General features: G+C 64.7%; 48 protein-coding genes and 3 tRNA genes (1 of these 51 running past the window's edge). 37 read left to right on the top strand and 14 right to left on the bottom strand.

Going from position 1 to position 57185, the window contains the following annotated elements; all coding sequences use genetic code 11:
• Window positions 1-706, bottom strand: the 5' portion of a protein-coding gene (locus tag H9X80_RS05255; protein WP_204793288.1) for an aminopeptidase C. It extends 653 nt beyond the left edge of the window; the window shows 706 of its 1359 coding nt (coding positions 1-706); its start codon is at window positions 704-706; its stop codon lies beyond the left edge, outside the window.
• 179 nt (window positions 707-885) lie between these two features.
• Between H9X80_RS05255 and H9X80_RS05250 the strand changes: the two genes are divergently transcribed.
• From H9X80_RS05250 to H9X80_RS05210, 9 genes are all read left to right on the top strand, one after another.
• On the top strand, window positions 886-2286 hold the full coding sequence (locus tag H9X80_RS05250) for a CCA tRNA nucleotidyltransferase (protein ID WP_204793287.1): 1401 nt from the start codon (window positions 886-888) through the stop codon (window positions 2284-2286).
• Window positions 2287-2520: 234 nt separating this feature from the next.
• Window positions 2521-2594: transfer RNA gene (locus H9X80_RS05245), tRNA-Gln, on the top strand.
• A gap of 23 nt (window positions 2595-2617) precedes the next feature.
• A tRNA-Glu gene (locus tag H9X80_RS05240) sits at window positions 2618-2694 on the top strand.
• A gap of 3 nt (window positions 2695-2697) precedes the next feature.
• Window positions 2698-2774, top strand: a tRNA-Glu gene (locus H9X80_RS05235).
• Window positions 2775-3100: 326 nt separating this feature from the next.
• The gene (locus H9X80_RS05230; protein ID WP_275100698.1) at window positions 3101-3832 is read left to right on the top strand and encodes an amino acid ABC transporter ATP-binding protein; all 732 of its coding nucleotides are present in this window, start codon (window positions 3101-3103) and stop codon (window positions 3830-3832) included.
• A 98-nt stretch (window positions 3833-3930) separates the two neighbouring features.
• Window positions 3931-4794, top strand: coding sequence for a transporter substrate-binding domain-containing protein (locus H9X80_RS05225; RefSeq protein WP_204793286.1), 864 nt, complete (start codon window positions 3931-3933; stop codon window positions 4792-4794).
• A gap of 148 nt (window positions 4795-4942) precedes the next feature.
• On the top strand, window positions 4943-5689 hold the full coding sequence (locus H9X80_RS05220) for an amino acid ABC transporter permease (RefSeq protein ID WP_204793285.1): 747 nt from the start codon (window positions 4943-4945) through the stop codon (window positions 5687-5689).
• Window positions 5690-5693: 4 nt separating this feature from the next.
• Window positions 5694-6341, top strand: a complete 648-nt coding sequence (locus H9X80_RS05215; protein WP_204793284.1) for an amino acid ABC transporter permease — start codon at window positions 5694-5696, stop codon at window positions 6339-6341.
• A 129-nt stretch (window positions 6342-6470) separates the two neighbouring features.
• Window positions 6471-7163 carry an AAA family ATPase gene (locus H9X80_RS05210; protein ID WP_239471669.1) on the top strand — a complete coding sequence of 231 codons (693 nt, stop codon included), beginning with the start codon at window positions 6471-6473 and terminating at the stop codon, window positions 7161-7163.
• A 472-nt stretch (window positions 7164-7635) separates the two neighbouring features.
• Here H9X80_RS05210 and sdaAA read toward each other — a convergent pair whose 3' ends face one another.
• Window positions 7636-9237, bottom strand: a complete 1602-nt coding sequence (sdaAA, locus tag H9X80_RS05205) for an L-serine ammonia-lyase, iron-sulfur-dependent, subunit alpha (protein WP_204793283.1) — start codon at window positions 9235-9237, stop codon at window positions 7636-7638.
• 371 nt (window positions 9238-9608) lie between these two features.
• Between sdaAA and H9X80_RS05200 the strand changes: the two genes are divergently transcribed.
• The 3 genes from H9X80_RS05200 to pcp all read left to right on the top strand — a co-directional run bounded on the left by H9X80_RS05200 (window position 9609) and on the right by pcp (window position 12179).
• Window positions 9609-10388 carry a DUF969 domain-containing protein gene (locus tag H9X80_RS05200; protein ID WP_204793282.1) on the top strand — a complete coding sequence of 260 codons (780 nt, stop codon included), beginning with the start codon at window positions 9609-9611 and terminating at the stop codon, window positions 10386-10388.
• Window positions 10389-10390: 2 nt separating this feature from the next.
• The gene (locus H9X80_RS05195) at window positions 10391-11350 is read left to right on the top strand and encodes a DUF979 domain-containing protein (RefSeq protein WP_204793281.1); all 960 of its coding nucleotides are present in this window, start codon (window positions 10391-10393) and stop codon (window positions 11348-11350) included.
• Between the two features lie 184 nt (window positions 11351-11534).
• A complete protein-coding gene (pcp, locus tag H9X80_RS05190) occupies window positions 11535-12179 on the top strand; it encodes a pyroglutamyl-peptidase I (protein ID WP_204793280.1) in 645 nt (214 codons plus the stop codon).
• 452 nt (window positions 12180-12631) lie between these two features.
• On the opposite strand, the gene gltX is transcribed toward pcp, so the two are convergent.
• The 3 genes from gltX to H9X80_RS05175 all read right to left on the bottom strand — a co-directional run bounded on the left by gltX (window position 12632) and on the right by H9X80_RS05175 (window position 19322).
• Window positions 12632-14110: a glutamate--tRNA ligase gene (gene gltX, locus H9X80_RS05185; protein ID WP_204793279.1), complete on the bottom strand. Its 1479-nt coding sequence runs from the start codon at window positions 14108-14110 to the stop codon at window positions 12632-12634.
• A gap of 380 nt (window positions 14111-14490) precedes the next feature.
• Window positions 14491-16719 carry a YhgE/Pip domain-containing protein gene (locus H9X80_RS05180; protein WP_204793278.1) on the bottom strand — a complete coding sequence of 743 codons (2229 nt, stop codon included), beginning with the start codon at window positions 16717-16719 and terminating at the stop codon, window positions 14491-14493.
• Complete coding sequence (locus tag H9X80_RS05175) at window positions 16716-19322, bottom strand: YhgE/Pip domain-containing protein (RefSeq protein WP_204793277.1); 2607 nt, start codon at window positions 19320-19322, stop codon at window positions 16716-16718. The genes H9X80_RS05180 and H9X80_RS05175 overlap by 4 nt, the downstream gene beginning before the upstream one ends.
• Window positions 19323-19502: 180 nt before the next feature.
• Here H9X80_RS05175 and H9X80_RS05170 point away from each other — a divergent pair, with 180 nt between their 5' ends.
• The 22 genes from H9X80_RS05170 (at window position 19503) to H9X80_RS09125 (ending at window position 43598) form a co-directional block, all read left to right on the top strand.
• On the top strand, window positions 19503-20132 hold the full coding sequence (locus tag H9X80_RS05170) for a TetR/AcrR family transcriptional regulator (protein WP_204793276.1): 630 nt from the start codon (window positions 19503-19505) through the stop codon (window positions 20130-20132).
• Window positions 20133-20307: 175 nt separating this feature from the next.
• On the top strand, window positions 20308-21594 hold the full coding sequence (gene metK, locus H9X80_RS05165) for a methionine adenosyltransferase (protein ID WP_204793275.1): 1287 nt from the start codon (window positions 20308-20310) through the stop codon (window positions 21592-21594).
• A gap of 301 nt (window positions 21595-21895) precedes the next feature.
• The gene (locus tag H9X80_RS05160; protein WP_204793274.1) at window positions 21896-22561 is read left to right on the top strand and encodes a YveK family protein; all 666 of its coding nucleotides are present in this window, start codon (window positions 21896-21898) and stop codon (window positions 22559-22561) included.
• A gap of 1 nt (window position 22562) precedes the next feature.
• Window positions 22563-23411, top strand: coding sequence for a tyrosine-protein kinase family protein (locus tag H9X80_RS05155; protein ID WP_204793273.1), 849 nt, complete (start codon window positions 22563-22565; stop codon window positions 23409-23411).
• 61 nt (window positions 23412-23472) lie between these two features.
• Complete coding sequence (locus H9X80_RS05150; protein ID WP_204793272.1) at window positions 23473-24132, top strand: CpsB/CapC family capsule biosynthesis tyrosine phosphatase; 660 nt, start codon at window positions 23473-23475, stop codon at window positions 24130-24132.
• Window positions 24133-24376: 244 nt separating this feature from the next.
• Window positions 24377-24892: an antiterminator LoaP gene (loaP, locus tag H9X80_RS05145; RefSeq protein ID WP_204793271.1), complete on the top strand. Its 516-nt coding sequence runs from the start codon at window positions 24377-24379 to the stop codon at window positions 24890-24892.
• Window positions 24873-25649 (top strand): sugar transferase, encoded by a 777-nt coding sequence (locus tag H9X80_RS05140; RefSeq protein ID WP_204793270.1) that lies wholly within the window; start codon window positions 24873-24875, stop codon window positions 25647-25649. The genes loaP and H9X80_RS05140 overlap by 20 nt, the downstream gene beginning before the upstream one ends.
• Window positions 25649-26869 carry a glycosyltransferase family 4 protein gene (locus H9X80_RS05135; RefSeq protein ID WP_204793269.1) on the top strand — a complete coding sequence of 407 codons (1221 nt, stop codon included), beginning with the start codon at window positions 25649-25651 and terminating at the stop codon, window positions 26867-26869. The genes H9X80_RS05140 and H9X80_RS05135 overlap by 1 nt, the downstream gene beginning before the upstream one ends.
• Complete coding sequence (locus H9X80_RS05130) at window positions 26870-27928, top strand: polysaccharide biosynthesis protein (RefSeq protein WP_204793268.1); 1059 nt, start codon at window positions 26870-26872, stop codon at window positions 27926-27928. It abuts the gene before it with no gap.
• The gene (locus tag H9X80_RS05125) at window positions 27928-29151 is read left to right on the top strand and encodes an NAD-dependent epimerase/dehydratase family protein (RefSeq protein WP_204793267.1); all 1224 of its coding nucleotides are present in this window, start codon (window positions 27928-27930) and stop codon (window positions 29149-29151) included. The genes H9X80_RS05130 and H9X80_RS05125 overlap by 1 nt, the downstream gene beginning before the upstream one ends.
• A 1-nt stretch (window position 29152) precedes the next feature.
• Window positions 29153-30337: a non-hydrolyzing UDP-N-acetylglucosamine 2-epimerase gene (wecB, locus tag H9X80_RS05120; RefSeq protein ID WP_204793266.1), complete on the top strand. Its 1185-nt coding sequence runs from the start codon at window positions 29153-29155 to the stop codon at window positions 30335-30337.
• A 23-nt stretch (window positions 30338-30360) separates the two neighbouring features.
• Window positions 30361-31203: a glycosyltransferase family 2 protein gene (locus H9X80_RS05115; RefSeq protein WP_204793265.1), complete on the top strand. Its 843-nt coding sequence runs from the start codon at window positions 30361-30363 to the stop codon at window positions 31201-31203.
• Window positions 31178-32167, top strand: a complete 990-nt coding sequence (locus H9X80_RS05110) for a glycosyltransferase (RefSeq protein WP_204793264.1) — start codon at window positions 31178-31180, stop codon at window positions 32165-32167. The genes H9X80_RS05115 and H9X80_RS05110 overlap by 26 nt, the downstream gene beginning before the upstream one ends.
• Window positions 32168-32179: 12 nt before the next feature.
• Window positions 32180-32797, top strand: a complete 618-nt coding sequence (locus H9X80_RS09265) for a CatB-related O-acetyltransferase (RefSeq protein ID WP_342590874.1) — start codon at window positions 32180-32182, stop codon at window positions 32795-32797.
• Between the two features lie 5 nt (window positions 32798-32802).
• Window positions 32803-33954 carry a glycosyltransferase gene (locus H9X80_RS05100; protein WP_342590876.1) on the top strand — a complete coding sequence of 384 codons (1152 nt, stop codon included), beginning with the start codon at window positions 32803-32805 and terminating at the stop codon, window positions 33952-33954.
• A 2-nt stretch (window positions 33955-33956) separates the two neighbouring features.
• Complete coding sequence (locus H9X80_RS05095; RefSeq protein ID WP_204793262.1) at window positions 33957-35174, top strand: O-antigen ligase family protein; 1218 nt, start codon at window positions 33957-33959, stop codon at window positions 35172-35174.
• A complete protein-coding gene (locus H9X80_RS05090) occupies window positions 35167-36660 on the top strand; it encodes a hypothetical protein (RefSeq protein WP_204793261.1) in 1494 nt (497 codons plus the stop codon). Before H9X80_RS05095 ends, H9X80_RS05090 begins: the two co-directional genes overlap by 8 nt.
• A gap of 100 nt (window positions 36661-36760) precedes the next feature.
• Window positions 36761-38014 carry a nucleotide sugar dehydrogenase gene (locus H9X80_RS05085; protein ID WP_204793260.1) on the top strand — a complete coding sequence of 418 codons (1254 nt, stop codon included), beginning with the start codon at window positions 36761-36763 and terminating at the stop codon, window positions 38012-38014.
• A 472-nt stretch (window positions 38015-38486) separates the two neighbouring features.
• Window positions 38487-39455 (top strand): hypothetical protein, encoded by a 969-nt coding sequence (locus H9X80_RS05080; RefSeq protein ID WP_204793259.1) that lies wholly within the window; start codon window positions 38487-38489, stop codon window positions 39453-39455.
• The gene (locus H9X80_RS05075) at window positions 39403-40443 is read left to right on the top strand and encodes a hypothetical protein (RefSeq protein ID WP_204793258.1); all 1041 of its coding nucleotides are present in this window, start codon (window positions 39403-39405) and stop codon (window positions 40441-40443) included. Before H9X80_RS05080 ends, H9X80_RS05075 begins: the two co-directional genes overlap by 53 nt.
• A 969-nt stretch (window positions 40444-41412) precedes the next feature.
• The gene (locus tag H9X80_RS09260) at window positions 41413-41541 is read left to right on the top strand and encodes a hypothetical protein (protein WP_275100697.1); all 129 of its coding nucleotides are present in this window, start codon (window positions 41413-41415) and stop codon (window positions 41539-41541) included.
• Window positions 41542-42077: 536 nt separating this feature from the next.
• Entirely contained in the window at window positions 42078-43598 is a 1521-nt protein-coding gene (locus H9X80_RS09125; RefSeq protein WP_239471666.1) for an LCP family protein, read from the top strand.
• Between the two features lie 66 nt (window positions 43599-43664).
• On the opposite strand, the gene H9X80_RS05065 is transcribed toward H9X80_RS09125, so the two are convergent.
• Window positions 43665-43889: a helix-turn-helix domain-containing protein gene (locus H9X80_RS05065; RefSeq protein WP_204793257.1), complete on the bottom strand. Its 225-nt coding sequence runs from the start codon at window positions 43887-43889 to the stop codon at window positions 43665-43667.
• A gap of 207 nt (window positions 43890-44096) precedes the next feature.
• Between H9X80_RS05065 and H9X80_RS05060 the strand changes: the two genes are divergently transcribed.
• The gene (locus H9X80_RS05060; RefSeq protein WP_204793256.1) at window positions 44097-45257 is read left to right on the top strand and encodes an IS256 family transposase; all 1161 of its coding nucleotides are present in this window, start codon (window positions 44097-44099) and stop codon (window positions 45255-45257) included.
• Here the strand turns inward: H9X80_RS05060 and H9X80_RS05055 are convergent.
• From H9X80_RS05055 to H9X80_RS05040, 4 genes are all read right to left on the bottom strand, one after another.
• The gene (locus tag H9X80_RS05055) at window positions 45227-45631 is read right to left on the bottom strand and encodes a nucleotidyltransferase domain-containing protein (protein ID WP_204793255.1); all 405 of its coding nucleotides are present in this window, start codon (window positions 45629-45631) and stop codon (window positions 45227-45229) included. The two genes, H9X80_RS05060 and H9X80_RS05055, sit on opposite strands and share 31 nt — an antisense overlap.
• A 21-nt stretch (window positions 45632-45652) precedes the next feature.
• The gene (locus H9X80_RS05050) at window positions 45653-46183 is read right to left on the bottom strand and encodes a helix-turn-helix domain-containing protein (protein ID WP_204793254.1); all 531 of its coding nucleotides are present in this window, start codon (window positions 46181-46183) and stop codon (window positions 45653-45655) included.
• Window positions 46184-46681: 498 nt separating this feature from the next.
• Complete coding sequence (gene groL, locus H9X80_RS05045; RefSeq protein WP_204793253.1) at window positions 46682-48316, bottom strand: chaperonin GroEL; 1635 nt, start codon at window positions 48314-48316, stop codon at window positions 46682-46684.
• Between the two features lie 58 nt (window positions 48317-48374).
• The gene (locus H9X80_RS05040) at window positions 48375-48665 is read right to left on the bottom strand and encodes a co-chaperone GroES (RefSeq protein ID WP_204793252.1); all 291 of its coding nucleotides are present in this window, start codon (window positions 48663-48665) and stop codon (window positions 48375-48377) included.
• Window positions 48666-48909: 244 nt separating this feature from the next.
• Between H9X80_RS05040 and H9X80_RS05035 the strand changes: the two genes are divergently transcribed.
• Window positions 48910-50091 carry a hypothetical protein gene (locus H9X80_RS05035; protein WP_204793251.1) on the top strand — a complete coding sequence of 394 codons (1182 nt, stop codon included), beginning with the start codon at window positions 48910-48912 and terminating at the stop codon, window positions 50089-50091.
• 225 nt (window positions 50092-50316) lie between these two features.
• Here H9X80_RS05035 and H9X80_RS05030 read toward each other — a convergent pair whose 3' ends face one another.
• The 4 genes from H9X80_RS05030 to H9X80_RS05015 all read right to left on the bottom strand — a co-directional run bounded on the left by H9X80_RS05030 (window position 50317) and on the right by H9X80_RS05015 (window position 55508).
• Window positions 50317-52257, bottom strand: coding sequence for an NAD(+) synthase (locus H9X80_RS05030; RefSeq protein ID WP_204793250.1), 1941 nt, complete (start codon window positions 52255-52257; stop codon window positions 50317-50319).
• Between the two features lie 232 nt (window positions 52258-52489).
• Window positions 52490-53254 carry an amino acid ABC transporter ATP-binding protein gene (locus H9X80_RS05025; protein WP_275100696.1) on the bottom strand — a complete coding sequence of 255 codons (765 nt, stop codon included), beginning with the start codon at window positions 53252-53254 and terminating at the stop codon, window positions 52490-52492.
• A gap of 2 nt (window positions 53255-53256) precedes the next feature.
• Window positions 53257-54468 carry an amino acid ABC transporter permease gene (locus tag H9X80_RS05020; protein WP_204793249.1) on the bottom strand — a complete coding sequence of 404 codons (1212 nt, stop codon included), beginning with the start codon at window positions 54466-54468 and terminating at the stop codon, window positions 53257-53259.
• A 101-nt stretch (window positions 54469-54569) separates the two neighbouring features.
• Window positions 54570-55508 (bottom strand): transporter substrate-binding domain-containing protein, encoded by a 939-nt coding sequence (locus tag H9X80_RS05015; RefSeq protein ID WP_204793248.1) that lies wholly within the window; start codon window positions 55506-55508, stop codon window positions 54570-54572.
• 281 nt (window positions 55509-55789) lie between these two features.
• Here H9X80_RS05015 and H9X80_RS05010 point away from each other — a divergent pair, with 281 nt between their 5' ends.
• On the top strand, window positions 55790-57073 hold the full coding sequence (locus H9X80_RS05010) for a serine dehydratase subunit alpha family protein (RefSeq protein ID WP_204793247.1): 1284 nt from the start codon (window positions 55790-55792) through the stop codon (window positions 57071-57073).
• Window positions 57074-57185 lie beyond the last annotated feature (112 nt).

The following is a 57185-nucleotide window of genomic DNA, read 5'->3' as shown; positions in this document are numbered from 1 at the left end:
CCTTGTCGCGCAGGCGCACCTCGAAGGACGCCGGCGGCTCGCCGAGGCAGGTTACGAGGAGGTGATAGACGTCGCCCATCATCTCCTTCTTCATGGCGCCGAGGTCCTCCGCGCCCACGCCGGCCTGGGCGCTCTCGCGCAGGCGACGCGCGGCGCCGCGCAGGTAGCGGGTGAGGTAGGAGTCCATCTCGCCGGTGCTCCGGGAGCAGGCGGTCTCGGGCATGGCCTCCTTGGGCGCCACGCCGTACTTCTTGACGAGGCTCTTGAACATGTCCCACTGCCCGCCGTCGCCGATGGGGTCGCGCAGCAGGTAGCTCACGAGGCGCCCGTCGAGCGGCTCCTCGAGCGTGTCCAGGATGTTCTCGAGGAACCAGTTGCTCTTCTCGAGCTTGTCCCAGAACAGCGGGTAGCACTGGCTGAGCTCGAAGGTCTTGAGGTTGTACTTCTTGATCGTGCGGTAGCGCATGGTGTTCAGGCTCGCGAACATCCAACAGCGGCCGGAGCGCTCCTGGTTGCAGCGCTTGCCCTGGCTGACCTCAATGTCGAAGGTCAGGGCGTTTTTGGCCACGCCCTCCGGCACGCGCGCGGCGGCGCGGACGCCGTTTGAGCTGACGGCGTTTTTGGCCACGACGTTGGCGCGCTCGGCGAAGAAGTCGGCGCGGGCGGCGGCGAGGTCGTCGGCGGTAACGGACCTCATCTCGTCCATGGGGATACCTCCTGTCTGGTGGCTTTCTCGAACGCGTCTGAGGATAGCACTCGGCCCGGACAGAAGTTCGGTGGAGAGGACGCGCGTGATGGGCCGGGCTCCGCCCGCCTGGTTTGGGGCTCGAGCGCGCGTGTTAGAATCGGACGACTGGCGAGAAGAACGGCCGGAGGGAGGCTCGCATGGACGCAGACGCCACGGTCACGGAGCGCCTCGCGCGCGAGCTTCCCGGCTACGCGCGCCGGGTGCTCGAGGCGCTGGAGGCGGCTGGCTTCGAGGCGTGGGTCGTCGGCGGCTGGGTGCGCGACGCCCTGCTCGGCCGACCGGGCCACGACGTTGACGTGACCACCTCGGCCCCCTGGCAGCAGACGGCCCGCGTGCTGCGCTCGGCCGGCATCGAGGTGCACGAGACGGGCACGGCGCACGGCACGGTCACGGCCGTGGTGGCAGGCCAGCCCGTGGAGACCACCACCTACCGCGTGGAGGGCGGCTACAGCGACCTGCGCCACCCTGACGAGGTGCGCTTTGTGACCGACGTGCGCGAGGACCTGGCCCGGCGCGACTTTACCGTCAACGCGATGGCCTTCCACCCCATACGCGGCCTGCTCGACCCGTTTGGCGGCGAGAAGGACCTGGCGGCGCGCGTCATCCGCGCGGTGGGAGACCCCGACCGGCGCTTCGGCGAGGACGCCCTGCGCGTGCTCAGGGCGGTGCGCTTTGCCTGCCGGTTGGACGCGCGGATCGAGCCGGCCACGCAGGCGGCGCTCCGGCGGTGCGCGGGCGGGCTCTCGGCCATCGCGAGTGAGCGGGTCGGCCAGGAGCTTGACGGGATCCTTGCCACGGGACGCACGGCGTGGGCGCTGCGCCACGAGTTCGCCGTGATGGCGGCCGCGGTGCCGGAGCTCGCGCCGATGGAGGGCTTCGACCAGAAGAGCCCCTACCACGCCTACGACGTGCTCGAGCACACGGCGCGCGTCTGCGCGGCGGTCGAGGAGTTCTCCGGCGGCGCGCCCCTGCCCACGCTGAGGTGGGCGGCGCTGCTGCACGACGTGGCCAAGCCGGCCTGCTGGAGCGAGGACGTCTCCGGGCGCGGCCACTTCTTCGGCCACCCCGAGGCCGGCGCGCGCGTGGCGCGCTCCGTGATGGGCCGCCTGGCGCTGCCCGGCGAGGTGACGCGCGCCACCACGGCGCTCGTGCGCCTGCATGACTTCGAGATCTCGCCGACGCGCCGCTCCATGCGGCGGATGCTCGCCGAGCTGGAGCGCCTTGCCCCGGGACAGGCGCGCCCGCTGGCGTTTGCGCTGCTGGACCTCAAGCGCTCGGACGCCGTGGCCAAGGCGCCACGGTGCATGGGCTACGCCGCCGACCTGGATGCGATGACCTCCGCCCTGCGCGCCGAGCTCGGGTCCGGCGGGGCGTGGCGCGTGAGGGACCTGGCCGTGACCGGCGCCGACGTGATGCGCGAGCGCGGGATCGAGCCAGGGCCGGGCGTGGGGATGGTGCTCGCGCAGCTGCTCGAGGCCGTCATGGACGACGAGCTGCCCAACGAGCGCGAGGCGCTTCTCGCCTGGCTGCGCTGGTAGGGGAAAGGGACGCGTCACCTGGCGGGGTGTGACCTGACAGGGGGCGTCCCGTGCGGTACCGGCCGGCGTGGCTCAGCCGGCCTGTGCGGCGTCGGCCTGGCCGCTGCGGGTCCTTCTCGCCGTGGGGCGGGCCTGAGGGGGCTTCGCAAAACTTCTCCACAATTCTCGGTTGCACGGGAGAGGGGAATCCCGTATAGTACTTCTTCGCGCTGAGAGGCGCTCGAAGTGGCAAATTGGGACTTCGTCTAGTGGTAGGACAGCGGATTCTGGTTCCGTCAACGGGAGTTCGACTCTCTCAGTCCCAGCCATTTGCCCACTCAATCGCATATGTGGCCCGTTCGTCTAGCGGTTCAGGACGCCGCCCTCTCAAGGCGGAGATCACCAGTTCGAATCTGGTACGGGCTACCATTTGGCCCGTTCGTCTAGCGGTTCAGGACGCCGCCCTCTCAAGGCGGAGATCACCAGTTCGAATCTGGTACGGGCTACCAAACGTCGCTCCCGGGTTCCGTACGGACCCGGGTTTTTTTTGCGCCCGCCGCGCGCGGTACCGGCCCGGCGTCGTGCCCCGATGCAGCCCCGCGCCGCCCGTCCGCGGGTCCGCAGTCCCGTCTCCCGAAGATGGCGGGACGGTAAAAGGGCGGTTTCGCCCCGGTTTCGTCGCAGGTTGCGTGTTTCCGGTCGGGACCCGTTTGTATCCCCTCGGTATCAAGAATGACTGTGAATGGGTGCCATGAGCTAGAGTCAAAAGCCGTTACTCGCGCCGCGGCCGCCGCTGGCGCACAAGCCTGCACGGCCGAAGGGGAGGTAGCGCCACATGGCCGACATGATCGAAATCAAGGGCCTCAACAAGTACTTCGGGGACCTTCACGTACTCAAGGACATCAACCTCACGGTTGCCGCCGGCGAGAAGGTCGTCATCATCGGGCCCTCGGGGTCGGGCAAGTCCACGCTCATCCGATGCGTCAACTACCTCGAGGAGCCCACCTCGGGCACCGTCTCCATCGACGGCACGCAGCTCACGCGCAAGAACCACCTGGAGATGGCCCGCAAGTACTCCTCGATGGTGTTCCAGCAGTTCAACCTCTATCCCAACATGACGGTGCTCGGCAACCTCACGCTCGCCCCGATCAAGCTCCAGAAGAAGTCCAAGGAGGAGGCCAACGCGACCGCCATGGCGGCGCTCAAGCGCGTCGGCCTGGCCGAGAAGGCCGGTGAGTACCCGCAGAACCTCTCCGGCGGCCAGCAGCAGCGCGTCGCCATCGCGCGCGCCATGTGCACCAAGCAGCCGATCATCCTCTTTGACGAGCCCACCTCCGCCCTCGACCCGGAGATGATTCAGGAGGTGCTCGACGTCATGATCGAGCTCGCGCAGGAGAACATCACGATGATCTGCGTGACCCACGAGATGGGATTTGCCCGTCAGGTGGCCGACCGCGTGGTCTTCATGGAGGACGGGCGCATCCTCGAGGTGGGCACGCCCGAGCACTTCTTCGAGAACCCGGAGAACCCGCGCTGCCGGGAGTTCCTCAACAAGATTCTGCACTAGCCAAAAGCCTGCGCATTTCCGGGCCGCCGCGCGCGGGCCGGTGAGCGAGCCCGTCCCCTGGCGGGCGATAAGCAGATACCGACGAAAGGGGTATCACCATGAAGGACATGACTCGTCGCCAGTTCCTCGGCGCCTTTGGCGCCCTGGCCTCCGTTGCCGGCCTCGGCCTCGTTGGCTGCAGCGACTCCGGCTCCGGCGAGGGCGGCTCCGACGACTCCGGCTCCAAGCTCGCTGCCATCAAGGACCGCGGCAAGCTCGCCTGCGGCGTCAAGCAGGACGTCCTGGGCTACGGCTTCCTCAACACCGAGACCAACCAGTACGAGGGCCTGGAGATCGACCTCTGCTACCAGCTCGCGGCCGCCGTCCTCGACGTCACCTACGACGAGGCCAAGGAGCAGGGCCTCTGCGAGTTCACGGCCGTCACGCCCAAGACGCGCGGCCCGCTCATCGACAACGACACCCTCGACGTCATCGTCGCCACCTACACCATCACCCCGGAGCGCCAGGAGGACTACGACTTCTCGACCCCGTACCGCACCGACTCGGTGGGCATCATGGTCATGAAGAGCTCCGGCATCACCTCGATGGCGGACCTCGACGGCAAGATCATCGGCGTCTCCCAGGGCTCCACGACCAAGGACGCCGTGACCCAGATGCTCTCCGATCAGGAGATCAGCGCCACGCCGACCTTCCAGGAGTACCCGGACTACCCGTCGATCAACTCGGCCCTCGAGTCCGGCAACGTCGACGCCTTTGCCATGGACCGCTCGACGCTCAACACCTACATGAACGACCAGAAGGAGCTCGTCCAGCCCGAGATCGAGTTCGGCACGCAGGAGTACGGCGTGGCCACCAAGAAGGGCTCCGACCTCAGCGCCGTGGTGGACGACACCGTCAACGAGCTCCTCGACAACGGCTGGATGGACGAGGAGATCCAGACCTGGCTCGGCGCCAGCGCGTAGGCTTTCCAGCACACGGAGCCCCGGCCCCTCGCTTGCGGCGGGCCGGGGCTGCTGCCGGGCTCTTGCATGCCCCGGCGGTCAGGCGCGGCCCGGGCACGACGTGCGGGCCGCGGCGAGGTAGGACACACGTCATTCGGGAGGGGCACGCATGCTCGACGGCTTGTTCGACGCCCGGCGATGGACCATAACGCTTGACAGCATGGGGCCGTTTTGGGACGGCTTCCTCTTCACGCTGCAGGTCGTCGTCGTGGGCCTGGTCATATCGCTGGTGCTGGGGACGATCCTCGGCGTCTTCTCCACGACGCGCTCGCGCGTGCTGCGCGCCGTGAGCCGCGTGTACGTGGAGTTCTTCCAGAACACGCCCCTGCCCGTGCAGGTCTTCTTCTACTACATGGCGGGCCCGCGCGTCCTCCAGGCGCTCACGGGCGCCCCGAGCCCGGTGCGCATCTCGTCGTTCGTGATCGGCGCGGTGGGTGTGGGCCTCTACCACGCGGCCTACGTCTCCGAGGTCATCCGCACCGGCATCGAGAGCGTCCCCCGCGGCCAGATGGAGGCGGCCCGCAGCCAGGGCTTCACGCGTCCGCAGGCCTACGCGTACATCATCCTGCCGCAGACCTTCAAGGTGATCCTGCCCCCGCTCTGCAACCAGGCGCTCAACCTCGTCAAGAACACGTCGGTCCTGGCCCTCATCGCCGGCGGCGACCTCATGTACAACGCCGACAACTTCGTGTCGACCTACGGCTACCTGCAGGGCTACATCATGGCGTGCGTGCTGTACTTCATCATCTGCTTCCCGCTGGCCCTTCTCGTCCAGTACCTGGAGAAGCGAGCCAAGCGCAAGCCGCGTGCCAAGGTCATCCCCGGCATCACCCCCGAGCCCGTGAAGGAGGCGTAGACTCATGGAGATCTTTACCCAGGCCAACGTCACCTTCATCCTGGCGGGCTTCGTCAAGACGCTTGAGATCTCTGCCCTGGCCATCGTGTTCTCGATCATCCTGGGCACCGTCCTGGCCATGGTCAAGCAGTTCTGCCGGGGGAGGCTCAGCATCTTCCGCTGGATCGTCTCGGGCTACATCGAGCTCTTCCGCTGCACGCCGAACCTGCTGTGGATCCTCTTCATCTACTTCACGGTCAAGGGCTCCGACGTCTTCGTCTCGGTGCTGGCGTTCACGATCTTCACCTCCGCGGTCATTGCCGAGATCGTCCGCGGCGGCTTCAACTCGATTCCCAAGAGCCAGTTCGAGGCCGCGCAGAGCCAGGGCTTCGGGTTCTTCTCGACGATGCGCTACGTCATCCTGCCGCAGACCTTCCGCACCATCATCCCTGCGCTCTTCAGCCAGTGCACCACGGTCATCAAGGACTCCTCGTACCTCGCGGGCATCAACGTCGCCGAGTTCATGTTCTCGGCCAAGGTCGTGATGGGCTACACCACCAACCTCAACCAGGTGCTCCTGCTGTACGGCTTCGTGTTCCTGCTGTACTTTGCGCTGAACTTCGGCATCTCGCTTCTGGTGCGCGCCTACCAGCGCCGTCTGGTGGCGGCGTAGGGGAGCGGTTCGCCCGTTCTTCTCGCCTGTCGTGTCCGTCTGGTGCGCCCCGTCCGCCCGCCGCGCCCGTCCGGCGCGCCCCGCGTTCGTCCGCCGAGTCCCGTCCGCCCCAACCCAAAGGGAGGATCCATGACCATGCAGCCCACAGCCCCCGAAGGCGCGCCCGCCGGCAGCGCCGCCCCGGAGCCCTCCGAGACGCAGGCCCCCGCCCGCATCGACCCGGTGGTCATCACCATCGCGCGCGACTTCGGCGCCGAGGGCCACGAGATTGGCAAGATGCTCTCCGTGCGCCTCGGCATCCCCCTCTACGACAACGAGATCCTGGTCCGCGCGGCGCTGCGCGGGGGCGCCACCGTCGATGACCTCGCCGCCTACGACGAGCGCCCGGCGGCCGAGGCGGGCGCCTTCCTGCCCGACCGCGTGGACGCGCGCACCCGCTCAGACGAGCTCTTCGACGCCGTGGCGCGCGTGATCACCGACCTTGGCAACTCACGCAGCTGCATCATCGTGGGGCGTCTCTCGGAGTACATCCTGCGCGGCAACCCCAACCTGGTCTCCGTGCTCGTGACGGCGCCCTTCGAGGACCGCGTGGAGATCGTGCGCGCCAAGCGCGGGCTCACCAAGGCCAAGGGCGCGCGCCTCGTCAAGCAGCGCCAGCGCGAGCGCGAGGCGTTCTACAAGCGCTACTCCGCCGGCAAGTGCCTGCTTCACGACCACAAGAACCTCGTTGTGGACCGCTCGGCGTTCGGGCGCGAGGGCTGCTGCGAGATCATCGAGGCGGCGTACCGCGCCAAGCTCGAGGCCCTCGCCCGCCGCGGGTAGGGGGCGCCCTGGGGCTGCGTCTTGCCTGGCTGCGCGCCGCCTGCGGGCGGCTGCGCACCATTTCTGGACGGAATCCGGCTCCAGACCGTCCAACAACAGTGCGGCCTCCGGACCGCGCACCGTTTCTGGACGGAATCGGGCCACAGACCGTCCGAAAACGGTGCCCCCGGCCGGCCGCGTAGGTCACGTACCGTTTCCGGTCGAAATTGGGACGCAGACCGTCCGGAAACAGTGTTGACGATCGGCCGCGTAGGTCGCGCACCGTCTGCGGACGGAATTCGGCTCCAGACCGTCCAACAACAGTGCGGCCTCCGGACCGCGCACTGTTTCCGGACGAAACTAGTCAACAGACCGTCCGAAAACGGTGCCCGACGGTGCCCGACGTGGGACGACGTGCCCGATGTGAAACGTCGCAGCTCGACACGGCCCGCCCGGCGAGAAGAACCTCAGGCCCGCCGCGCCCGCGCCGAACCTACGCGCACCCGGCGCAGCGCGTGCAGGCCGCCCGCGCGCTCGGCGTGGCGGCAAGCCCGCCGGCCGCCGTCTCGCGCAGCGTGGCCGGCAGCGCGCGGCCCACCTCGGCCATCGCGCGGACCACCTCGTCAAACGGCACGAGCGACCTCACACCGGAGAGGGCGAGCTGGGCCGCGGAGAAGGCGGCCGCCACGCCGATGGCGTTTCTCGCCTGGCAGGGCACCTCCACGAGGCCGCCCACCGGGTCACACACGAGCCCCAGCAGGTTGGAGATCGCAAGGGAGGCCGCCGTCAGCGCCACCTCCGGCGTGCCGCCCAGAAGCTCCACGAGCGCCGCCGCGGCCATCGCCGACGCGCTGCCCACCTCTGCCTGGCAGCCGCCCTCGGCCCCGGCCACGCACGCGTGCGTCTGGATGTTGAGGCCCACCGCGGCGGCGCACCAGAGCGCCGACGCCACGTCCTTCTCGCCGGCGTCGACCGCGTCGGCCACGGCGAGCACGCAGCCCGGGACCACGCCCGCCGAGCCCGCCGTCGGTGCGGCCACGATCACGCCCATCGCCGCGGAGCGCTCGAGCACCGCCATCGCGCGGGCCACCGCCTGTGTCTGCACGTCCCCCATGAGCGGGCCCGCCCAGCGCGCGGCCCCCTCGCTCACGGCGCGCGCCTCGCCGCCGATGAAGCCGCCGAGCGAGCGCGCCGGCCGCTCGATGGGCTCGCTCGTCTCCGCGCGCATGACCTCGATCACCCGGCGCATGGACGCCTCGGCCGCCTCCCGGCCGGTGAGCCCGCGCTCGCGCAGCTCCATCACGCCGCCGATGGAGAGCCCGCGCTCGGCGCAGGCGGCAAGCAGCTGCGCCCCGTCGTCGAAGAGCTCCTCTGCCGTGACGCCGGGCGCCGCCGCCATGGAGCCCGGCACCCGGATGAAGGTGGCGAAGTTCACGTCGCGCAGGCGGCGCACCATCGGCAGCACGGAGTCGTCCGGCGCGCCGTCGGTCTCGAAGACGGAGTAGGCCTGGCCGCCCTGCTCGGTGCGGTAGGTGCGCAGGAAGGCGATGTTGACCTCGGCCATCGCGAGCAGGTGGGTGAGCGACGCCAGAAGTCCCGGCGCGTCGCGGTGCGCCACGAAGAGCGTGGTGTAGGCGCCGGTGATGTCCACGCCCACCCCGTCGATGCGGCTGATGCGCATCTTGCCGCCGCCGAGGCTCTCGCCGCGCACCTGGCAGCGGGCGCCGCCCTCGTCCTCCATGTCGATGTCCACGGTGTTGGGGTGGACGGAGGCGTCGTCGGGGGCGGTCGTGAAGGAGAAGTCCAGCCCGGCCTCGCGCGCCAGGTCAAAGGCGTCGCGGATCCGCTCGTCGTCGGTGTCGAGCCCGAGGATGCCCGCCACGAGCGCGCGATCGGTGCCGTGGCCGTGGTAGGTGTGGGCGAAGGAGTTCCACAGCGTGAAGCGCACGTGCACCACGCGCCCCTCCAGAAGCGAGGCCGCCACGCGCGCGCAGCGCAGGGCGCCGGCGGTGTGGGAGGAGGAGGGCCCCACCATCACGGGGCCGAGCACCTCGAAGGCCGAGGTGGTGGCGAGGGTCTGCGGCGTGGCTGACATGGGCGCTCCTTCGTGGGGCCGGCACGGAGCCGGCGGCGGGTCTTCAGGCCTAGCTTACGACAAGTGCGCCCGGGCGTGTGCAAGGGCCGCGTCAGCGCTGGCGAGAAGGACCTGCGGCAGCGGCTCGGTCCTCGCGAGAAGGACCTGCGGTGGCCGCTCGACTCCGGCGCGGCCGCACCAGTCGCCCGGCCCCCGGCCCCCGGGTTCTTCTTGCCGCCGCGTCGTCCGCCGCTCACCGCCAGCCGGTGGCATTGGTGCCGCCCATGTTTCCGTTTCCGCACGTTCCCTGGCGCCGCGGCGTCACTTGTATAGGATACCTACCTATTGTTGGGTTTTCAGGTAAGTGGGTTTTCAGGTAAGAAGGAGGACGAATGGATCCCGCAGAGCTTCTCAAGCTGCTGGGAATCGTCATCGTCGTGGTCGGGTTTGCGCTCAAGCTCGACTCGATCCTCATCATTATGGTGGCCGCCGTGGTGACCGCCGTGGTGGGGGGCATGGACCCGGTGTCGTTTCTCGATACCCTCGGCACGAGCTTCGTTTCCAACCGGAGCATGTGCATCTTCATCATGACGTTCGTGATCACGGGCACCCTCGAGCGAAACGGCCTGCGCCAGGCCGCCGCGGCGCTCATCCGCAAGCTCAAGAACGCCTCGGCCGGCATCATCGCGTCGGCCTACGGCGTGGTGCGTGTGATCTTCGCGGCCTTCAACGTCAACTTCGGTGGCGTGGCCGGCTTCGTCCGCCCCGTCATCATGCCGATGGAGCAGGCGGCCGTGGAGCGTGACGGCAAGAAGATCTCCGACAGGCACCTCGAGGAGCTCAAGGGCATCTCGGCCGGCATCGACAACGTGGCGTGGTTCTTCGGCCAGGTCCTCTTTGTGGGCGGCTCGGGCGGTCTGCTCGTGCAGGGCACGCTTGCCGGCCTCGGCTACGACGTGAGCCTCGTCGACCTTGCCGCGGTGCAGATCCCGGTGGCCGTGGTGGCCATGATTGTGGCGATCGTCTACTACAACGTGCTCGACCGGCGCCTCATGCGCAGGCGCACCAAGCTGGCGGGCGCGGGCGCCCCGGCGGACGGCGAGAAGGACGGCGCTGCCGCAGCGGCCGTCGACTCCTCCGCGCCCGCCGCGACCACGAAGGACGGTGAGTAGCCATGGCGGAGTTCATCCAGTTCTTCCAGAGCGCCGACGTGACGCTCTCCGATAAGCTGCTCGAGGTCGTCTACATCCTGATCGGCGTGGTGGCCATCTACGCGGGCCTGCGCAACCTGACGGACAAGACCAACGAGAAGCGCGTCGGCTCGGCCGTCTTCTGGTGCGTGCTCGGCCTGCTCTTCGTGGTGGGCCGCTGGATCCCGTCCACGTGGGTGGGCGTGCTCGTGGTGGTCATGGTCATCCCGGCGATCTTCCGTCAGGTCGGCCGCGGCACGGGCGGCGAGCCCACGCAGACCGAGATGCAGGCCAACTACGACAAGATCGGCATGAAGATCTTTGCCCCGGCCCTCTCCCTCGGCGTGATGGCGCTCATCTTCGCCCTGTTCACTAACATCAGCTCGCTCGTGGGCCTCACCTTCGGCGTGGTCGTGGGCGGCATCCTGCTCATGGTCTTCTCGCGCAAGAACAGCCCGCGCGTCTTCCTAGACGACTCCCGCCGCATGCTCGACACGGTGGGCCCGCTTTCCATGCTGCCGGTGCTGCTGGCGGCCCTTGGCTCCATCTTCACGGCGGCCGGCGTGGGCACGGTGATCTCCAACCTGGTCTCCAGCATCATCCCGGAGGGCAACGTCGTGGTGGGCATCATCGTCTACGCGATCGGCATGGCCGTCTTCACGATGGTCATGGGCAACGCCTACGGCGCCATCACGGTGATGACCGTGGGCATCGGCGCGCCGTTCGTGCTGGCCCTGGGCGCCGACCCGGCCCTCATCGGCTCGGTGGCGCTGACCTGCGGTTTCTGCGGCACGCTCATGACGCCGATGGCGGCCAACTTCAACATCGTGCCGGTGGCGATCCTTGAGATGAAGGACTCCTACGGCGTCATCAAGAAGCAGGTGCCCATCGCGCTCATCATGCTTGTGGTCCAGATTGTGTACATGATCGTCATGACGTTGTAGGGACGCGACGGGGCGGCGCCGGGTTTGCGGGCGTTGTTGGCCGCGGGCTTTGCGCCGTGATCTGCGGCTGGCTCGCGCCCGGTGCGCCGGGCCGTGGCTTGTCCCGCGCGCCCGGTGCGCCGTGGCCTGCGCCTGACCCGCACACCCGGCTCACCGCCCCGTCCGTCCCCGCGAGGAGGTTTCGATGAAGGTTCTGGTTACGGGCTTCGAGCCCTTCGGCGGTGCCACGATCAACCCGGCCTGGGAGGCCGTGAGCCGTCTGCCGCAGGAGATCGCGGGCGCCGAGGTGGCGCGCACGCAGATTCCGGTGGTCTTTGGCAAGGACGCCGCGGCCGTGGAGGCGGCCATCGACGCCGAGCGGCCCGACCTCGTGCTCTGTGTGGGCCAGGCGGGTGGTCGCAGCCACATCACGCCCGAGTTCGTGGGCATCAACTTCGCCAACGCGCGCATCCCGGACAACGAGGGCAACCAGCCGGTGGGCCGCCTGGAGCCCGAGGGCCCGGACGCCTACTTCGCCACGCTGCCCGTCTTTGCGATGGTCGACGCGGCGCGTGCGGCGGGGGTGCCCGCGGCCGTCTCTTACACGGCCGGCACGTACTGCTGCAACGAGGTGCTCTACGAGCTGATGCACATGCTCGCGACGCGCCACCCCGGCGTGCGCGGCGGCTTCGTCCACGTGCCCTACGCCACCGAGCAGACCGCCTCGATGGGCGAGGGCACGGCCTCGATGAGCGTCGACATGATGGTCGCGGGCCTCACGGCCATGCTCGAGGCCGCAGTCACGGGCGGAAACGAGCCGCTTGTGGCCGGCGAGGGCACCGAGCAGTAGGCTGCCCGACGGTTCTTCTCGCCTGGTGGTCGGTGGCTGGTGGCCGGCTGCGCACTGTTTCCGGACGGTCTGAGGGCTGATTTCGTCCGGAGACGGTGCGTAGGTCATGCGGCGTACTGTTCCAGGACGGTTTGGGATGTGGTTCCGACCGAAAACGGTGCGCAGCTCCCGCGTACCGTTTTCGGACGTTCTGGAGAATGGTTTCGTCCGGAGACGGTGCGTAGGTCTGATGACGCACCGTTTTAGGACGGTCCGGGACGTGTTTCCGTCCGGAGACGGTGCGCGGGTCTGGTGGCGCACTGTTTTAGGACGGTCCGGGACGTGTTTCCGTCCGAAAACAGTGCGCAGCCGAGAAGAACGCAGGGCCAAGAAGCACCTGACACAAAAAACGGCGCCGAGAAGAACCTGTGATCGTGGTTCTTCTCGGCGCCGCCTTGTTGCGGGTGCGCTGGCTACAGCGCCAGCTCGCGGCCGCGCGCCAGGCGTGCGAGGCAGTCCTCGCGGCCGACGAGCGCCATCGTCTCCCCGAGCGGCGGCGAGACCATGTTGCCGCAGACGGCCACGCGCACGGCCTGGAAGACCAGGCGCTTCTTCAGGTCGAGCCGCTCGGGCAGCTCCTCCAGCGCGGCGTCGATGCGCTCCGGGCGCCACTCGTCCTCGCCGAGCGCCCCCAGGGCCTCGCGCGCCGCGTCCACGACCGCGCCCATGCCCTCCTTGGCAAGGCCCTTGGCCACGGACTTCTCGTCATAGGCAAGCGTCGCGGCCGTGGCAAAGACGGGGGCCGCCACCTGTGCGGCGTCGGCCGGCATCTTGGTGCGCGGCCGGACGATCTGCGCGAGCGCGCGCCACCAGGCCGAGCCGTGGTCGCCGGCGTCCACGCCCGCGGCGGCAAGCGAGGGCAGCAGGATCTTCTCGCAGAACTCGTCGTCGGACATCGCGCGGACGTACTCGGCCTGGATCCAGTCGAGCTTCTTGGGGTCGAAGGTCGCTGGGTTCTTGGAGACGTGGTCGAGCGAGAACTCGCGCGCCAGCACGTCGCGCGGCACGATCGTGGTCTCGCCGTCGAGCGACCAGCCCAGCAGCGCCAGGTAGTTGACGAAGGCGTCGGAGAGGTAACCGGCGTCGCGGTACTCCTCCACGTTGGTGGCGCCGTGGCGCTTGGAGAGCTTCTTACCGTCGGCGCCCAGGATCATCGAGATGTGGGCAAAGGTGGGCACCGGTGCGCCGAGAGCCTCGTAGACGATGACCTGGCGCGGGGTGTTGGAGAGGTGGTCGTCACCGCGGATGACGTGGGTGATCTTCATGGCCGCGTCGTCCACGACGGTCGCGAAGTTGTAGGTGGGCGTGCCGTCGGAGCGGAAGATCACGAAGTCGTCGAGCTCGCGCGCGTTGAAGGTGACCTCGCCGTGCACCGCGTCGTGGACCACCACGTCGCCGCGGTCCTCGGGGACCTTGATGCGCAGGACGTAGGACTCGCCGGCGTCGATGCGCGCCTGGGCCTCCTCGCGGGAGAGGCCGCGGCAGCGGCGGTTGTAGCCCTGGAAGGGGTCCTTGCGCGCCTGCGCGGCCTCGCGGTCGGCCGCGAGCTGCTCGGGCGTGCAGAAGCACGGGTAGGCCTTGCCCTCGTCCCACAGACGCTGGGCGGCGGCGCGGTAGAGCTCGGCGCGCTCGGTCTGCTTGTAGGGGCCGTACGGTCCGCCCGCCTCGGGGCCCTCGTCCCAGTCAAGCCCCAGCCAGCGCATGGCGCGCAGGATGATCTGCGTGTTCTCCTCGGTGGAGCGAGTGGGGTCCGTGTCGTCGATGCGCAGGATGAAGGTGCCGTGGTTGGCGCGGGCAAAGGCCCAGTTGTAGATCGCGGTGCGCGCGCCGCCCACGTGGAGCTTGCCGGTGGGGGAGGGCGCAAAGCGCACGCGAACGGGGGTCTCGGACATGAGGTTCCTCTCGGTGGTTCTTATCGTCACATACGCACTTAGTATACAGCGCCGGCGAGAAGAACGGCGACGTCCCGACGATGTCTGCGCGGTGACGCGGTGAGCCCGGAATCGGCGGCGCCTGCGACGCACGGCGATGCGGTGAGCCTGGAATCGCCGGCGACTGCGACGGTGATGCCCGGTCGCGGCCCGTGATGAGCCTGGAATCCGTCGTGGTTGCGACGCGATCGCCCTGATTTCGTCGCAACCGCGGCCGATTTTGGGCTCGCGTCCGGCGAGTCCGTCGCAACCATGGCCGATTTTGGGCTCGCGCCCGGCGAGTTCGTCGCAACCGAGCGGGTTTCTCGGCTCCACCGGCACCGCGCGTCGCCCGCGCGGCCTCACATGAGGCGCGTGCGCTCCAGGCGGTGCTCAAACCACTCGTTCAGGCGGATCACGGGACGGCGCAGCACCAGGCCCAGGAGCAGCGCCGGCGCCAGGTAGGCGAGAAGAACGCCCAGCTCGCGCCAGAAGTCTCCGTCCCAGACTCCAAACATCGCCGCCCGCAGCGCCGCCTCGCTGTGCACAAACGGCAGCCACGAGTAGACCGCCTGGAACGGAGCGGGCAGCATCTCGGGCGGGAACGTGCCGCCCGAGCCGGCCACCTGGACCACCATGAGCACCACGGCAACGGCCTTGCCCACGTCGCCAAAGGACGCCGTGAGCGAGAAGATCAAGTTGACGTAGACGAGCGACGACGCCAGGCACGCAAGCAGCATGAGCCACGGGTGCTCGCACTGAACTCCCAGGTAGAAGAGGTCTCCGCCGCAGATGAGCGCCGCCTGGGCCAGCCCCACGACAACAAAGAGCGCAAGGCGTCCCACGTAGGCCTGCGCGTGCGAGCAGCCCGTCTCCTCGAGCGCGGCCTCGGAGGGCTTCGCGCGCACCAGCGCCGCGAGCACGACCCCGCCGATCCAGATGGCAAGCGTCGTGTAGAAGGGCGCCATGGCCGAGCCGTTGTTCTCAACGGGAAACACCGCCGTGCGCTCGACCGAGACCGGCGCCGCCACAAACTCGGCGAGCCCCTCCGGGCCAGACGCCAGAACCTCCCTCACTTGCCGCGCGTCGCCCGAGTCAAGCGCGGAGCGCAGCCGCTCGTGCAGGCCATCGAGCTTCTCGGCCGCCGCGTCCAGGCTGTCCGCGGTCTCGTCGAGGTCGTCGCGCGCCCCGGCGAGCCCGTCGCTCGCGTCCTTTGCCGCGGAGCCCACGGCCGCAAGGGTCCCGGCGAGGTTTCCCTCGATCGCGTCCGCCTGCTCGGCGGCCTCGGCCACCTGCCCAGCAAGGTTCCCGAGGCTGCCGCGCACCTCGTCGTCGTAGAGCTGCCCCGCGCCGCCCACCGCCGTGCGCGCCTCGTCCACGAGGCCCTTAAGCCGCTCGCGCGCCTCCTCGGCGTCCGCTGCCCCGGCGTCGAGGTCGCCCATCGTCCGGCCCAGCCCGTCAGAGAGGTCGCGCAGCTCAACGAGCGCCTGGTCAACGCGGTCGCGCAGACCGCCCACGCCCGCAATCGCGCTGCCGAGCCCCTCGCGCACGGGGCTGCCCTCGGGAAGCGTCCCCTCGAGCTCGCGCATGAGGTCGAGCTGCTCCCCAAGCGCGCCGTCCAGCCGCTCGAGTGCATCGATCTGCTCGCCCACGGCGTCCCGCGCGGCGGAGAGGCCCTTCTGAATCCTTGCCTCCTGCGCGCCCGCGACGTCGAGTGCGTCGTCTATCGCCGCGTCCACGCCGTCGAGCCCCGCGCCCGCGGACTCGAGCGCGCCGGCCACGGACGTCTCCGCGTCGTCTATCGCCGACCCGGTCCCCGCAAGGCCCGACGCCGTCTCGCCGAGCACCTCGCCGGCGTCCGCCGTGGGGGAGAGCGCTGCGTCGGCCACCCCCGCGCCGCTGCCCAGAAGCCCGCGCGTCGACTCGAGCAGGTCCGCGAAGTCCCTCACGGAGCCCGCCGTTCCGGAGAGCGCGTCGGCGGAGTCCGTCACCGCGGCGTCGAGGCGCGCCGCGAGGCCCGTCACCGCGTCGTCGTCGAGCGCGGAGCCCAGCTCCTTGAGGGCGCCCGCGCCAACGGCGCTCACCGCCTCGGCAAATCCGGAGTCGATCTGCGCCATCACGGCCGAGGACGCCTTGTCGGTGACAATGGTGGCGATGGCGTTTGCCTTCTCGTTCTGGTAGAAGCGCACCTCGGCACGGACGGGATCGGCGGAGAAGGTGGTCATCATGTCGCGCGAGAAGTCCGGCGGAATCACCACGGCCGCGTAGTACTCGCCCGAGCGCACGCCCTCGACGGCGTCGGCCTCCGAGGTGACCACGTACCCAATGGAGTCGGAACCCTGCAGCTCGGCCACCACGCGCTCGCCCATGTTGACGGTCAGGGGCACCAGCTCCCCGGAGTAGCCCTCGTCCTCGTTGGCAACGGCCACGCGGATGTTGCCCGTGTTGCCGTACGGGTCCCAGCTGCCCGCGATGTTGAACCACGCGTAGAAGGACGGCACGGCGACGATTCCCACAAAGACCACTAGTGCGATGGCGTTGGCCCGCACGTGACGCGCGTCGCGACGCACAAGCTCCCAGACCCCTCTCATCGCGCCTCGCCTCCCTTCTCGGCCCGCGCGGCGTCCTCGGCCAGCGCGACCAGCTCGTCTCTGTCCATCCGTGCCAGCCCGGCGCGCTCCGCCAGCCGCTCGTGCACGTACTCCAGCCAGATGAGGTACGCGCTCGCGGCAACCAGGGAGACCACCCACAGGCTCAGCAGCAACAGCTTTGCCGGATGGGCAAAGAGCAGGGCGAGAAGGGCCAGCGGCACGGCCAGCAGCGCCACGACGCCGCGCCGCACGCGGCGCGGGTACGCCAGCTCAAAGCGCGCGGCCCGTGCCAGGAACGCCTCGCGGTGGGCGGGGGAGGAGGCGAGCGCGTCCACCAGGAGCGCCAGGCGCCCGGCGTCCTTCTCGCCGTCACGCTCGGTCACAAGGAGGTCCGTCTGGGCCATCTTGCGGTCAAAGAGCGCGTTTGCCCCGAGGAGCCTCCTTCTGGCAACCACGCCCAGAAGCAGCGCGGGAACGGCAAAGAGCGCAAGGACGGCGAGGTCGCGCGCGTAGTTTGTGCCATAGAAGCCCGCCACCGCCTCGCGCATGGCGCCGATCCCGTAGGTGAAGGGGAGCCACGGCCCCAGCGCTCGGAAGAAGGCGGGCTGCATCTGGATGGGGTAGAGGCCGGACGCCCCGGGGATCTGCAGCACCACCAGCAGCACCGCGAGCGCCTTGCCAACGTGCTTGAGCGCCACGGCGAGCGAGTAGACCACGAGCACGTAGACCAGCGACGCCGCCATGCCCGCGAGCACAAACGCAACGGGGGAGACGCACTGGACGCCGAGTGCCAGGTCGCCCACGCAGCACGTCAGGGCCTGCACCTGGCCCAGGAGGGCGAGCAGGAGCCAGCGCCCAAAGAAGGCCTGCGTGGGCGTGACCTCGACGTCGCCCGATTCGTCGCCCAGGCCCTCGCGGTCCACCTCCAGCTTGTAGATGGCCACGAGCACGAAGCCGCCCACCCACAGCGCGAGGTTGGTGTAGAACGGCGCCACCCCGGAGCCGTAGTTGGCAACGGGGAACACCGGCTCGTCGACCATCTGGACCGGCGAGCCCAGCGCCGCGCCCGTGGAGGTGGGGTCGAGGGAGAGGACGTCGCCCATGGCGGGCAGGGCACGGGCGCTCTGCACGGCGGCGAGGTCGTCTGCCAGCGCGCCCATGCGATCGGCGGAGCCCCTCAGGGAGTCGGCGGTGTCCGCCAGGGTTGACTGGCTCTGGGCGAGAAGCGCGTCGAGCTGGGCCAACCCGGCGTCCGCCTGCTCGATCATCGGCACGAGCGAGCCGGTTCCGCCGGCAAGGCGACCGCCCGCGTCCGCGAGGGCGTCGAGCGCGGAGGAGAGCTCGGGCGCCGCGCCCGTGGCGAGGTCCGTTCGCAGGGCGTCGATCGAGCCCGTGCCCGCCTGGACGGCGTCGTTCACCGAGGTGGCGAGCCCGTCCACGCTCTTGGCCCCGTCGCTCACCTCGTTGCTTATCCCCTGGAGCTCGTCGAGGGCGGAGGCCTGTCCGCTGGCAAGCCCCTCGAGAAGCGACACCTGCTCGTCGAGCGCGGAGACCACCTGCTGCTGGAGGGCGCGCTGCGCGTCGTCGGCAGGCTCGAGGGAGGCGACCTCGTCGCGCGCCGCCCCGAGCGACTCCGCCATGCCCGTCACGTCGTCGTTTGCCGCCCGCAGGCGCGAGAGCGCCGCGTCGAGGCGCCCCTGCGCCCAGCCCACGTCCCCGGCGATGCGGCCGATGTCCTGGCTCGCCGTCGAGGACAGTCCGGAGATCGCGGAGGCGCCCTCGCCCAGCCTGTCGTCAAGGCCGCGGGCAAAGGAGCGCAGCCCCTCGCGCGCGCCGGCGAGCGACCCGAGCGCGGAGTCCATCGACGAGGCGAGCCCTCCCGCCGCGTCCGCCGTGGCGGAGAGCGTCTCACGCGCGCGGCCCACGGCCTCGCGGGCCGCATCCACGGTCCCGCCCGCGTCCTCGAGGGAGTCCGCCAGGTCGTCGAGGCGCCCCTGCGTGGCTCGGAGGCTCTTCAGCGCGGATGACCTCGCCCCGTCGACATCCCCCGCGGCGGACCCCACCGCGCCCTGGAGCCTCTGGGTGACGGTCTTACCGGCGAGCGACACAAACTGCCCGGCGATCTGGTCCTCGAGCGTGGTCGCCCCCGTGTCCGTCACCTTGGGCGCCACCGCGTTGGCCTTCTCGTTGACGTAGTAGCCAATGCAGGCCTGCGTGGGGTGGCCGTCCAGCACGCCCGCGAGGGTCGAGGTGAAGTCGGGCGGTATGACAAAGGCGGCGTAGTAGCGGCCGGCGCGGACGCCCTCGAGCGCCTCGTCCTGGTCCACGAAGGTCCACCCGAGCTGGTGGTTCTCCTCGAGCCTCTCCCTTACCATGTCGCCGGCGTTGACCTCTCCCATGCCGGGGACCTCGGCGCCTTTGTCCTCCACGACAACGGCCACGGGCACGGTGGAGGTGTTCTGGTACGGGTCCCAGTTGGCCAGGATGTTCACCCACGCGTAGAGCGCGGGGACGAGGCAGACCCCGACCGCAACCACCAGGGCGACGGGGCTTGACACCAGGCGCTTGAGGTCACGGCCGAGGATGCGCGCGATGGTTCTCATGAGAGCTCCCTTGAGCGAGACGTGTTACGCGTTCAATGGCTCAAGAGGTACCCCGCGGGGCGAGTTTTATTCAGGAGTCCAATAATTTTGAGTCAAGTTCAAAACAGTTGAACAGATGCTAAGATTGACGCGTTGGTACGACTGCGCCCCGCGGCGCGGCACGAGGGAACGGAGAAGGACATGGCGGCAAGGTCCGGCACGGCAACGCCCAAGAGCGCGGCCACGCGCGAGAAGATCATGGCGGCCGCGACCTCCCTCATGGCGGAGCGCGGCTCGGCGGACTTTCAGATGGCGGAGGTCTCCGCTCGCTGCAGCATGTCCAAGGGCTCGCTCTACTACTACTTCTCCGACCGCGCGGAGCTCGTTCGCGCGGTGCTGGACCGTGCGGTTGACGACCTGGTGGCGAGCGTCGAGAGGATCGTCTCCACGGCCCCCTCGGCGGCGGACTCCATCGCCGGCCTGCTCGACGCCCTCGCTGAGGCCACGCGCCCGGGAGGCCCGCTCATGCTTGCCGTTGCCGGGGCGGGCGCCGGCTCCGCTCCGGTCGAGGGGCCGCGCCTCGCGCGCATAGTGGACGTGCTGGAGGCCCAGATCGAGCGCGCAAAGGTGGAGGGGCTCGTGCGCCCCGAGGTCAACGCGCGCCTCGCCGCGGCGGCGGTCGCGGGTGCCTTCCTGGTCTTTGAGCGGGTGGACGTGCGGGCAACCGCCGAGGACGTCCTGGGTCTCGCGCTCTGCGGGACCGGGACCGATGCCGGGCGGAAGAGGTTTGCGGGCGCGGGCTCGACCGCGGCGGCAGGCCCTGACGTCTAGGCGACCGCCTCGCCGCTGCCTGCAGCCCGCCGTGCGCGGGCGAATGCGAGGGACTTTGTAGGGAATGGCCTTTGACCCGTTACGCGCAGCCGCAGCGGGTAGGATAAGAGGGCTTTGTCGCATGCCCGACGGAATGGTAACGGCCGTCGGGGAAACCGCCTAAGGAGTGACTCACATGCAAGACACCTCTCGTTCCACCAGCGCCACGCCCCGCAGCTACCTCTTCACCTCCGAGAGCGTGACGGAGGGCCACCCGGACAAGATCTGCGACCAGATCTCCGACGCCATCCTCGACGCCCTTCTCGCCAAGGAGGCGGAGCTCGAGGCCAAGGGGTACGTCTCGCCCTCGGGCGTGCCCGCCAGCGTCGACAACGTGCGCTGCGCGTGCGAGACCTTCGTCACCACCGGCACCGTGATCGTGGCCGGCGAGATCCGCACCGAGGCCTACGTCGACGTCCAGAAGATCGCGCGCGAGGTCATCCGCCGCATCGGCTACGACCGCGCCAAGTACGGCTTCGACTGCGACACCTGCGGCGTGCTCAATCTCATCCACGAGCAGAGCCCGGACATCGCCGCCGGCGTCGACGAGTCCTACGACGCGCAGGCCGGCCGTACCACCGACCCGCTCGACCTCGTGGGCGCGGGCGACCAGGGCATGATGTTCGGCTACGCCACGGACGAGACCGACGTCCTCATGCCCATGCCGCACTACCTGGCGAGCCGCATGGCCGAGCGCCTGGCGCAGGTGCGCAAGGACGGCACGGTGCCGTACCTGCGGCCGGACGGCAAGACCCAGGTGACCGTGCGCTACGAGGACGGCCGCCCCGTCGAGGTCACGGCCGTGGTGGTCTCCACGCAGCACGCCGAGGACGTGGAGGACATGTCCCAGGTGCGCGCGGACATGACCCGCCACGTGATTGCGCCGGTGCTCGACGCGGCGGGCATCAAGTGGGACAAGGCGGACATCTATGTGAACCCCACCGGGCGCTTCGTGGTGGGCGGCCCCATGGGCGACACCGGACTTACCGGCCGCAAGATCATCGTGGACACCTACGGCGGCATGGGTCGCCACGGCGGCGGCTGCTTCTCCGGCAAGGACTGCACCAAGGTGGACCGTTCGGCCGCCTACGCCGCGCGCTGGGTGGCCAAGAACGTGGTGGCCGCGGGCCTCGCGCACCGCTGCGAGATCGAGCTGGCCTACGCCATCGGCGTCTCCCACCCGCTCTCAATCATGGTTGATACCTTCGGCACGGGCACGGTGCCGGACTCCGTGATCGAGGCCGCCGTGGAGCGCGTCTTCGACCTGCGCCCGGGCGCCATCATCCGCGACCTGCGCCTGCGCCGCCCCATCTTCGAGAAGACCGCCGCCTACGGCCACTTTGGTCGCGAGGACCCGGACTTCACCTGGGAGGCCACCGACCGCGTGGACGAGCTGCGCGCCGCGGTGGATGAGCTCCGGTAGGGGAGCCCTTACAGCCGGGTGCGCGCCCGGCGCCCACAGACACCAAGGGGCCGAGAAGAACCTGCAGTCGCGGGTCCTTCTCGGCCCTTCTTCGTGCCCGCCAGGCCATGCTGGCACATGACGGCGCCGACCCGTCCGCGACGTCCTTGCGCCCCGATTGTGTGGCGTTAACAAATGCGATACCCTCCCCCCAACAATGTGTTGTATAAATACAACGTCGCGTACCACGATGTTGCGTACCGGCACGAATGGCACGAAAGTGGACTGGGGCCTGCCCCCGGTGGAATGGGAGGTACGGGGGATGACCCTGCTGGAACTGCTCCACCTGCTGAGGAAGCACCTGGGTCTGGTGCTGGCGCTGCCCGTCGTGTGCGCGCTCGTCATGGGCGTCTACGCGTTCGCGTTCATGCACAACACCTACACGGCTACGGCCAGCATGTACGTGCTGGCACAGGGCGAGGAGCAGGACACGGGGAGCAGCAACCTCTCTACGGACCTCAACGCCTCCCAGATGATCTCCAACGACGTCTCCACGCTGCTCACGAGCGACCGCGTCCTCAGCGAGACCGCCTCCGACCTCGGCCTGGAGAACCTCGACGGCTATGAGACCTCCGTCACCAGCGAGACCACCTCGCGCGTGATCGGTCTCTCCGTCACCGGGCCGGACCCGCAGACCGCGGCGGACATCGCCAACGGCATGGTCGACAACGTGTCCGAGATCGCCCGCGAGGTCATGAACGTGGAGAGCGTCAACGCCATCGACGCCGCCACCACGCCTGCGGCCCCCAGCGGCCCCAACCGCGTGCTCTACGTGGCCGTGGCCTTCATGGCGGGCCTGTTTGCGGCCGTCGCCGTCGTGGTTATTGCCGACATGCTCAACACCAAGGTCAGAAGCCAGGAGGAGGTCGAGGCCCTGCTTGAGCTCCCGGTCATCGGCCGCATTCCGACTATGAGGGAGGGGCGCTAGCATGCCGGGAAAGAAGAAGGGCTCGAGCCGCGTAGCCGTCCAGAACGCCGCCAAGACGCTTGCGGCAAACATCCGCTTTGCCTCCGTGGACAACCCCGTCAGCAGCATCGTGGTGACGTCGTCTGTCCCCAACGAGGGAAAGTCCTTCGTCTCCGTTGAGCTTGCGCGCGCCCTGGCGGCAAGCGGCAAGCGCGTGCTGCTCATCGAGTGCGACATGCGCAAGCGCTCGCTCGCGGCGATGCTTGACGTGCACGGCCGTCACGGCATCTACGCCGTGCTCTCCGGCGAGGCGGACCTCGACGAGTCCGTGGTCCCCACCAAGACCCAGGGGCTCTTCTTCCTGGACGCCGAGCCGGGCATCCCCAACCCCACGGACATCCTCTCCTCCAAGCGCTTCCGCGGCCTGCTCCAGGGGGTCCGCAAGAGCTTTGGCTACGTGGTCATGGACACCCCGCCGGTGGGCGCCTTCGTTGACGCGGCCGTGCTGGGCTCCGTGGCGGACGCCACGGTCCTCGTGGTGCGCGAGAACTTCGTGCGTCGTGACGAGCTCGTGGCCGCCTACACCCAGCTCCGCCAGGCGGACGTCAACCTGGTGGGCGCCGTTCTCAACTGCTGTGACAACGAGTCCGCGGGGTACGGCTACTACTCCCACTACGGCAGCGAGCCCTCGCGCTCTGCGGCCGAGGACCAGATCTCCCGCGCCACCGCCCAGGCGGCCCCCACGCGCCAGCAGGCGCAGGCCGCGTCCGGGCTCCGGCCCATCCCGCAGCCCCAGCAGCACGCCGTGTCTCCTGACTCCACCGCGCAGTTCATCGCTGGCTACCAGCCAAGGACCCGCACGGACGACTAGCAGCTCGGCCGGCGCAGGCGGGGCGAGAAGGGACCTCGGGCAGAGGAAGGGGGAGACGGACATGCGAGACATCCACAGCCACATTCTACCGGGAGTTGACGACGGCGCCCGTGACCTGGCAATGAGCCTCGACATGCTGGAGGCGGCCCGTGCCGCCGGCGTCACCTCCATCGTCTGCACGCCGCACGCGCGCGACCCCTACTTTGACTACGACGCCATGTGGGCCGCCTACGAGGACCTCCGCGCCCACGCCGGCGGCTTCCCGCTGCAGATGGGCTTCGAGGTGGCGCACGCCAAGCTCGTTGAGCTGGGTGTGTCCGAGTGGGCGCCGCGGCTGGCCTTTGACGGCACCAACGAGTTCCTGCTGGAGCTTGACCCCGGCTGCTCCGAGGCGAGCTTCGCCGGCTACGAGCGCACGATCTTCGAGCTCCAGGGCATGGGCTACGACGTGATCATCGCGCACCCGGAGCGCTACCGCGCCATCCAGCGCAACGTGGGGCTTGCCGCGCGCCTGGTGCGTATGGGATGCAAGCTGCAGGCGTCCGCGGACTTCGTGGCCGGCGGGCGGCTGGGCCGTGAGAGGCGTCCTGCGCGGAAGATGTTCGACCAGCTTCTCTACCGCTACATAGCGAGCGACGCGCACCGACCGGAGCACTACGCGCTCCTGGCCGAGGCCGTGCGCGACTACCCCACGCGCGGCGCCCACGCCGGGGTGCCGTAGCGGCGGGCCCCAGAGACCCCTTCGCCGCGCTCATGGGAGCGCGTGAGAGCGGCGAAGGAGGCTCTGGTCTCCCAGCCTGCGCCGCGGGCGCACATATTCGCAGGTAGGCAATCGTTTCCCAGGGTTCGTTGCCGGGGCTTGCGGAGGGTGAATATCGTCGCTTTTTTCTCGAGCAAGCGCCCGGGTGGCAGTGCATGGCCGTTTTTGCCAGCGCGACCAGGGGCCTTGCCTGTGGAGGTGCCGTATGTCCATGTACGTCATCCAGGTCACGGGTGGCCTGGAGAGCCGCGTGCGCACGCTTGTCATGAGGCTGCTGGGTGACCTGGTGGGGGAGTGCTTCATCCCGCGCCGGGAGGTCAAGCGCCGCGTGGACGGCGAGTGGGTGAGCGTGACCGAGCTGCTCTTCCCGGGTTATCTCTTCATCACCACTGATGACGTGCTGGGCGTCTCCGACCGTCTGAGGGCCGTGCCGCAGTTCACGCGCCTTTTGGGAAAGAACGACGAGAGAATCACCCCCCTGAGCCCCGAAGAGGTCTCCTGGCTGAACGCCCTGCTCGAGCCCGTCTCCAAGACCGTGGAGATGAGCGTGGGCGTGATAGAGGGAGACCGCGTGATCGTGACCGACGGCCCCCTCGTGGGCCACGAGGGCCTCATCAGCAAGATCAACCGCTACAAGCGGGTTGTCTACCTGGACATGCGCATGTTCGGCAGAACAAAGACGATCAAGGTAGGTCTTGAGATTGTCAGAAAGAGCGATTGACGCCAGCGAGAAGGACGTGGGGCTGGACCTTGCGTCCCGACGCGAGGCGGCCGTGCTCAGCGAGGCGGGCAAGCACGAGCCCGACCTCACGGCGGTGGGCATCCCCTTGGACGTGATTAGAAAGCTTCTGCCCGGCGATGACGTGATTGAGCTCAGCGAGCCGCGCGTTGCGGGAGGGCTGGGCTACCGCTTTGTCAAGCGTGCCTTTGACATAGTGTCCTGCAGCTGTGCACTTGTTGTCCTGGCGATTCCGATGGCTGTCATTGCCCTCAAGATCAAGAGCGAGTCGCCGGGCCCCGTCATCTACGCTCAGCGCCGCGTGGGCAAGAACGGACGCGAGTTCAACATCTACAAGTTCCGCTCCATGTACGTTGACGCGGAGGCTCGCGGCGCACGCTGGGCAGCGGGCGACGACCCACGAGTGACGCCCTTTGGGCGCGTGATGAGAAAAACCCGCGTGGACGAGATTCCGCAGTTCTGGAACATCGTCAAGGGCGATATGAGTCTCATCGGCCCGCGTCCGGAGCGCCCGGCCTTCTGTCGTGAGTTCGAGAAGCGCATTCACGGCTGGCGTTGGCGCACGAAGGTGCGCCCCGGCCTCTCCGGCCTTGCTCAGGTGACGGGCGGCTATGACCTGCTGCCCAAGGAGAAGGTCGTGCTTGACCTGGAGTATATCGAGCATCGGAGCTTGGGACTGGATCTCAAGCTCATCCTGCGCACGCTCGGCGTGGTGAAGTCGGGGGAGGGGGCGCGGTAATGCGCGTCCTCGTCGTGTGCCAGCATTATTGGCCAGAGCCCTTCAATACCAGCGAGGTTTGCGAGGAGTTGGCTAGGCGTGGCCATGGGGTGACAGTCATTACCGCCCTGCCAAACACGGGTATGCCCGATAACGACATTCCTAGGGACTGGCGAGACCCTGCGCGTTGGGATCAGCTGATAAACGGCGTACGCGTTCTGCGCGTAAAGCTGCACCCCCGTCTTTCCGGGGCAAAGAACAGAGTGCTGAACTACCTCTCCTTCTGGTACAACGCCAACAAGCTGGCGGGAAAGCTCAAGGACGACTTTGACGTCGTGCTGGGCTATCAGTTCTCACCGGTCATGCAAGTCGACCCCGGGCTTGTCTATGCGCGCCAGCACCACAAGAAGATGCTGCTCTATTGCTTTGACCTGTGGCCGGTGAGTTTGACGGCCGGCGGGTTTTCCGATGACTCTCTCCCGTATAAGTGGATGACGGCCGTCTCTAAGCGAATCTATCGTCAGGCTGACCGCATTGCGGTCACATCGCCTCTGTTCGATGAGTACTTCCGCAACGAACTTGGTATCGTGCGTGAGGACTCCGCCTATCTCCCCCAGTTTGCCGAGGACTCGTTTTCTACGACTGAAGGGCTCCCGGTTCCTGAGGGCTATGACCCATCAAAGATCAACCTCACTTTTGCGGGAAACGTTGGTCAGGCTCAGTCGGTCATAACCATTGTCGAAGCTGCCGCCCTGCTTGTGGATGAGCCAGAGGTTGCGTTTCACGTTGTCGGGTCCGGCTCGCAGTTGGCAAGCTGCGAAGCCCGCGCGGATGAGCTCGGCGTTCGAAGCGTTACGTTTCATGGTCGAAGGCCACTCGAGGACATGCCTGCGTACTATTCCGCCTCGGATGCCATGCTCGTCACGTTTGAGGACAGCCCGATGGCAACCTATACCCTTCCCAGAAAGGCAACGACCTATCTCGCCGCGGGCAAGCCCATACTTGCTGCGCTGTCTGGTGAGACAAAGCGCGTCATAGACGAGGCCGGGTGTGGTCTCACGTGTGGGACTGCAGACGCTTGGGGGCTGGCGGAGATCGTGCGTCAGTTTGCGGCTCTGCCGGTCGATTCTCGCGAGCGTATGGGGGCAGCCTCTCGCTCCTATTACCAGAAGCGCTTCACCAAAGAACGGTTCTTCGAGAGGCTGGAAAGCCTTCTCTCACAACTTGCGGAGGTTAACTAAATGGCTGATTTCTCTGCCTTTTCCGGCAAGACCCTCATGATTACGGGTGGTACGGGCAGTTTTGGCAATACCGTGCTCAAGCACTTTCTGAAGAGTGACATCGGTGAGATCCGCATCTTCTCGCGTGACGAGAAGAAACAGGATGACATGCGCCACATGCTCCAGGAGCGCTATCCAGAAGAGGCGCACAAGGTCCGCTTCTTCATCGGCGATGTGCGCAACGCCCAGAGCGTGCGCGACGCCATGCACGGCGTGGACTACATCTTCCACGCGGCCGCGCTCAAACAGGTTCCCTCTTGCGAGTTCTTTCCCATGGAGGCGGTGCGCACCAACGTCATCGGCACCGACAACGTGCTCCACGCCGCCATCGACGAGGGCGTGGACCGCGTGGTCTGTCTCTCCACGGACAAGGCCGCTTACCCCATCAACGCCATGGGCAAGTCCAAGGCCATGATGGAGTCCATCATCTACGCCAACGCTCGCAACGGCGCCGGACGCACCACCATCTGCTGCACCCGCTATGGCAACGTCATGTGCTCTCGCGGCAGCGTGATCCCGCTCTTCATCGACCGCATCCGCAAGGGAGAGCCTCTCACGGTGACCGACCCTCACATGACCCGCTTCCTCATGAACCTCGATGAAGCGGTGGACCTCGTGCAGTTCGCCTTCGAGCACGCGGAGCCGGGCGACCTCTTCATCCAGAAGGCGCCGGCATCCACCATCGGTGACCTCGCCGAGGCGGTCCAGGAGGTGTTCGGCCACACGGGCACCCAGATTATCGGCACGCGTCATGGCGAGAAGCTTTACGAGACCCTCATGACCCGAGAGGAGAGGCTCCGTGCCGAGGACATGGGCGAGTACTTCCGCGTGAGATGCGACTCGCGCGATCTCAACTACGATCAGTTCGTCGTGGAGGGCGAGGTCAAGACTCAAGCGGATGAGCCCTACACGAGCCACAACACGCGCAGACTCAACGTCGAGGAAACCATCGAGAAGATCAAGACCGCCGAGTACGTGCGGCTCGCCCTCGAGGGCCGCGAGAACGAGGCGGTGCAGTAGTGAAGGTTCTCGTCACCGGCGCCAAGGGGTTCGTGGGCAGGAACCTCTGCGAGGCGCTCAAGAACGTCCGCGACGGCAAGGACCGCCGCCTGCGCTACCAGTCCCTGCTGCCCCTCACGGTCTTCGAGTACGACCGTGACGGCTCCCGCGAGGAGCTCTCGCTCTACTGTTCCGAGGCCGACTTCGTCTTCAACCTGGCGGGCGTGAACCGCCCGGAGGACCCCGCGGACTTCATGCGGGGCAACTTCGGGTTCGCCTCGGAGCTGTTGGGCCTGCTGGAGCACCACGGCAACCGCTGCCCGGTCATGCTCTCGAGCTCGGTCCAGGCGACGCTCGAGGGCCGCTATGCCAACTCCCCCTATGGCGAGTCCAAGCTCGCGGGAGAAAAACTATTCCGGGAGTACTCCGAGCGCACCGGGGCCCCGGTCCTGGTCTACCGGTTCCCGAACCTCTACGGCAAGTGGTGCCGCCCGCGCTACAACTCGGCTGTCGCCACGTTCTGCGACGCTATATCGAATGGCAGGCCGTTCCACGTGGACGACCCATCCACGGAACTCGAGCTCCTCTGGGTGGGCGACCTCGTCGACGCTATGCTCGAGGCACTGATCAGCAACATTACCCGCTGCCGCTATGACGGAGTTCGAGCCGTGCTCGACCCTGAGGGGGAGTTCTGCCACGCTGGTCCGACTGACCGTGCGACGCTTGGGGAGATCGTCTCCATGCTCGAATCGTTCCGGCAGAGCCGTGAGGACCTCTCCGTGCCCGATCTGACGGAGGGCTCCCTCTCAAAGAAGCTCTGGAGCACCTTCGAGAGCTATTACGATGGGGGATGCCTCGCCTATCCGCTTCATGCGAACGTGGACGAACGCGGCTCCTTCACGGAGTTCCTGCGCACCCCTGACAGGGGGCAGGTCTCCGTCAATGTTTCCAAGCCCGGGATCACCAAAGGCAACCACTGGCACCAGTCCAAGTGGGAGCGCTTCCTTGTGGTGTCGGGCGAGGCGCTCATCCGCCTGCGCCGCATCGGGACGGACGCCGAGGGCGAGCCGTACCCGGTGGAGGAGTACCGCGTCTCCGGCGCGGAGCCGGTCGTCGTAGACATGGCGCCCGGCATGACGCACTCCATCACGAACCTCTCCGAGACAGACGACCTCGTGACCGTCATGTGGGCCAACGAGCCGTTCGACCCCGAGGCACCCGACACCTATTACGAGGAGGTATAGCATGCCCATCGACTACTCGGATGTCTCCTTCAAGGGCGACGGCCGCCTGAAGCTCCTCATCATCGTGGGCACTCGCCCCGAGGTCATCCGCCTCTCAGAGGTCATCAAGAAGTGCAGGCGGCACTTCGACTGCCTGTTGGCACACACGGGTCAGAACTACGACTACACCCTGAACGGCATCTTCTTCCGCGACCTCGAACTCGATGACCCCGACGTCTACCTTGACTGCGCGGGCGGCGACCTCGGCGAGAGCATCGGCAACATCATCGACCGCTCCTACAAGCTCATGGTGCATGTTAAACCCGACGCGCTGCTGATCCTAGGGGATACTAACTCCTGCCTTTCCGCCATCCCCGCGAAGAGGCTTCACATCCCCATCTTCCACATGGAGGCGGGCAACCGCTGCAAGGACGAGTGCCTGCCCGAGGAGACGAACCGCCGCATCGTGGACGTGATATCGGACGTGAACCTGGCCTACTCCGAGCACGCGCGCCGCTATCTGAAGGACACGGGTTGCGCACCTGAGCGCACGTTCGTCACGGGAAGCCCCATGGCCGAGGTCCTTCACAGGAACCTCGGGAAGATCGAGGCGTCGAACGTCCTCGACGAGCTGGGCCTCGAGCCCAAGCGCTACATGCTTCTCTCCGCCCACCGCGAGGAGAACATCGACACTAAGGCGAACTTCGAGTCCCTCTTCTCCGCGATCAACGCGCTCGCGAAGGCCTACGACATGCCGATACTCTACAGCTGCCACCCGCGCTCCAGGAAGCGCCTCGAGGAGACCGGCTTCAAGCTCGACCCGCGCGTGCGCATGCACGAACCCATGGGCTTCCACGACTACAACTGCCTGCAGATGAACGCATTCTGCGTGGTTTCGGACTCCGGCACCCTGCCCGAAGAGTCGAGCTTCTTCGCCAGCGTGGGACGCCCGTTCCCTGCGGTGTGCATCCGAACCTCTACTGAGCGCCCTGAGGCGCTCGAGAAGGGGTGCTTCACCCTCGCGGGAATTACCGAGAGGGGGCTTCTGCAGGCGGTGCGCACCGCTGTGGCACTCGAGGAGGAGGGAAGTCATCCAGAGGCGCCCGTACCGGACTATGCTGGCGAGACCGTCTCAACTAAGGTCGTGAAGATCGTCCAGTCTTACACCGGCATCGTGGACAAAATGGTGTGGAGGAAAGCTTTCTAATGGATATAAAGACACCCTGCGACATGACAGCAATAGTGCTAGTCAAAAATGAGGAAAAGAATCTGCCAAACTGCCTTGATTCGATAAAAGGCCTTGTGAAGCGCATCGTGGTTGTTGATTCGGGCAGCACTGACTCTTCGAAGGAAATTGCTCTTTCTTACGGCGCTGAGGTTTATGAGCACGAGTGGATTCACTATGCCGCGCAGTTCAACTGGGCAATAGACAATATTCCCATTGATACAAAATGGATATACCGTATTGATGCTGATGAAGTAGTAACCCCTGAGCTTGCTTGCGAAATCGAACAAGCTTGCGAAGAGCACGCTGAGGATAATGTTAACGGTCTAGTCATGAAGTTTAAGATATTTTTTATGGGCCGTTTTCTCACTCATGGAGGTGTCTATCCCTTTTATAACTTGACAATTTTTAAGAATGGTTTTGGTCGCTATGAAGATCGGGCCATGGGTGAGCATATAGTCTTATCAGAAGGACGATCTGTCAATTTAGAGCATGATTGCCTTCACTATGATTTCAAGGATCTTTCAAGCTGGACGATTAAGCACAATAATTATTCAACGCGAGAAGTCACTGATTATTTTTACGTGCGTGAAAACAATCCTGAGCTCGCGACTCTCTACGGGGAAGCTGAGAGGACGAAATCCCTAAGAGATAACCTGTATTACAAGCTGCCATTGTTTTTGCGGGCTCACCTATATTTCATTTATCGCTATTACTTCCGTTTTGGTTTTCTGGATGGCAAACCTGGCAAGATGTATGCGTTTCTCCAAGCCTATTGGTATCGGTTTCTCGTAGACGCAAAAATTTATGAAAAGGAACTCAATGGGCAAAATCCAAATGATAAATAAGCCTGTTCTCTCAATAATCATACCTGTATATAATGCAAATCAGTATCTAGATGATTGTCTGCGAAGCATTTTTATGCAGGGGTTCAAAGACGATGAGTTCGAGGTTCTCTGTATAGATGATGGTTCAACAGATAGCTCAGTAGAAATTATAAGAAAATGGTCAAAAGTACATCTAAATATTCGAACATTTCATCAGGCTAATGCTGGAGTATCAGCAGCAAGAAACTTGGGATTAAGTCAAGTGACTGGTTCTTATTTCCAGTTTGTTGATGCTGATGATGTAGTTGTCCCAGGTTCGCTTAAAATCATCTGTGATTTAATGCGCGAATTGCATTGTACAGTTGCCCAGTTCAACTTTAAAAATGGCTTTGAATTTAAATATGTTAAGCCGATGGATATATCGAAATATTATGTAGATGAGATGACTCTGTCTGGAAGCGTATGGAGATACATTTTTTCATCAGCTGAATTCGGAAATATGACTTTTGATACTGAGCTGAAGTACGAAGAAGATACGTTTTTCGTACAGTGTGTAAGACTTCATCGGCCGAGATGCCTTGTTGTGGAAGATCGATGCTATTTTTATAGACAAAGCCAGCGCTCGGCAATGGCTACCAGAGATTTCTCCATATGCGCTGAAAGCATGTTGAGAATTGCTACTAACTTGCAGAAAATCTTACATGAAGGTACTTTTCAAAACGAAAGTCAACGAATTATAAAATGGTCTGCTCGTGCTACGGCTGGATATATATATTATCGCCTTCGCGCTGGATTTAAGGACAGCCCATTTCAGATGCTTCGAAATATGGGACTCTGGCCGTATCCCAAAGAGTGGGACTTGCTTAGAGTTCGTACAGAAAGCGGAGGGGGCAAGCTAACGCTCTCTAATTGGTTACTATTTCTCGTTGGCATTCGTCCTATCTGGTTTGTAATCAATAAAATAAATATTTTGTCTGGGAGATAGGGGCACACGAAAGTGAAGTTCAATCTTGGACTAATAGTTAACAAAATGATTAAATATATATATCGACCCGCTTTGCGAGACTGTGAAATTGACAGGCGAGGACGGATAGGGTCTGGCTCTAATTGCATAATGGTTGCATTGGGAAAATATAGTTATATGGGTGCGAATAATTCTGTCTGCAATACCGTCATAGGCAGCTTTTGTTCGATTGCGAGCTATTGTGCGATTGGAGGAGGCGAACATCCAGTACATCAAGTATCAACTTCGCCCATATTTCTGGCGGGCAAGAATATCTTTAATAAGAATTTTGCACAGGCTGAATTCGAAGATTCCGAAAGAGTTGTAATCGGAAATGATGTCTGGATTGGTGAAGGTGTCTTTATTAGAGGTGGCGTCAGTATAGGGGACGGCGCCGTTGTAGGTGCACACTCAGTTGTCACTCATGATGTGAGGCCTTACGCGGTTGTTGTGGGCGCGCCTGCTAAAGAGATCCATAGACGTTTTTCCGATGATGTAGTGAATGGCTTGCTCAAACTCAAATGGTGGGACTGGGATGATGATCGGCTATATGAGAATGCTGCGTTGTTCGCTAACCCAAAGGCCTTGCTAGAAAGCGAGGGGCTACTTTGAAAATTGTGCATCTTTGTCTAGCATGCTTTTTTCCCGATGGGTTTACTTATCAAGAGAACATGCTTCCTAAATGGCATAAGCGGCTAGGATATGACGTCGAAGTTATTGCATCGCTGCTAAGCTTTGACAAGGGTGGTCTTGACATCATTCTACCTAAACCAACTAGCTATTTGAATGAGTATAATATACCAGTTACGCGTTTGGCGTATAAATCACCAATGCAGATTTATCGCAAACTCAATCGGTTTATTGGGCTCGCGGATGCTCTAGAAAAAGCGGCTCCTAATATTCTTTTCATCCATGGGTGTCAATTTCTTGATATAGATATTGTGGTTGCATATCTTGAGAACCATCCTGGCATTAAAGTTTATGTTGACAATCATGCAGACTATAGCAACAGCGCACGTAATTGGCTTTCAAAGCATGTTCTTCACCGCTTAATTTGGAAACGGTGTGCAAAGCTTGTTGCACCTTATACAAGCATGTTCTGGGGAGTTCTCCCCGCTCGTGTTGATTTTCTTGTAGAAAATTATGATTTACCACGCGCTAAATGTGCCTTGCTCGTGATGGGCGCTGACGACGATGAGGTTGAGCGTGCGAGCAATTCGCCAGTTCGTATATCAATCCGTAATCGTTTTAGATTTACTGATGATGATTTTGTCGTAGTGACTGGTGGAAAAATAGATACAGAAAAGCGTCAAACACTTCAGCTTATGGATGCAGTGCGCTTAATGGACGAGCACATAAAACTGTTAGTGTTTGGACCGATTGCTTCAGAGATGAAGGAGGAGTTTGACGAAAAGTTTGATTCGGATAAGATGGTTCATGTATCTTGGGCCAATGCTTCTGAGTCTTATGACTATTTTGCTGCGGCAGATGTTGTCTGTTTTCCGGGAAGGCATTCAGTCTACTGGGAGCAAGCTGCAGCGATGGGAAAGCCCCTCATTGTGAAACGTTGGCCGGGTACCGAGCATGTAAATATCAATGATAATGTGATGTTTCTTGACAGCGGTGGAGCTGAGGAGATTGTCAGAGCAATTATGAGAGTCTCTTCGTCTGATAGTTTTGCGTCTCAAATTAAACATAACGCGTCATGTGCGGCAAAATCTTTCCTTTATTCGGATATCGCAAAGCGCTCAATAGAACTGGCTGAATAGACATGATGCCGTTTACGCGAGTCACCCCTTGTAAATTAACTGATAATAAAGTATGTCTTGCTGTAGCAATAGGATCCTTTGTGACGGTTATCGCTCAGATTGATTCACGTCTTTCTATTGCCTATACGACGCTTTGGATTGTTCTTGTAATTTATCTATGTGTACACCAGCGAAATGATATTAGGTTTTCCGGCATGACTTTTGCGACCGTATTTATTGCGGTCCTGCTTGCAGTGTATTGCTCTTGTTGCTATCTGGTATTTGGCGAAATTGGCTATTTAACTGGTTTTTTCCAGCTTTACTTGAAATGCCTGCTTATGTACCTGATTGGCACACTTTGCCGAAATTTGATCTCTCTGGATTCTGGTTGGACGAGTATTCAGATAGCTTATGTTTTGGCCTCCTGCATATATCTTTGTTGGGCCTTGGTAAGCTATTTCCCCGGTTTTTCTGAATGGCTATCGAGCATGACGTATCTCTTTGAGAGCAAAAACAGCTTGGGCCAAATCGTTGGAGTTGCGGCAATAATCCTTCTGGTCAACGCATTTGATGAGTCAAAGCAGTTACGCTGGCAAGCATTCAATTTGCTAATCAGTTTTAGCCTGTCGATATGTTCCCTGTTGATTCAGTGTCGGACAGCCTTTCTCGCTATTTGTTGCGCTTTCGTATTTCTACTGGTTTTGCGAAGAAAGAAGAAGCTGCTGCTTTTTGCATGCATCGTAATAATTCTTACGCTTATTTTCTCTTCGGAATGGCGAGAGTTTTTTGTGCACGCCTTTTTTCTGGATAAATATGAGGGTGCCGATGCGAACGCCATGTCCAGCGGAAGATTGGGTCTATGGGAAAAGGCGCTTGAGAGCATCAATGGTCGGGAGCTGTTCGGTCTAGGTGACTACTACGTCGACAACATGTATATCAACCTGCTCGCAAATTTGGGCATCATTGGTTTTTTCTTGCTGATGGGATTTTGGGTGCCTCGCGTCATTCTTAACCTCTCAAGGGGCTCACGGATAGAAGGTATTCCGAAGTCCTGCCGTCACTTGTTTCGATTTTTGGCATGTCTCACAGTTTTCTACATTGTCGAATCGCTTCTTGAGGGTTTTCCGCCTTTTGGACCGGGTACTTGCTCGTTTATGTTTTGGATTCTTTGCGGATATCTTGATGGAGTAGAAAGTAGAGCAGATAAAAAATGCAGCATCCGGGGAATGAATAATGTATAGCCAGCTAAAGGCCGGTGCGGCAATTTCGTATGCTGCCGTCGCGTTCAATACGCTGGCGGGTCTGCTCTACACGCCCTGGATGATCTCCTGCATCGGCTCCGATGACTACGGCCTGTACACGCTTGCCATCTCCGTCGTCAACTTCTTCCTGCTCGACTTCGGCCTCGGGGATGCAGTCTCGAGGTTCATGTCGAAGTACTACGCTGAGGGGAGGGACGAGCTCGTCGCAGGGTTTCTCGGCATCGTATTCAAAGTTTACTTGATCATCACTGCCGCGATTGCCATCGTGTTGCTTATCATATATATCAATATCGACGCAATTTACGCGGGGCTTGGCCCGCATCAGCTGCAGGTATTCAGAGGGCTCTACCTCATCGTAGCCCTCTACAGCCTCTTCTCCTTTCCGTTCTCACCACTTTCTGGCATCCTTACAGCGAAGGAGCGCTTCGTCGCACTGAACCTCTGCAATCTTGCGCAGAAGGTCGGAACTGTCGCTCTAATCGTCGTGGCGCTGCTCCTTGGGTGGGGGGTTTACGCCCTGGTCGCTGTAAACGCGCTTGTCAGCGTTGCCGTTACGCTAGTTAAGCTATTCATCGTTTCAAAATGGACCGACGTGACCGTCAACGTCGGCAGCTGGGACTCCGGGACTGCCGGGCAGGTGATTGGCTTCTCGGTGTGGGTTACCGTTTCGCAGATTTGTCAGAGGCTTATTTTCTCCATCATGCCGTCGATTATTGCTATGACCTCATCAACAATCGAAGTGACGCTATTCGGACTTGCATCGTCCCTCGAGGGATACGTCTATACCGTCGCGGCTGCCCTGAACGGCATGTTCATGCCAAAGGTCTCGCGATCCCTAGCCGGGGAGGACGAAGGGCTTCAGAGTCTGATGATCCGCATAGGAAGAATCCAACTTTACATCATCGGCTTCATCTTCGTTTGCTTCCTTGCGATCGGGACGCGATTTGTCGATTGCTGGATGGGGGAGGGATACGAGCCTCTGTGGGCATGCACGGTTCTTCTCATTTTGCCTTCTGTGTTCGAGCTTCCGCAGTTAATAGGCGGGACGGCAATAACGGCTTCCGGCCATGTGAAGGAAAAGTCGATCGTGTTCATTGGAATGGCTGCCTGTAACATCGCACTGGGATTCGTGCTTACTCGTTTTCTCGGAGCTTTTGGGGGATGCGTTTCGATTTGCGTTGCGTACTTCTTGAGGACGCTTGGTGAGAACGTTCTATACAAGATGAAACTCGGAATAGACCTTTCCTCGTTCTTCATCCAGACATTCTTGAGATGGTTGGCTCCGGCAGTGATTACACTGACAGGGGGTTGCGTTGTGTCTGCGCTTCTTCCAGTTGAGGGCTGGGCCGGATTTGTCATATGCGGCGTGATAGCGTTTCTTGTGTACGCAATGACTTGCTGGATGTTCGCATTCGATGACTATGAAAAGAATCTTGTAAAGGGATTATTTGCCCGAACACAGTGACGTTTGGCTAGCTGTATATATTCGGTTCCGTCAGCAACGGATTAAAGCCACCATAGACGATGAGTTCTGCAGCAGAAATATTAAGTTAAGGAGAACTGATATGCAAATTGCGGTTGCGGGCACTGGTTACGTCGGCCTTTCCGTCGCCTTGCTGTTGAGTCAGTACAACAACGTGAAAGCCCTTGACATCGTGCCCGAGAAGGTCGAGATGCTCCGAAGGAGCGTCTCGCCCATCCGGGACGCGGAGATCGAACGGTTCCTGTCCAATAAGGAGGAGATGGGCCTCTCCTTCGAGGCGACAACGGATGCCGCCGAGGCTTACGGAGATGCCTGCTACGTGGTGGTGGCCTGCCCTACTAACTACGATACGGACACCAACTCCTTCGACACCAGTGCCGTGGAGGCCGCGATGGATGCTGCGCGCTCGGTGAACCAGGATGCTTGGATCGTCATCAAGTCGACTATTCCCGTTGGATATACGGAGCGTATTCGCGAGGAGCGGGGGGATTCTAAGATCATCTTCTCTCCCGAGTTCCTGCGCGAGGGACACGCTCTCTATGACAATCTGCACCCGAGCCGCATCGTGGTTGGGGCGCCAAAGGATGATGCTGATGCCGTAGCGGCGGCGGAGCGGTTCGCATCGCTACTCGAGGAGGGGGCGGACCCAGTCGAAAGGTCCCGCAAGAACGCCGATGGAACGGTGGGAATTCCCAAGCTCGTCCTCGGCTGCACGGAGGCCGAGGCCGTGAAGCTCTTCGCCAACACCTACCTGGCGCTGCGCGTCTCCTACTTCAACGAGCTCGACACCTACTGCGCCACCAAGGGGCTATCGACGGCGGACGTCATCCGGGGCGTGTCGCTCGACCCGCGCATCGGCGACTTCTACGACAACCCCTCCTTCGGCTACGGCGGCTACTGCCTGCCGAAGGACACCCGCCAGCTCCTCGCCAACTACCGCGACGTCCCCCAGGACCTCATCCGGGCCATCGTGGACTCCAACGCCACCCGCAAGGACTTCGTGGCCGACGAAGTGCTCAAGAGGGTCGCTGGGCTTGTCTACGCAGGCGTTCCCAAGCCCGTGGTGGGCGTCTACCGCCTGACCATGAAGAGCGGCTCGGACAACTTCCGCGCCTCCTCCGTCCAGGGCGTCATGAAGCGCGTCAAGGCCAAGGGCGTGCCCGTGGTGGTCTACGAGCCCACGTTCAGGGGCGACGAGTTCTTCGGGTCCGAGGTCACCTCCGACCTCGGGGCGTTCAAGTCCCGCTGCGACGTCATCGTCGCGAACCGCTGGTCGGACGAGCTCGCGGACGTGGCGGATAAGGTCTACACCCGCGACCTGTTCCGGAGAGACTAAAATGCTGTGTCTAAAAACTAAAAGTCGCCTTACATCTGATTCAGCGCGCTTGTCTAAATGCCGCCCTATTCAGTTCGCTATATAACTGAATGCCTACGGCAGAGCCTCCGCCCTCGCAGGCTAGCTCAAACCGCAACGGCAATGCATTAAGCTTTTGCACAGGAACGTCGTTAAGCAACAAGCGGAGGCCGTGATGTGCAGAGGTGCCCTGGGCAGAGCAATGCAGACTGTAACAGCAAAGGCCGAACTGGCGGTTCTCGCTGCATGCCTGCTCCTGGTGCTTGTTGGCTGCGCTCCGTCCGGTATCCCGAATGCGGAACCCGATGCCAACGCAAGCGAGCCTCCACAGGCTGAGCCCGCGTCTCTCGAGCTTGCCGTCACGCTCAAGCCGGGGACGCCGCTCGCCTGCACGTGTGGTGATGACTGCCCGGATGACGCGTGTGCGCAGGCCCGTCGTGCCTTGGAGCTTGGCATGTACCCCTGGGTCGCGCAGGCGACGACGTCGGGCGGCGATTCGCTCTACTCCACCTTCCTGGACTTCTCTGCGCCCGAGTACGAAAAGATCGGCGAGCAGATTTCAGAGGACACTGGGCTTGCTCTCTCGGCGGCATTCCTGAACAGCCTCTACAACGGTCCCTCGGATCTGTCCTCGCAGCATCTGTACGAGGCCGCGATCCTCAGTTGGCTGGCGTTTGACGAGGACTCTGTGAGCGCTGTTTCCGGCTCGGAGGACGCTGCGGCCGAGGAAGGCCTTGACCTTGACGACGCGGGAACGGCGGATTCCGCCGCGGGCATTCTGACGACGCTGTTCAGCATGACGGCGGAGAACGAGGCCGACCTCGCCTCCGAGTACGACCGGTTCCTCGATGGCTGGAAGGGCCTCACGGGAGAGGACCTCGGCGCGCACGTTTCGGGGGACTCTGCCGCGCTCGGCGCGTTCTCCGACGCGGTGGGCGATGGGTGGTTCGCCGCCCAGTCCGCGGCGCGCTTTGGCGAGGCGTGGTCTGGCATCGATGCCGCACTTGGTGCCGACGAGGCGCGCATCGTACTGCTCGAGGGCGCGCGCGACCGGGCTGCCGAGGCGGGAAACAACGACTTCGCTGCGGCAGCAGACCGTGTGCTCGATGCATATCGAAGTGCGGTTGACGAGAGCCTCGTGTTTGACGAGGACGGAGTGGAGCTCGCTGCGTCGCAGATGACCGCCGCGGCGGCTGACGTGGTCATGAGCCGCGTGTGGGATGCCCTCAGCGGGGACAACCCGATCTTGTCGCTCGGGATGGACGGGCTCGACCTCGTCTTCTCCACGGGTGAGGACGCGGACGCCAACATGGGCATGCTTGTCACCTATATGCTGCCAGTACCTCAGGCAGGGGCTGAGCGACGCGTTCTTGGCGACGAATGGCGAGCTCGTGCAGGGCGGCGAGGCACCTTCCGCGGCTGAGTTCGTCAAGGGCTGGAAGGCTTATCTGAGCTTCGAGCTGTTTGCGCTTGACGAGGCGTCGAGCTGGGCCGATGCCGTGGGAAACCGTCCCTGGATGAACCAGGAGGGCGCCCAGGCAATCGTTGACGCTGCAGCGGCGCAGCAGCAGACGCGCTCCCAAATGATCGAACTTATCGAGAAGTACGAGGGCATGTTCTATGGCCTTGCCGACAGGGCGCTCACGGGAACGTGCGAGTGCGGCTGTGCGGGAGACGTGGCAAGCGGTGAGGTTGACCTCACGGGCTTCTCGGGCACTTATCGGCGCGTGGGAGACACGGAGCGCACGTGGTCCACGTTTGACGTCGCGCCCGCCGACGGTGGCCTCACCTTCAGCCATGAGGCGGAGGCCGGCTATCGCATGCTCAGCCTCACCAACTACCAGCCGGTTATGGTCGCGTTCGACGGGGGAGAGGGCTCGATTGCGGTCGAGTCTCTTGACTATGGCAACGTCACGCTCGCGATTACGTTGAACGACGACGGCTCGTTCGACCTAGCCTGTGGTATCGCGGAGCTCGACGGGACCTATGTCCCCGAGGACACGCCCACCTCCTCCGATGAGCTTACCGCGCAAGGGGATGAGGACGCCTCGCTTGCATCCGACACGCTCGCATGGCTCACTTCCGGCACGGGAGTCTGGATGCTCGACGACCCCATGGCAAACGCCGGCGTCGTGTGCCTTGCGCTCGCTCCCGACGGTACGGTGACCCGCTGGCTCTACGGGTATGGTGGTGCCGAGGGGACGGGTACCTTCAGCCTCGACGGGGACAACATCACCTTCAGCCTGACGTCGCTCGGCGGCAAGGACTATGGCCAGGCAACCTACGTCGTTCGGCAGTTCACCTCTGGCGATGAGCGCCAGATTCGCCTTGACCCGGTAACCGAGGGGGAGGGCCCTACGGTTGTTGGCGACCTGTCCGGCTGGTACACCGCGGGCGACGTGTGGTGGTAGAGACCCCCGTTTACACTGGGGCTTATAGCGCTGTCGGAAGGTGTGCGAGAGTATGGACGGTGCCCGCAAACACTTTCACAGCTTTTGATGCGTATTGTGCCGGATGGGAGTGGGGCGTCCCCGGCGCGCAGTCGGCCCCTCTGCCAGGGGCGTTGAGAATCGGCGCATCTTAGCGGGTTTCGGCCCCTCCTGGTTAGGATTCGCGGCATCTTTGGCCCTCTGGGATTAAAGATGCCCCGATTGCTAACGCGTGCACCCCCGTCTCTGCCCCTCTCGCCAACGTGGGCAGGGATTCGGTTCAGGGCGAGCTGACGGGCCAGTCAACAACAACTTTACGCCACGAGCTTTTGACGCGCATTGCGTCGGGTGGGAGTGGGTACAATAGGCTCGACGGCCGCCTACGTTGTGGGACCTAGGCAGTGCCGCTACTGGGTATTGGGCCGCTTACGCTACGCGTCAGCGGCCCTCACTTTCGTCGGACCTCCTACGCACCTCTCGAACGAGCCTTACTATCGCCAGGGCCAGCGAAACGCAGCTGGTCAGTAACGCAACGACCTCAGATACGTCCATCGGCATCACCTCCCCTCTCGGAGCGGCGCTGCCCTCGGTACGCGGTTTGACCGCCGAGCCGTGAGTTAGTCATACCCGTGAGGAGACCGGACGATACTATGGGCAGACGGTGAATGACGGGCAATGACAGGCCAGCTCCCTTGGACGCCTGCCTGGCGTGTGCGTTGAGGGCGCGTGCGCTTACGGAACGGTGGTCGTTGCGGGTTCCTCAACACAGATGTGATTTTCTCAGCAGCCCTGTCCTTCTAATCCCGCAAGCTCCACGTCTCACGATGCGCGAAAGGGTTGTGTGAGGCACTCCTCTACAACGCCAAAACCTATTGCGCAATGCAATTCTTCAACTGCACATCGGCGTCCTCTGCTATCAAATAACCATTCTCGCAACATAAGGAGGCCGCCATGGCAACTGCGACGATGAGATCGACGACCGTGAGGTTCTGCGAGCGCCTGAGGGCCGGGCTCATTGAAGATAACGATCTGCGCTTCGACAGCGCCGAAGGCTTCATCGCCTGGCTTGAGGCGGAATGATGATGTCGACTTCCACCTGTCGGACGGCGCGGTCGATGTCGTCGTCCTGCACCTGCCGCACAGGACCAACCCGGATGTTCGCTTTGTCCGTATGGGGACGTATGACGAGCTGTTCCGCGGACCGGAAAGGTAGCGAGCTGCCACGCGTCGGCTGGCCGTCGGCATAGACGGAATGCGCGTCCAAGGCTGGCGAGAGGGGCGCTTCCGAGACCTAGGCATGGGTGCTACCTCCCAGCATTCCCTTGAGATAGAACTCGTAGAGCTCGCCCTTGACGTCGTAGCGCAGGTCGGTGAAGTCGCTCAAAGTCATGTTTTTCTTGCCAGAAGCGTGACTTTAAGCGAGCCATAGGGACGGGACAAGGGTCCCGCCCGTCTCCGCCATGCCCTCGTTCCGCGTCTTCGTACCGCCCACGCTTGCGCGTCTCGTCCCTCCACGTACAATGTCGGTATTCACGCGCCCGTGAACGTTGCGGCGCCGCCAGCGAGCAGGGACGGGCTGTTCCAGGAGCCGCCCCAGACAGAATCGAAGTGGTCCCATGAGCCAGGACAATACGGACAGCCCGCGTCACGCCTCGAACCCGCGCCACGCCGCCGACGCCGGCACAACCGACGCCGGCACAACCACCCCCAGCCACGCAACCGCCCCCACCCACACTCCGACCACGCCGCGCACGCGCGAGGACCTCGAGGGCGCCACGGCCACGCCGCTCGGCCACGGCCCGGACCCCTCCGGCACCCCCCAGGATCCCCTGGGCACCGCGGAGCCGCTCAAGCCCTCGGTGACGCCGCGCCACTTCCGGCGGGGCCGCTTTGAGGAGACCTTTCAGCAGGACCTTGAGCCAGAGAGCTCGGTCGCGCGCCGTCTGCGCCCCGTGAGCTCCCGGGGGTCGGGCCCCGCCAACGCCGCCAACGTTGACGCCGCCGGCTCCAAAATCACCGCAAACGGCACCGCGGCGGGGGAGGCAAAAGCCGGCCCGCGCCGCAGGCGCCGCCGGGTGCCCCTTGCTGCCAAGGTCCTTCTCGCCTTTGTCCTTGCCGCGATCGTGGTCGTGGCGGTGGCCATTGCCGTGTGGGTGGGCGACCTCAACCGGTCGATGGGCGTGGACGAGGCGGACCGTGCTGATCTCGAGGAGGCGCTCGTGAAGCCGGAGGAGTCCGAGCCCGTTGCAGACTCGTCGGCCTTCTACGCCCTGGTCATAGGCTCCGACGCGCGCGAGGGGGACACGGCGTCGCGCTCGGACGTCATCATCCTGGCGAGGGTTGACCCCGCAAACGCGACGGTGACGCTCGTGTCCATACCCAGGGACACCATGATCACCTCCTCGGGGAGCGTCGAGAAGATTAACGCAGCGTACAACTACGGCCCCGCGTCCGCGGTCCGTGCCGTGTCCGAGTTTGCCGGGGTGGACATCGCGCACTACGTTGAGGTCGACTTCGAGGGGCTCGAGAGCGTGGTCGACGCGCTCGGCGGCGTGACGGTGGACATACCCGAGGACATCCCCGCGGGCAACGGCGGCGCGTCCTTCTCGGCGGGGGAGCAGACGCTCACTGGTGCGGAGGCCCTCGCGTACGCGCGCGAGCGCTACAGCGTCTCCGGCGGCGACTTCAGCCGCGCGCAGGCGCAGCGCCAGATTCTGAGTGCCATCGTCCAGAAGGTGCTCGCGGCAAGCCCCACGGACATGCCCCGTCTCATCTCCCAGCTGGCGCAGTCCATCTCCACGGACCTCTCCGTCCCGGACATCATCTCGTACGCGCTCGAGCTGCAGGGGTCGGGCCACGGGCTGAGCATCTACTCGTGCATCACGCCGAGCTACACGCTCTCCCAGGACGGCGTCTCGTACGTGGCCACCATGTACGAGGAGTGGCGTCAGATGATGCAGCTCGTGGACGCGGGGCTCGACCCCAACGACATCTCGGCGGAGGTCCCGCAGCAGCAGGCCGAGGACGAGCGCCTCGGCTCGGCGAGCAACGCGGCGGGGCCGCGCGACTACGAGGCGCTTGCGGCCGACGCCGGGCTCACCACCGCAGACGTCCCCGAGCCCGAGTCAGCGGAATAAGCGCAGGCGAGAAGAACGGTCGGCCCGGCTCTCGCGACCTGCGCAGCGGGGCAGCCCTTCTCGCCGTCAGCGCTCGACGCCCCTGAGCAGCTCGGAGAGGCTCACGCCGAGCCCGTTCGCGATCTTGGACATGTTGACCAGGGTGACGTTGCGCGCGCCCGTCTCGATGGACGCGTAGTAGGACCGGTCCATCCCGATGCTCAGCGCAAGCCGCTCCTGGCTCAGGCCGGTTTGGTCGCGCAGCTGCCAGCATCGGCTGCCGAAGGCTATTTTGAGGCGGGTCTCGTCCATGGGTTCAGGTTCGTCGCTTGCTATATGTGGGTCATCGGACTATATACAACACCCAAAAATCATCAGAATGCAAATCGAGAAAGCGTACGGTAACGTACAATTTCTTGCGCACTTTGACAGCGGCATAGCGTCCAGATAGGAAGGAGGGCACGGCCCGCCCCGGTATGATTCGAGTTGCCTAGACAAGAAACATGCTGGAGGTAGACCATGCCCGAGCCAATCGTAACATTCAACGAGGAGAGCCTGAAGACCGACCTTCGCGAGCTCGTCAGGAGTACCGTCGAGGAGATGCTGAACGGCCTCCTGGACGAGGAGGCCGACGACCTCGTGGGCGCCGAGCGCTACGAGCGGACGGCAGGGCGCGAGGCGTACCGCGCCGGCCACTACGAGCGAAAGCTCACGACGACGTCCGGCGAGGTCACGATCCGCATGCCCAAGCTCAAGGGCATGCGGTTCACCACGGCGATCATCGAGCGCTACCGGCGCCGCGAGACGAGCGTCGAGGAGGCCATGATAGAAATGTACCTCGCGGGCGTCTCCACCAGGCGCATCGAGGACGTCTCCGAGATCCTCTGGGGCTCGAGCGTCTCGGCGTCGACCGTCTCCAACCTCAACGAGAAGGCGTTCGCGTCGGTCGAGGAGTGGCGCAACAGGCCGCTCGACCGGGCGTACCCCTACGTCTACGTCGACGGGATATACCTCAAGAGATCCTGGGGCGGGAGCTACGAGAACGTGGCCGTGATGGTGGCCATAGGCGTGAACGACGACGGCTTCCGCGAGGTCATCGGTGCCGCCGAGGGGTTCACGGAGTCGGCGGAGTGCTGGCGGGAGTTCCTCTCGTGGCTGAAGTCGCGCGGGCTGCGCGGCGTGAGGATGTTCACCGGCGACAAGGCGGCCGGCATGGTCGGCTCCATCGCGGAGGTCTTCCCCGGCGCGGCCTACCAGCGCTGCACGGTCCACTTCTACAGGAACGTGCTCGCGAAGGTGCCCAAGTCCAAGCGGCCGAAGGTCGCGGCCATGCTCAAGGCCATCCACGCCATGGAGTCGCGCGAGGCGTCCGAGGCCAAGGCCCTCGAGGTCGCATCCGAGCTCGAGAAGTCCAAGCTCGGGGAGGCCGCCAAGGTCGTGAGGGACGGCTACGCCGAGACCCTGGCCTACACGCGGTTCCCACGCGAGCACTGGCGGCGCATACGCACCAACAACGCCATCGAGAGGCTCAACCGCGAGATCCGGCGCAGGACGAGGGTCGTGGGCACCTTCCCCGACGGGAGGAGCGCCCTCATGCTCGTGACCGCCAGGCTCAAGTACGTGGCCGAGAGCGAGTGGGGCTCTCGTCGCTACCTGGACGTGACTCTGCTGGAGGGGTAGCCGCACCGGACGGCGGGCCTATGGGGCTGTCGGAAAGTGCGCAAGAATCTTGACGGTACCTGGGGCAGCCCAAAGTCGACGTCCTCGACAAACACGACGTCCCCGTTGGCAGCAAGGTACTGATTGCGTCGCCCGAGCACGACATCGCGATTCTGGGGAGAGACGACGAGATAGAGGTCCACGTCAGAGAACTCGTCCGCGTCACCGCGGCCAATCGATCCCTTGAGGACGACCGCCTCGCACAGCCCGTCCGCAACCGCGGCCCCGGCGATGCGCGAGATTGCCTGGTCAAGCCGCGCCACTCCCGTGGAACGCCCTCTGCGCGGTGTCGTCTCTTCTGGCATCGTCCCTCCAGGCGTCGTCTCTTCTGGCATCGTCCCTCCCTAGCCGAACGTCTACTCAAGTGAGATGGTCACGTGGTCGCCGTCTCCGGTGTCGACCTCGAGAAGCGTTCCCTTCTCGCCGTGCTTGACGGCCTCGACGAGAAGCTCGGGGTCTATGCCGGTACCGTCGACGTCGAGGCTGGCGGCGCCGGGGAACTTGGAGCCGACCTTGAGGACCGCGCTCGCCATGCCCAGCGGCACGTTGATGTTGACGTCGTCGCCGTCCGCGCTCTCCACGTGAAGGTGCAGCTTGCGGGGCCTGGCACCGTCTTGAACGACAGGGCCGGGCTCGACCTTCGCAGGCTCAGGCAAGCCCGCCGGAGGCTCGGGCTTGCCTGAGCCCAGCAGCTCGTCAACCGTCACGTCAAGCGTACGCGCAAGCGCAGATAGCAGCGAGATGTCGGGCGCGCTGAGGTCGTTCTCCCACTTGCTCACGGCCTGCGCGGTCACGCCCAGCCTGCCGGCCAGGCTCTCCTGAGTCATGCCGTGCTCAAGGCGCAGCCGCGCGATTCGACGTCCCAGGGTCTCGTTCTTCTCGCCCATCGTTGATCCTTTCGTCGGGGCTTCTCTGACAAGCCCCACTCTGCCAGCACGCCCGGTTGAGTTCCACCAACTATCCAGATACCCCATTCTACCTGCGGAGACAACCGGTGGTTGTACTGCCGGGCGACGCGGGGCGAGCGCTGCCCAAGTGCGCCCTCTTGTCAGGTGCACCCGTCAAGTGCACCCGCCCTCTAGGTGTACTCCTCAAGTGCACCCGCCCCTCGGTGCACTTGACTGCTTTATCGCCGATTTGGGTGCACTTAAGGCCCTTTTCGTCTACAGACGGGTGCACTTGAGCAGTGCACCTGACAAGAGGGCGCACTTGGGGGTACACGCAACGGGCATGCCAAGCAAACGGGCGCACCCGACGCCAGCCTCGCAGCGCCCGTACGCAAAAGGCGCCCCGACCGTTCCGGGGGAGAAGCCGTGCGAGACGTACTTCTCGAGGGAACGACCGGGGCGCCGAACAGTCAGGTCAGACGAGCTCGGGCGCGGACCTTAGTAGCCGCCGTTGCCGCCCTGAGCCGCCGCCGCGGAGATGGCCTCCTCGATGGTGGTGTTCTTGGGCTCGTCGGAGACGGTGGCCTCGGTGATGAGGATCAGCGACGCCACGGAGGCGGCGTTCTGCAGCGTGACGCGGCAGACCTTGACCGGGTCGAGCACGCCCATCTCGATCATGTCGCCGTACTTGCCGGTGGCGGAGTCGAGGCCCTGGCCAGTGGGCAGGCCCTTGATCTTCTCGGCCACGACGGAGCCCTCGAAGCCGGCGTTGTTGGCGATGGTCTTCACGGGCGCCTCGAGCGCCTTGCGGACGATCTCAACGCCGATCTTCTCGTCGGAGTCGACGGTCTCGACGCCGTCGAGCACCTTGGAGGCCTCGAGGAACGCCACGCCGCCGCCGGCGACGATGCCCTCCTCAACGGCCGCGCGGGTCGCCTGCAGGGCGTCCTCGATGCGGTGCTTGATCTCCTTGAGCTCGACCTCGGTGGCAGCGCCCACCTTGATGACGGCCACGCCGCCGGCCAGCTTGGCAAGGCGCTCCTGGAGCTTCTCCTTGTCGAAGTCGGAGGTGGTCACCTCGTACTCGGCCTTGATCTGGGCGATGCGCTCGTCGATGGCCTCCTTGGAGCCGGCCCCGCCGACGATGGTGGTGTCGTCCTTGGAGATCTTGACGGACTTGGCGCGGCCGAGCATCTCGGCGGTGACGTCGGTGAGCTGGACGCCGAGCTCCTTCATGGCCACCTGGCCGCCGGTCAGGATGGCGATGTCCTCGAGCATGCGCTTGCGGCGGTCGCCGTAGCCGGGAGCCTTGACGGCGCAGACGTTGAGGACGCCGCGGAGCTTGTTGAGGATCAGCGTGGCCAGGGCCTCGCCGTCAACGTCCTCAGCGATGATGAGCAGCGGCGCGCCCTGCTTCTGGACGGCCTCGAGGATCGGCAGGATGTCCTGGATGTTCGAGACCTTCTGGTCGGTCATGAGGATGTACGGGGAGTCGAGCTCGGCCGTCATGGTCTCGTTGTTGGTGGAGAAGTACGGGGAGATGTAGCCCTTGTCGAACTGCATGCCCTCGACGGTGTCGATGTCAATGCCAAAGGTCTGGGACTCCTCGACGGTGATGACGCCGTCCTTGCCCACGACCTCCATGGCGTCGGAGATCTTGTTGCCGATCTCGGGGTCGGAGGCGGAGATGGTGCCGACGGAGGCAATCTGCTTCTTGGTGGAGACCTCCTGCGCGTTCTTGCGCATCTCCTCCACGACGGCGTTCACGGCCTTGTCGACGCCGCGACGGATGGCGATGGGGTTGGCGCCGGCGGCCACGTTGCGCAGGCCCTCGTTGACGATGACCTGGGCCAGTAGCGTGGCGGTGGTGGTGCCGTCACCCACGGCGTCGTTGGTCTTGGTGGCGACCTCCTTCACCAGCTGGGCACCCATGTTCTCGATGGGGTCCTTGAGCTCGATCTCCTTGGCAACGGAGACGCCGTCGTTGGTGATGGTGGGGGCGCCGTAGGAGCGCTGCAGGGCCACGTAGCGACCCTTGGGGCCCATGGTGGTGGTCACCGCATCAGCCAGGGTGTTCACGCCCTTGGCGAGCTTGGCGCGAGCGTCGGTGCCAAAAAGAATGTCCTTAGCCATTTCTTCGTTTCCTTCCCGTTGATGAAAAGGGACTGTCCCTTTTCATCGGTTTTCGTTGCTAGTCCTCGATGATGGCGTAGATGTCGTCGGCGCGCAGGAGCAGGAAGTCCTCGCCGTCGATCTTGACCTCGTTGCCGCCGAACTTGCCGTAGTAGACCTCGTCACCCGGCTTGACGTCGAGGGCGATGCGCTCGCCCTTGTCGTTGAGCTTGCCGGCACCCACGGCAATGACCTGGCCGCGCTGCGGCTTCTCCTGGGCGCCACTCGAAATGTAGAGACCCGTCGAGGTCTTCTCCTCCTTGGGGGCCGGCTTCACGAGAACGCGATCACCAAGCGGCTTGAGAGTCATGTTCAAGAACCTCCTTCTGAGGCGCCCGCGCGGGCGCGGTGTTGCGGTGCGGCCATGTGGGCACCGCGCTATCCAACGTTCAGAATCATACCCAGACGCGTCGACTTATACCACCACAGGTAAAAAAATCTTCCAAGACGCACTTAGATTTTCTGAGGGCCTGAGAGGCAGACGAGAAGAACACGTCTCACCACCCCTTCTAGTATGATGTGCCCTACGAGGCAAAGACCCGGAGGGCAGACCCATGAAGAGCCACGTCCCGCACCCATTCAGGGCCCTATGCGCCTGCGCGCTCGCCGTTCTTCTCGCCGGCTGCGCGCACGAGGAGCCGCCCACCGGCACCGTCCGGTTGGAGGCGGAAACCGCCGTGGTCAATGCCGCCATGCTCACGCACGGCTACACCTGGGACGGCGTTGCCAGCGACCCCGTCGCGCCCGCTGAGCTCTCCGACGACGAGGTGCCCGACATCGAGGTCTCTGCGGCGGCAGAGGTGCGCGCGTCCTTCTCGCAGCCAGCGACGAACGCCACGGTCACCCGCTACGCCGATGACCCCGCCGGCGAGGACGTCACGTGCTCCCTCTCCGACGGCGCCGTCTCCTTTGAGGTCGAGCCCGGCTGGCGCTACCTCGTACTCGCGCAGTTTGACGGCGGGGACGCGGGCTACGTCTTCGAGACCCCTGCGGACGCGGCCTATGAAGCGCTCACCTCCACCGCGATGGTGGTCACGTTTGGCGATGGCCAGGTCCTCTTTATGGACCAGCGCACCGAGACCCCCTACTACCCCACCCTGCCCGAGGGTACGCCCGAGCTCACGGCCGGCAACGTCGTGCGCGTGACCGGCAACGGCATCATGCTGGAGAGCTATCCGGCGCAGTACCCGGGCATCACGGATATCGAGGTGATCGAGGAGGGCACACCCGCGGACGCCGAGAAGTACGACGAGCTGGTCACGCAGATCTGGCAGCCCAAGGACCCGGCCGAGCCGCCGCTGGCCTCGCTCGAGTACGCAACCGAGCTCGCCGCGACCTCCGTCATGCTCGAGACGTGCGGCTACACCTGGAGCTACGAGGAGAACGGCGAGATGGCGACCGTCGTCGCGGACGCGCCGCACCCCGTCCAACTGGAGGCGAGCGACCTGCCCGACGCGCGCGTGGGCGGGCCCACCGAGGTCACCGTGAGCTTTGACGTTCCCTGCACGGCGGCCGGCATCGTGCGCTGGCCCGAGGACGAGCTCGAGACGGCGGCAGAGGCGGCGGGGTCGGCCCAGGCTGTCGAAATCGACGCCGTCGAGGGCGACGCCTGGACCGCCAACGAACACGAGATTGTTAACGGAGACGTCGTCTTCACCGTCGAGCCCGGCTGGCGCTATGCCGTCGAGGCCCACTTCGACGCGGGCGAGGCCCTCTACATCTTTACCGTTCGATGAGGCAGGGGTCCCTCTTTGCGGCGGGCTTGCCTTGCGGCGAGCTCGCGTTGTAGGCAGTTTTTTTCGAGGCGTCGAAGTACGATCCGAAAGGTCACGCTTTCTACCTGCTATTTTGCGAAGTCGTCATCCCCTGATACTTGAGGGCTTTCGAAAAAACTGCCTACAACGAGTTGTGTGAATTGGGGACGGGTCCAATCTTTCAGTGAGAATGGACCCGTCCCCAATTTACAGCTCCTCGAGCTCAGCGAGCCAGAGCGTCGAGCAGGCGTCCGACGGCATGCGCAGGTCGCCGCGCGGGCTCACGGCCGCTGAGCCCACCTTGGGACCGTCGGGCAGGCAGCTGCGCTTGAACTGCTGGGCAAAGTAGCGCCGGTAGAAGACCTTGAGCCAGGCGAGGATCGTGGCGTCGTCGTACTTCTCGCCCAGGGCGTAGCGGGCAAGGCGATAGACCTTGCGCGGGCTGGTCCCACGGCGCAGCACCTCGTAGAGGAAGAAGTCGTGCAGCTCGTAGGGGCCCACGAGGTCCTCCGTCTTCTGCGCGATTTTGCCGTCACCCGTGGCGGGCAGAAGCTCCGGCGAGACCGGCGTGTCCAGCACGTCGAGAAGAACCTTGGACTCGGCCTCGTTCCCGCACGTGTCGGCCACGTAGCGCACGAGATGGCGCACCAGCGTCTTGGGCACGCTCGCGTTGACGGCGTACATGGACATGTGGTCGCCGTTATAGGTGGCCCAGCCCAGGGCCAGCTCGGAAAGGTCGCCGGTACCGATGACGAGGCCGCCCTCCTGGTTGGCCACGTCCATGAGGATCTGCGTGCGCTCGCGGGCCTGAGAGTTCTCGTAGGTGACGTCGTGGACGGCCTCGTCGTGGCCGATGTCGGCGAAGTGCTGGCGCACGGAGGCGGCGATGCCGATCTCGCGCAGCTCGGCGCCCACGGTGCGGGCGAGCTCGCAGGCGTTGTTGTAGGTGCGGTCCGTGGTGCCAAAGCCCGGCATGGTCACGGCGATGACGCCCGCGCGGTCAAGCCCCAGCAGGTCGAAGGCGCGCACGGTCACGAGCAGCGCAAGCGTGGAGTCGAGCCCGCCCGAAAGGCCGATCACCGCGTGCGTCGAGCGCGTGTGGGAGAGCCGCTTGGCGAGGCCGTGCGCCTGGATGTTGAAGACGTCCTCGCAGCGCTCCGCGCGGTGGGCGGGGTCGGCCGGGACAAAGGGGTGCGGGTCCACCCAGCGGGTGAGCGTGGTCTCGCGCGTGGCGGCGTCGGCACCCAGCGAGAAGGGCACGCACGCGTAGCCCGCCGCCTCGGGCGCGGGCGCCGCCTCGAAGGTGGACATGCGGGTGCGCTCCTGCACGAGGTAGCGGACGTCGACCTCGGAGACGGCGCGGCCCGTGCCGAAGGGGGCTCCCTCCGCAAGCAGACGGCCGTTCTCGGCCACGAGGTCGTGCCCGGAGAAGACGAGGTCCTGCGTTGACTCGCCGGCACCGGCGCTCGCGTAGACGTAGCCGCAGACGAGGCGCGCGCTCTGGCTGGTCACCAGGCTGCGGCGGTAGTCCGCCTTGCCCACGACGGCGTTGGACGCGCTGAGGTTGCAGACCAGCGTGGCGCCGGCCTGCGCATGCGCGGTCGAGGGCGGGTTGGGCACCCAGAGGTCCTCGCAGACCTCCGCTGCCACCACGAGCTCGGGCAGCTCCGTGCAGGCAAAGAGCAGGCTGGTGCCCAGCGGCACGTCCTTCTCGCCCGCAAACGAGACGCTCACGGGACGGGTCGGGCCGGACACGAAGTGGCGCCCCTCGTAGAACTCGTTGTAGGTGGGGATGTGCGTCTTGGGCACTAGGCCCAGAAGCTCCCCGCGGCAGACGGCCGCCGCACAGTTGTAGAGCTTGCCGCCCGCGCGCACGGGCACGCCCACGAATATGAGCGCGTCGAGGTCGGCGGTGCGGGCGGCAAGGTCGGCGAGGCCGGACTCGGCGGAGCGCAACAGGGCCTCCTGCCAGAAGAGGTCCTCGCAGGTATAGGCCGTGAGCGCGAGCTCCGGCAGCACGATGACAGCGGCGCCGTCCTTCTCGGCAGCCTGGCGGGCCGCCGTCGCGCACGACTCCACGTTGAAGGGGACGTCCGCCACGCGGACCTCCGGCGTCACCGCTGCGACCTCCACGAACCCGTCCCTCATGGCTTCCTCCCCATGATGCGAAGGGACGGTCCCTCCGTATCATTTTGCTCGAGCTGTCACGTTTCGGCCGATGCCGATCAGCCGCTCTATCTGCGAGACCGACAGGCCGGCCTCCTTGAGACTCAAGAGTAGCGCATTGCGGCGGGGGCGCTCTACGGCCTTGAACTCCCGGGGCTCCACCTTGCCCAGGACCTGCCGCCCGATAATGGTACGAAGGGGCCGCCCCCTCGCATCACCCAAGGTAGCGGGCAAGGAACTCGCGGGTACGCGGATGCTCGGGCGCCGAGAAGATCTTCTCGGGCGCGCCCTCCTCGGCGATGACGCCGCCATCCATGAAGACCACGCGGTCGGAGACGCCGCGCGCGAAGGCCATCTCGTGCGTGACGACGACCATCGTCATGCCGTCGGCGGCCAGGCGCCGCATGACCTCGAGCACCTCGCCGACGATCTCCGGGTCGAGCGCAGAGGTCGGCTCGTCAAAGAGCATGATCTCCGGGTTCATGCAGAGGGCGCGCGCGATGGCCACGCGCTGCTTCTGGCCGCCGGACAGGCGCGTCACGTCGGCGTGCGCGAAGTCGGCCAGCCCCACCGACTCCAGGTGCTCCAGCGCCACGCGCTCGGCCTCGGCCCTGCCCATCTTCCTGAGCGTCACGGGCGCGAGGGTGCAGTTGTCGAGCACGTTCATGTTGTTGAACAGGTTGAAGCCCTGGAAGACCATCCCGATCCGCGCGCGCAGCCGGTTCACGTCCACGTGCTCGGCGGTGAGGTCGGAGCCGTGGAACCACACGTGGCCGGCGTCGGGCGTCTCGAGCAGGTTGAGGCAGCGCAGGAGCGTGGACTTGCCGGAGCCCGAGGGCCCGATGATGGTGACCACCTCGCCGGGCATGACGGAGAGGTTGATGTCGCGCAGGACCTCGAGCGAACCGAAGGACTTGCGCAGCCCCTCCACGCGGATCATCGGCTCGGTGGCGCGCGTCGCGCCGGTGTTCTCAGCCATGCTCACTCCTCCCCCGACACGAGGCCCTGGTCGGCGGTGCCGCCCACGGGCTGGGGCTTGACGTCGAAGTGCCGGGCCCCCCGACCAAGCAGCGAGGTCGCGATGGAGGTCAGCACCAGGTAGATCACCGCCGCCACGAGGTAGGCCGGGAAGTACTCGTAGTAGTTGCCGCCGATGGTGCGTGCGGCGAAGGTGAGGTCAAACACGCTGATCATCGACAGGACGGAGGAGTCCTTGATGTTGATGACGAGCTCGTTGGAGAGGCCCGGGATCGAGTTCTTGATGCCCTGGGGGAAGACCACCTTGCGCATGGCCTGCCACTGCGAGAGGCCCAGGGACCGCGCCGCCTCCATCTGGCCGGAGTCGACCGCGGCGATGCCGCCGCGCAGGACCTCCATCATATAGGCGGTGGAGTTGAGCGACACGGTCACGAGGCCTGCGATGAACGGAGACCAGATCCGGTTGAGCTCGGCACCGCTGTAGCTGCCCGTCGCCTGGATGAAGCCGACGACGCCGTAGTAGATGATCATGCCCTGGACCATCATGGGCGTTCCGCGCACCACGGTGCTGTAGACCTTGGCGAAACCGCGCCCCACGACCTTCCAGAAGCGGACGAAGTCGTTGTCGGGGCGGTCGACGGCCTGGATGCGGCAGAACACGAGCAGCAGCGCCAGGAAGAAGGCGATCACCGTGCCGAACACCGCGAGCGCGATCGTGGTGTAGATGCCCGTGAGGTAGGTCTGGCGCCCCGTCCAGAACATCCAGAGCAGGTTGGTGAGGAACTCGTCCGCGGGGCGGTCCGCCGCGGTCGTGGCCACCTGCCAGGCCGAGGCGAAGCCCATGACCACGCGGTCGGCCACGAAGACGAGCGCCACCGCCCAGATGACGTACGAGAGGTAGCGCAGGGCGCGACGGGCGCCGGGGCGCACGAAGGGCGCGACCTCGGCATAGGTCCTCCAGTGGGTGAGCTTGTACACGAGCGCCACGGCAGAGAGCACGAGCCAGGCGGCAAGAACGTAGTACAGCACGAGCTCGACGGTGAACGCGGGCGCGAGGAAGCTCAGCGCGGGGCGCGGGGAGCTCGAGAGCAGCATGCCCACGAGGGCCATGGCGCTCGTGCCGAGCAGGACGTAGCGATGGTCGTCAAGGAGAAACGAGGCGATGCGGCCCCGTCCCCTCCCCTCCGCACGCTCGTCCGTGGCAGCGGAACTCATCTTGGGGTCCTCCTTTGAAGACACGCGTGCGGGCGCGCGCCGCAGACCAAAGCGGCGCGCGCCCCCGGGCTAGCAGGTTGCTGGCAGGCTGCCGGCCGCACCTACGCCGGCTGGCGATCCATGCAGGCGTTCCACATCTCCTGGCGCTCGTCCTCGGGAATGCCGGCGATGATCTCGTTGACCTTATCCAACGCCGCGTCCTGGCCGTTGGCGATGGCCGCGTTGTCGGGCATGACGGAGCCTTCGAACTTGTCGGTCATTTCGAGCTCGACGAAGTCGGGATAGGTCTCAAGGAGCTTGGGCACCGAGAGCATGGAGTAGGTGATGACGTCGGCGGTGCCGCTCTCGAGGTTCTGGACGACCAGGGGCACGGTCTCGGCGGGCGTGAGGTGCGTGACGCTCGGCTCGGCCTCGACGACCTGTTCGATCACGTCGTCGTACATCGTGGCAGCCTGGCCCATGATGGCGGCGCCGGCAAGGTCGGCGAAGGTGGTGGCGCCGGCCCACTGCGAGTCGGCCTTGGTGATCATGACGATGTCGTCGTCGATGTAGGAGTCGGAGAAGAGAGCGGCGCCCTCGCGCTCGGGGGTGACGGACATGCCGGCGCAGATGATGTCGATCTGGCCGTTGTTGAGCGCGTCGATCAGGCCGTCGAAGGAGAGCTTGACCGCCACGGCGTCCATCCCGAGGCCCTCGGCGATGATCTTGGCCGCCTGGACGTCATAGCCGTCGGCGAAGGCGCCGTCCACGTTGTCGATGGGGATGGTGTACTCGGACTCCTCCTCAACCTGCCAGTTGTACGGAGGGTAGGCGGCCTCCATGCCCACGCGCAGCGTCTGGCCGTCACCGAGGGTGACCTCGTCGGTCGAGGCGTCGGCGGCGGGCTCGGTGGAGTCGTCGGCGGGGGCGTCCTGCGCGGCGGGGCCGCAGCCGGAAAGGACTACCAGGCTTCCCATACCCGCTACGACGCCCGAGAGCTTCAGGAAGTCGCGGCGAGAGACTCTGTTGGATACGTACACGTGCGTGGGGGTGGCCTTCATGGTGGTTCCTTTCCCTTTTGTGTTAGTCCCCTTCCGTGCCCCGCAACCGGAGAGGACCCATTCCCCTCCCCCTTGCAACCAGGCGCGCCCGCCCTTATGCGAGAAAGTTACGTGCACGCGTGGGAGGATACCGCGCGGCGAGAAGAACCTTAGGCTTATGGGTTGGTGGGTAACATCGCCGTAACGGGTGAGCCGACGTGGGGCAGGTTCCCCCTGGCTCATCGAGACCGCAAGCCAAAGGGGGGGCCTCTCTCCAGTTGGCTGTTCACAGAAGGGGAGCCATGGACCGCACGATCTACGACGCCTACGTCGCCATTCTCGAAGAGGAGCTCGTCTGCGCGATGGGCTGCACCGAGCCCATCGCCGTCGCCTACTGCGCGGCACGGGCGCGCGAGGCGCTCGGTGCGCTCCCGGAGCGCGTGGACGTGGCCGCCTCGGCGAACATCATCAAGAACGTCAAGAGCGTGACCGTCCCCCACACGGGTGGCTCCCGCGGCATCGAGGCAGCCGCGGCCGCCGGCGTCGTCGCCGGGGACGCGGCGGCGGAGCTCGAGGTCCTGAGCGGCGTCACCGAGGGGCAGGTGGACGAGATGCGCGCGTTTCTCACCAGCCACGAGGTCACGGTACGCCCGTCCGAGCGCCCGTGGATCTTCGACATCCAGGTGCGCGTGGGGGCGGGCGGCCACACGGCGTTCTGTGAGATCGCCGGCGCGCACACCAACGTAATCCGCGTGGAGCGTGACGGCGAGGTCCTGCTGGACCGCCCCTACGAGGAGGCAGCCGACGGTGGCACGGCCACGGACCGCTCCTGTCTCTCCGTGGAGGGCATCGTAGAGTTTGCCGACACGGTAGACCTCGACGGCGTGCGCCCCGTGCTCGAGCGCCAGGTCAGCTGCAACGTCGCGATCGCCGAGGCGGGGCTCTCCGGGGACTGGGGGGCCAACGTGGGCAGCGTCCTTCTCTCCGCGTACGGCGACGGCGTGGCAAACCGCGCCAAGGCCTGGGCCGCGGCCGGCTCGGACGCCCGCATGAGCGGCTGCGAGCTGCCGGTGGTGATCAACTCCGGAAGCGGCAACCAGGGGCTCACCGCAAGCGTGCCGGTGGTGGTCTACGCGCGCGAGCTGGGCGCCTCCCACGACGAGCTGCTGCGCGCGCTGGTCGTCTCCAACCTCGTGACCATCCACCTCAAGACCGGCATCGGCCGGCTCTCCGCCTACTGCGGCGCCACGAGCGCGGGCGCCGGCGCGGCGGCCGGCATCACCTACCTCTACGGCGGGCGCTTCCACGAGGTCGCCCACACGGTGGTCAACGCCATCGCCATCGACTCGGGCATGGTCTGCGACGGCGCCAAGGCGAGCTGCGCGGCCAAAATCGCGAGCGCGGTGGAGGCGGGCCTTCTGGGCATGCAGATGCAGCGCCAGGGCGAGCAGTTCTACGGCGGCGACGGCATCGTGGTCAAGGGCGTGGAGAACACCATCCGCAACGTCGGCGTGCTCGCGCACGACGGCATGCGCGAGACCGACCGCACGATCATCGAGCTCATGTGCGGCACCGCCGCCTGCTAGGAGACACGAGGGGGCCGTCCCCTCATCTCATTCTAAAGTTTATGACACGAAGGGGCTGTCCCCTCGCGTCGTCGACTCACTCCCAGGTGGGAGGGACGGGGGCGTTGGGGGT

Source organism: Olsenella profusa (genome assembly GCF_016900315.1).
GTDB lineage: Bacteria > Actinomycetota > Coriobacteriia > Coriobacteriales > Atopobiaceae > Thermophilibacter > Thermophilibacter profusus_A.
Note: the sequence above shows the minus strand (reverse complement) of the source record. Positions and strands in the feature narration are given on the sequence as shown.

What these genes read in the sequence shown, in the direction of transcription:
- H9X80_RS05210 (WP_239471669.1), top strand. Translation starts at nt 6,471, where the DNA reads ATGACCATGCAGCCCACAGCCCCCGAAGGCGCGCCCGCCGGCAGCGCC.
- gltX (WP_204793279.1), bottom strand. Translation starts at nt 14,110, where the DNA reads ATGTCCGAGACCCCCGTTCGCGTGCGCTTTGCGCCCTCCCCCACCGGC.
- H9X80_RS05135 (WP_204793269.1), top strand. Translation starts at nt 25,649, where the DNA reads ATGCGCGTCCTCGTCGTGTGCCAGCATTATTGGCCAGAGCCCTTCAAT.
- H9X80_RS05215 (WP_204793284.1), top strand. Translation starts at nt 5,694, where the DNA reads ATGGAGATCTTTACCCAGGCCAACGTCACCTTCATCCTGGCGGGCTTC.
- loaP (WP_204793271.1), top strand. Translation starts at nt 24,377, where the DNA reads ATGTCCATGTACGTCATCCAGGTCACGGGTGGCCTGGAGAGCCGCGTG.
- H9X80_RS05090 (WP_204793261.1), top strand. Translation starts at nt 35,167, where the DNA reads ATGTATAGCCAGCTAAAGGCCGGTGCGGCAATTTCGTATGCTGCCGTC.
- H9X80_RS05035 (WP_204793251.1), top strand. Translation starts at nt 48,910, where the DNA reads ATGAAGAGCCACGTCCCGCACCCATTCAGGGCCCTATGCGCCTGCGCG.
- H9X80_RS05025 (WP_275100696.1), bottom strand. Translation starts at nt 53,254, where the DNA reads ATGGCTGAGAACACCGGCGCGACGCGCGCCACCGAGCCGATGATCCGC.
- metK (WP_204793275.1), top strand. Translation starts at nt 20,308, where the DNA reads ATGCAAGACACCTCTCGTTCCACCAGCGCCACGCCCCGCAGCTACCTC.
- H9X80_RS05250 (WP_204793287.1), top strand. Translation starts at nt 886, where the DNA reads ATGGACGCAGACGCCACGGTCACGGAGCGCCTCGCGCGCGAGCTTCCC.
- wecB (WP_204793266.1), top strand. Translation starts at nt 29,153, where the DNA reads ATGCCCATCGACTACTCGGATGTCTCCTTCAAGGGCGACGGCCGCCTG.
- sdaAA (WP_204793283.1), bottom strand. Translation starts at nt 9,237, where the DNA reads ATGTCAGCCACGCCGCAGACCCTCGCCACCACCTCGGCCTTCGAGGTG.
- H9X80_RS05200 (WP_204793282.1), top strand. Translation starts at nt 9,609, where the DNA reads ATGGATCCCGCAGAGCTTCTCAAGCTGCTGGGAATCGTCATCGTCGTG.
- H9X80_RS05085 (WP_204793260.1), top strand. Translation starts at nt 36,761, where the DNA reads ATGCAAATTGCGGTTGCGGGCACTGGTTACGTCGGCCTTTCCGTCGCC.
- H9X80_RS05010 (WP_204793247.1), top strand. Translation starts at nt 55,790, where the DNA reads ATGGACCGCACGATCTACGACGCCTACGTCGCCATTCTCGAAGAGGAG.
- H9X80_RS05055 (WP_204793255.1), bottom strand. Translation starts at nt 45,631, where the DNA reads ATGCCAGAAGAGACGACGCCTGGAGGGACGATGCCAGAAGAGACGACA.
- H9X80_RS05170 (WP_204793276.1), top strand. Translation starts at nt 19,503, where the DNA reads ATGGCGGCAAGGTCCGGCACGGCAACGCCCAAGAGCGCGGCCACGCGC.
- H9X80_RS05155 (WP_204793273.1), top strand. Translation starts at nt 22,563, where the DNA reads ATGCCGGGAAAGAAGAAGGGCTCGAGCCGCGTAGCCGTCCAGAACGCC.
- H9X80_RS05195 (WP_204793281.1), top strand. Translation starts at nt 10,391, where the DNA reads ATGGCGGAGTTCATCCAGTTCTTCCAGAGCGCCGACGTGACGCTCTCC.
- H9X80_RS05220 (WP_204793285.1), top strand. Translation starts at nt 4,943, where the DNA reads ATGCTCGACGGCTTGTTCGACGCCCGGCGATGGACCATAACGCTTGAC.
- H9X80_RS05080 (WP_204793259.1), top strand. Translation starts at nt 38,487, where the DNA reads ATGTACCCCTGGGTCGCGCAGGCGACGACGTCGGGCGGCGATTCGCTC.
- H9X80_RS05060 (WP_204793256.1), top strand. Translation starts at nt 44,097, where the DNA reads ATGCCCGAGCCAATCGTAACATTCAACGAGGAGAGCCTGAAGACCGAC.
- H9X80_RS05040 (WP_204793252.1), bottom strand. Translation starts at nt 48,665, where the DNA reads ATGACTCTCAAGCCGCTTGGTGATCGCGTTCTCGTGAAGCCGGCCCCC.
- H9X80_RS05115 (WP_204793265.1), top strand. Translation starts at nt 30,361, where the DNA reads ATGACAGCAATAGTGCTAGTCAAAAATGAGGAAAAGAATCTGCCAAAC.
- H9X80_RS05180 (WP_204793278.1), bottom strand. Translation starts at nt 16,719, where the DNA reads ATGAGAGGGGTCTGGGAGCTTGTGCGTCGCGACGCGCGTCACGTGCGG.
- H9X80_RS05065 (WP_204793257.1), bottom strand. Translation starts at nt 43,889, where the DNA reads ATGGACGAGACCCGCCTCAAAATAGCCTTCGGCAGCCGATGCTGGCAG.
- H9X80_RS09260 (WP_275100697.1), top strand. Translation starts at nt 41,413, where the DNA reads ATGGCAACTGCGACGATGAGATCGACGACCGTGAGGTTCTGCGAGCGC.
- H9X80_RS05095 (WP_204793262.1), top strand. Translation starts at nt 33,957, where the DNA reads ATGATGCCGTTTACGCGAGTCACCCCTTGTAAATTAACTGATAATAAA.
- groL (WP_204793253.1), bottom strand. Translation starts at nt 48,316, where the DNA reads ATGGCTAAGGACATTCTTTTTGGCACCGACGCTCGCGCCAAGCTCGCC.
- H9X80_RS05050 (WP_204793254.1), bottom strand. Translation starts at nt 46,183, where the DNA reads ATGGGCGAGAAGAACGAGACCCTGGGACGTCGAATCGCGCGGCTGCGC.
- pcp (WP_204793280.1), top strand. Translation starts at nt 11,535, where the DNA reads ATGAAGGTTCTGGTTACGGGCTTCGAGCCCTTCGGCGGTGCCACGATC.
- H9X80_RS05150 (WP_204793272.1), top strand. Translation starts at nt 23,473, where the DNA reads ATGCGAGACATCCACAGCCACATTCTACCGGGAGTTGACGACGGCGCC.
- H9X80_RS05015 (WP_204793248.1), bottom strand. Translation starts at nt 55,508, where the DNA reads ATGAAGGCCACCCCCACGCACGTGTACGTATCCAACAGAGTCTCTCGC.
- H9X80_RS09125 (WP_239471666.1), top strand. Translation starts at nt 42,078, where the DNA reads ATGAGCCAGGACAATACGGACAGCCCGCGTCACGCCTCGAACCCGCGC.
- H9X80_RS05230 (WP_275100698.1), top strand. Translation starts at nt 3,101, where the DNA reads ATGGCCGACATGATCGAAATCAAGGGCCTCAACAAGTACTTCGGGGAC.
- H9X80_RS05160 (WP_204793274.1), top strand. Translation starts at nt 21,896, where the DNA reads ATGACCCTGCTGGAACTGCTCCACCTGCTGAGGAAGCACCTGGGTCTG.
- H9X80_RS05130 (WP_204793268.1), top strand. Translation starts at nt 26,870, where the DNA reads ATGGCTGATTTCTCTGCCTTTTCCGGCAAGACCCTCATGATTACGGGT.
- H9X80_RS05030 (WP_204793250.1), bottom strand. Translation starts at nt 52,257, where the DNA reads ATGAGGGACGGGTTCGTGGAGGTCGCAGCGGTGACGCCGGAGGTCCGC.
- H9X80_RS05175 (WP_204793277.1), bottom strand. Translation starts at nt 19,322, where the DNA reads ATGAGAACCATCGCGCGCATCCTCGGCCGTGACCTCAAGCGCCTGGTG.
- H9X80_RS05110 (WP_204793264.1), top strand. Translation starts at nt 31,178, where the DNA reads ATGGGCAAAATCCAAATGATAAATAAGCCTGTTCTCTCAATAATCATA.
- H9X80_RS05020 (WP_204793249.1), bottom strand. Translation starts at nt 54,468, where the DNA reads ATGAGTTCCGCTGCCACGGACGAGCGTGCGGAGGGGAGGGGACGGGGC.
- H9X80_RS05225 (WP_204793286.1), top strand. Translation starts at nt 3,931, where the DNA reads ATGAAGGACATGACTCGTCGCCAGTTCCTCGGCGCCTTTGGCGCCCTG.